This window comes from Chromobacterium alkanivorans (genome assembly GCF_016937655.1).
GTDB lineage: Bacteria > Pseudomonadota > Gammaproteobacteria > Burkholderiales > Chromobacteriaceae > Chromobacterium > Chromobacterium alkanivorans.
Genome location: NZ_JAFHKL010000001.1, coordinates 113,296 through 167,476, shown reverse-complemented (window position 1 = coordinate 167,476; position 54,181 = coordinate 113,296). Strand labels below are relative to the sequence as shown.

Below are 54,181 nucleotides of genomic sequence, written 5' to 3'. Positions count from 1 at the left end.
TGTGGCGGCGGCGGTGGACCAGGAACGGCCGGTCACGCGCCGCACCCTGACCGTCAACGGCCTGGTCAAGCGGCCGCTGACGCTGACCCTGCCGCTGGGCACGCCCTTGCGCGAGGCGCTGGAGCTGGCCGGCGGCCCCAGCCGCGACGATGTCGCCTTCATCGACGGCGGGCCGATGATGGGCAAGCTGCTGCCCTCGCTGGACCTGCCGGTGACCAAGACCACCGGCGGCCTGCTGGCCCTGCCGCGCGACCACCTGCTGATCCGCCGCCGTCAACGCGGCGACGCGGCGCAACTGGCGATGGCGCGCACGGTGTGCGAGCAGTGCTTCCTGTGCACCGAGCTGTGTCCGCGCCACCTGATCGGCCACGAACTGCCGCCGCACCTGATCGTGCGCGCGGTCAACTACCGCCACGCCGGCCCGCGCCCGGACACCGTGCTGGCGGCGCTGACCTGCTCGGAATGCGGCGTCTGCGAGGCCTACGCCTGTCCGGTGGAGATCTCGCCGCTGCGCGTCAACCTTCTGCTCAAGGCCGAGTTGCGCGCCCAGGGGCTGCGCTACCGGGGCGAACTGAGGCCGGCCGATCCGATGGCGCGCCATCGCCTGGTGCCGGTGTCCCGCCTGATCACCCGTCTCGACCTGGATTTGCTCAACCACAAGGCGCCGTTCCAGGCCTTGGCGTACCGTCCCGAGAAGGTGGTGCTGCCGCTGCGCCAGCACATCGGCGCGGCGGCGCAGCCCTGCGTCGCGATGGGAGAGCGGGTGCGCGAAGGCCAGTTGATCGCCGCCATGCCCCAGGGCGCGCTGGGCGCGGCCTTGCATGCCAGCGTGGACGGCGTCGTCGTCGCGCTGAACGCGGAAACCATCGTCATCCAAACCTCGGAGCCCACATGCCCCACGCCATCGCCCTGATAGAACTGAGCAGCATCGCCAGGGGCATTGAAGCCGCCGACGCGATGCTCAAATCCGCCCAGGTGGAACTGCTGGCGGCCAAGACCATCTGCCCCGGCAAATTCATCGTGTTGGTGGGCGGCGACGCCGCCTCGGTCGAACAGGCCGCGACGCAGGGCCGGCAAGCCGCCGGCCATCTGCTGGTCGATCATTTCTCCATCGCCAGGCTGCATCCGGACGTGCTGCCCGCCATCAGCGGCGTGACCCGGCTGGAACACGCGGCGGCGGTGGGGGTGGTGGAAAGCTATAGCGTCGCCGCCTGCATCGCGGCGGCGGACCTGGCCGCCAAAACCGCGGAGGTGACGCTGATCCGCATCCACCTGGCCTTCGGCATTGGCGGCAAATGCTATTTCGTCCTCAGCGGCGATGTGGCCGCGGTGAGCAGCGCCATCGATGTCGCCGCGCAGAGCGCCGGCGAGAAAGGATTGCTGGTGCAGCAGACCGTCATTCCCCGCCCCGCCCCCGCGCTATTGGCCAGCTTGCTGTAGGCGGCACGGGAGAGACCGCCGCCAGCCACCGCATACGAAAGGGAAACACCATGTCAGACCCCAGTCCAGGATCAGGGCCCTTGCACCAACTGCGCGCGGCCAGCCCTCCGCCTCGGGAGCCGCTGGCGCCGCTGGGCGCCGAGGTCGGCGTCAAGCACCGCGAAACCAGCAACAGCTTTGAACAGGCATGCGCGATCACGGCCTGGCAGCAACTTTACGATCAGTTGCTACCAGGCCTTTTCTTCGGCCATGTGAAGGAGTTGTGGCTGGATCAGCTGCAATGCTTCGAGGAGTTCACCAGCCGTTCGCTGCGCCAGTCCTGCGTGGTCTGGCCGGACGCCTACTGGTTCGGCCTGCCCTGCCCCGACCAGCCCGGCGCGGCTCGCGACGGCGGCCAGATGGGCAATGGCGCCATCGCCATCAGCACCGGCGGCGAGGACTTTGAACTGACCACGCCGGACAATTTCCGCATCATGGGGCTGGTGGTGCCGCAAGAGGAACTGGACGAACACGCCAGGCTGACCCTGGACGGCGGATTGCCCTTGTCGCTGCAAGACCGGCCGCTGCTGCAGCTGGACCCGGAGCGCAAGCGCGACTTCATCCTGCGCCAGCGCCAGCTGTTGATCGAAGCCGAGCGCAGCCGGCTGGGGCCGGCCGACATCACCGCCTACCGCTTCATGCGCCACGAATTGCTGGACGGACTGACCGAGCTGCTGGCCAGCGCCTTGCCGGCGCCCGCGCAGCAACGCAGCCTGCGCAGCCACTGGCGCTTGGTGCGCAAGGCGCGTGATTTCGTGATGAGTCAGCCGGACGAGGCGCTGGTGGTGGCGGATCTGTGCCGGCACCTCAACCTCAGCCGGCGCACCTTGCAGAACATCTTTCAGAACACGCTGGGGCTGTGTCCGCTGGCCTACCTCAAGAGCATGCGCCTGAACGCGGTGCAACGCGAACTACTCAGTCCGGACTCCCGCCACCACACCGTGCAAGACATCGCCGCGGCCTGGGGTTTCTGGCATATGAGCCAGTTCGCCACCGACTACAAGCGCTTGTTTGGAGAAAGGCCGTCCGCCACGCTGTTGCGACGCGCCGGCGGCCCTGAGGAGCGGCTCAGCTCTTTTTCTGCGGACGCTTCCAGCCCGGCACCGTGACCTGGCGCGCGCGCGCCACCGTCAGTTCTCCGGCCGGCGCGGTTCGGCTGATCACCGAGCCGGCGCCTATGGTGCTGTAGGATTCCAGCGTCACCGGCGCCACCATCAGGGTGCCGGAGCCGACGAAGACATGGTCGCCGATCACGGTCTTGAACTTGTTGACGCCGTCGTAGTTGCAGGTCACCGAGCCGGCGCCCACATTCACCTTGCTGCCGATCTCGGCGTCGCCGACATAGCTCAGGTGGTTGACCTTGGAGCCTTCGCCGATCACGCTCTTCTTCACTTCGACGAAGTTGCCGATGTGCACATGGCCGGCCAGTTGCGCGCCGGGACGCAAACGGGCGTAAGGCCCGATCCGGCACGCCTCGCCCACCACCGCGTCTTCCAGATGCGAGAACGGCGCGATCTTGGTGCCGGCGGCCACTTTGACGTTCTTCAACACGCAATGCGCGCCGATTTCCACCTGCTCGCCCAGTTCCACCTTGCCCTCGAACACGCAGCCAACGTCTATGCTCACGTCCATGCCATGGCTGAGTTCGCCGCGGATGTCGATGCGCGCCGGATCCGCCAGCGTGACGCCGGCTTCCAGCAAGGCCTGCGCCTGGTTGCGCTGCAGGATGCGCTCCAGCTCGGCCAGTTGCACCTTGTTGTTGACGCCGGCGGCTTCCCAGCTGGCGTCGACGCTGGCGCTGTCCACGCTCACGCCGTCCGCCACCGCCAGGGCCAGCACGTCGGTCAGATAGTATTCGCCCTGGGCGTTGCCGTTGTTGAGCGCGGCGAGCCAGCCTGCCAGCCGCGCATTGGGCAGCGCCATCATGCCGGTGTTGATTTCGCGGATCGCCAGTTGTTCCGGCGTGCAGTCCTTGTGTTCGACGATGGCCTGCAGCTTGCCGTCCGCGCCGCGCACCATGCGGCCGTAGCCGCTGGCGTCATCCAGCACGTCGGTCAGCACCGCCATGCCGGCGCCGGCGGCGTCGGACAAGCGGCGCAGCGTGTCCGCCTTGGTCAGCGGCACATCGCCGTACAGCACCATGGTCTTGCCGTCCGCCGGCAGATGCGGCAAGGCCATCTTCAGCGCGTGGCCGGTGCCCAGCTGCTCGGCCTGCTCGGCCCAGATCAGATCCGCGTCCGGTATCGCCGCCCGCACTTGTTCGCCGCCGTGGCCGTACACCACGATCAGGCGCGCCGGCTTCAGCTCGCGCGCGGTGCGGATCACCCGCGCCAGCATCGGCTCGCCGCCTATCGGGTGCAATACCTTGGGTTTGGAGGAGTACATGCGCTTGCCTTTGCCGGCAGCGAGAATGACGATGCTGAGACTATCCATGGTTTTTCACGAGTCAAAAACGGAAAAAGGCTGCCACTTGCGTGGCAGCCTACTATACACGATTACATCTCTTATCAGTGGGCGCGCTTCTTGAGGAAATCCAGCGCCTTCAACTCCGCGATGGCCACTGCCAGAGCAGCGTGCGCCTTCGCGGTGGAGAGGTCGTCGGTGGCGCGCTTGAGAGAATCCTCCGCAGCGCGTTTCGCCTCATTGGCGCGGGCCTCGTCGAGATCCTCGCCGCGAATCGCCGTATCGGCCAGCACGGTGATCAGGCTGGGCTGCACTTCCATCATGCCGCCAGACACTGCCACCAGAACTTCTTCGCTGCTGCCCGGGACTTTCAGACGCAGCACGCCGGGCTTGATACGGGTCAGGAGCGGCACGTGTTGGGGATACACACCGATCTCGCCTTCGGTAGCCGGCGCAACCACGAACTCAGCTTCGCCGGAGAAGATCATTTGCTCGGTGCTGACCACTTCCACACGCATCTTGGACATCAGCCCTCTCCTTAGTTAAGGGTCTTGGCTTTCTCGGCAGCTTCTTCAATGGAGCCAACCATGTAGAACGCTTGTTCCGGCAGATGGTCGTACTCGCCAGCGAGAATGGCCTTGAAACCCTTGATGGTTTCGCGCAGCGGCACGTATTTGCCCGGCGAACCGGTAAATACTTCAGCCACGTGGAACGGCTGGGACAGGAAGCGCTGGATCTTACGGGCGCGAGCCACGACCAGTTTGTCTTCCTCGGACAGTTCGTCCATACCCAGAATCGCGATGATGTCGCGCAGTTCCTTGTAACGCTGCAGCGTGGACTGCACGCCACGGGCTACCGTGTAGTGCTCGTCGCCTACCACCAGCGGATCCAGCTGACGCGAGGTGGAATCGAGCGGATCCACCGCCGGGTAGATACCCAGCGAAGCGATGTCGCGCGACAGAACCACGGTGGCGTCCAAGTGGGCGAAGGTGGTCGCCGGGGACGGGTCGGTCAAGTCATCCGCAGGCACGTATACGGCCTGGATGGAGGTGATCGAGCCATCGCGGGTCGAAGTAATGCGCTCTTGCAGACGGCCCATTTCTTCCGCCAGCGTCGGCTGATAGCCCACGGCGGACGGCATACGGCCCAGCAGCGCGGATACTTCGGTACCGGCCAGGGTGTAGCGGTAGATGTTGTCCACGAAGAACAGCACGTCGCGGCCTTTGCCGCTTTCGTCCTTCTCGTCGCGGAAGTGCTCGGCCATGGTCAGACCGGTCAGGGCCACGCGCAGACGGTTGCCCGGCGGCTCGTTCATCTGGCCGTACACCATCGCCACTTTGTCCAGTACGTTGGAGTCCTTCATCTCGTGGTAGAAGTCGTTGCCTTCACGAGTGCGCTCACCAACGCCGGCAAACACGGACAAGCCGGAGTGTGCCTTGGCGATGTTGTTGATCAGTTCCATCATGTTCACGGTCTTGCCCACGCCGGCGCCGCCGAACAGGCCCACTTTGCCGCCTTTGGCGAACGGGCACAGCAGGTCGATCACCTTGATGCCGGTTTCCAGCAGGTCGGTGGCGGGGGACAGTTCGTCGAACTTCGGAGCGGGCTGGTGGATGGCGCGGCGAACATCGGTCGCTACCGCGCCGGCTTCGTCCACCGGGTTGCCCAAGACATCCATGATGCGGCCCAGGGTGGCGCTGCCCACCGGCACCGAGATCGGTGCGCCGGTGTTGACTACGCTCATGCCACGCTTCAGGCCGTCAGAGCTGCCCATGGCGATGGTGCGCGCTACGCCGTCGCCCAGCTGCTGCTGGACTTCGAGCGTCAGGTCGGCATCAACCAGCTTCAGGGCATCATAAACCTTTGGCATGGCGTCGCGCGGAAACTCCACGTCGATCACCGCGCCAATGATTTGTACGATTTTACCTTGGCTCATTATCGGTTCCTAAACATTAAACTTTTTCAGTCTGCGACGGCTTACACCGCTGCGGCGCCTGCCACGATTTCAGACAATTCGGTAGTGATCGCCGCCTGACGAGCCTTGTTGTACACAAGTCGCAGTTGCTTGATCGTGTTACCGGCGTTGTCCGTGGCGGATTTCATCGCCACCATGCGGGCAGCTTGCTCGGAGGCCATGTTCTCGGCCATCGCCTCGAACACAACCGACTCGATATAGCGCTTGACCAGGAACTCCATCACGGCAAGGGCGCTCGGCTCGTACAGGTAATCCCACGAGTGCGAGTGCTCCACCACCATGTGTTCCGAGGTCAACGGCAGCAGCTGTTCAGTCGCCGGCTCCTGCTTCATCGTGTTGATGAAACGGGAGTAAACGATGTAGAGCGCGTCCAGTTCGCCTTCGGCGTACTGCTTGAACAGCACCGTAAGCGGGCCAATCAGTTTTTCCATCTTCGGCACATCGCCGAGCTGGGTTGCGCTGGCCACGACGTTGAGGCGCGCGCGCTGGCATGCCGCCAGGCCTTTCTGGCCCAGGCAGCAGACATCCACTTCGATGCCCTGGTCCTGCAGATCCTTGACTTGGGCGAAGAAGCGCTTGAGCGTATTCACGTTCAAGCCGCCGCACAGGCCCTTGTCGGAGGTCATCAGGATGATGCCGGCGCGTTTGACTACGTCGCGGCTTTGCAACAGCGGGTGCTCAAGATCCGTGTTCGCCTGAGCAAGGTGCGCCATGACTGTGCGCACCTTCTCGGCGTAAGGACGGGCAGCGCGCATACGCTCTTGCGTTTTGCGCATCTTGGAGGTCGCCACCATTTGCATTGCGCGAGTGATCTTCTGCGTGTTTTGCACGCTTCGGATCTTGGTGAGAATCTCTTTGCCGACTGCCATTCCTGAACCTTTCCTAGTAACTGTTTGCGTTAACCGAAAAGACTCAGTTGTAGCTGAAGCCAGCCTTGAACGATTCCATCGCCTTGGCCAGGATTTTCTCGTTGTCGCCGGACAGATCGCCGGAAGCGTTCACCGCGGCCAACACGTCGTGGTGGTTCGCGCGCACATAGGCGAGGAACGCCGCTTCGAAAGCCAGGGCCTTCTTCACCGGAACGTCCTCGTAGCTGCCCTTGTTCACCGCCCACAGGGTCAACGCCATTTCGGCGGTGGCCAGCGGCAGGAACTGCTTCTGCTTCATCAGCTCGGTAACCACTTCGCCGTGTTGCAGTTGCTTGCGGGTAGCCTCGTCCAGATCGGAAGCGAACTGCGAGAACGCAGCCAATTCGCGGTACTGGGCCAGGGCCAGACGGATACCGCCGCCCAGCTTCTTGATCACCTTGGTCTGCGCGGCGCCGCCAACGCGGGATACCGAGATACCGGCGTTGATGGCCGGGCGGATGCCTGCGTTGAAGAGGTCGGTTTCCAGGAAGATCTGACCGTCGGTGATCGAGATCACGTTGGTCGGCACGAAGGCGGAAACGTCGCCGGCCTGGGTTTCGATGATGGGCAGCGCGGTCAGGGAACCGGTCTTGCCTTTCACTTCGCCGTTGGTCAGCTTGGCCACTTCGTCTTCATTGATGCGGGAAGCGCGTTCCAGCAGACGGGAGTGCAGATAGAACACGTCGCCGGGATAGGCTTCGCGGCCCGGCGGACGGCGCAGCAGCAGCGAGATCTGACGGTAGGCGACGGCTTGCTTGGACAGGTCGTCGTACACGATCAGCGCGTCTTCGCCGATGTCGCGGAAGTATTCGCCCATCGCGCAGCCGGAGTACGGGGCGATGAACTGCAGCGCGGCGGCTTCGGAAGCGGTCGCGGCCACCACGATGGTGTGGCCCAGCGCGCCGTGCTCTTCCAGCTTGCGCACCACGTTGGCGATGGAGGAGGCCTTTTGGCCAATCGCCACGTAGATGCACACTACGCCGGTGCCTTTTTGGTTGATGATCGCATCCAGCGCCACCGCGGTCTTGCCGGTCTGGCGGTCGCCGATGATCAGCTCACGCTGACCGCGGCCAACCGGAACCATCGAGTCGATGGCTTTCAGGCCGGTTTGCATCGGCTGGGATACCGATTGACGCGCAATCACGCCCGGCGCGATCTTTTCGATCGGGCTGGACAGCTTGGCGTTAACCGGGCCCTTGCCGTCGATAGGCTGACCCAGGGCGTTGACCACGCGGCCAATCAGTTCCGGACCCACCGGAACTTCCAGAATGCGACCGGTACAAGTGACTTCGTCGCCTTCCGAGATGTGCTCGTACTCGCCCAGAACCACGGCGCCGACAGAGTCGCGCTCCAGGTTCATCGCGAGGCCGAAGGTGTTGCCCGGGAATTCGAGCATTTCACCCTGCATCACGTCTGCCAGGCCGTGGATACGAACGATGCCGTCGGTCACGGAAATCACGGTACCTTTGGTACGGGTTTCTGCGCCTTCGGCCAGGTTCTGAATCTTCGCCTTGATCAGATCGCTGATTTCAGAGGGGTTCAACTGCATGATCTCTCCTAATTCTTGAGGCTTACTGCCATGGCTTGCAGTTTGCCGCGCACGGAAGCGTCGATGACATCGTCGCCAACCAACACACGCACCCCGCCGATCAGGTCGGGGTTGTCACGCACATCAATCCGTACGGATTTGCCGTACTTCTTGGAAAGCGTGTCGGTCAGTTCGGCTTGCTGTGCATCGTTCATTGCAAACGCCGTTTCCACCACGGCATCCACAACGCCTTCCGCTTGCGCCTTGAACACTTCAAACTGCTCGGCGATTTGCGGCAGCAGCGTCAGACGGCTGTTCTCGATCAGCACGGCCAGAAGACGCTTGACGTCCTCGTTGCCGCGCGTGCCCAGAACGTCCAGCATCAGCGCCTCAAGCTCTTGTGCGGTATGTTTCGGATTGGTGATGACGGCTTCCAGATCCGGGTTCTTCACCATGGCAGCCAGCCACGACAGCGATTCCGACCATTGCTGGGTGGCGTGCTGCTCGGTGGCGAGGCTGTATACCGCTTCGGCATAGGGCCTAGCTACGGTAATGAGTTCTGCCATGAGTTAATTAAAACTCCGCTTTGATGGAGGCAAGCAGATCAGCGTGCTTGGCCGAGTCGATCTCTTTGCGCAGGATCTTCTCCGCGCCCGCAACCGCCAGGTCGGCCACTTGCGCGCGCAGGGTTTCCTTGGCGCGCAGGACTTCCTGATCGATCTCAGACTTGGCGTCGGCCACAATGCGCGCGCCTTCAACGCGAGCGACATCCTTGGCTTCGTCCACGATCTGGCTGGCGCGCTTTTCAGCGGCCATCACGATTTCGGTCGCTTGCTGTTTGGCCTTGCGGAGTTCGTCCGCAACGCGCTTCTCAGCGGCTTCCAGATCTTGCTTGCCGCGCTCGCCGGCGGCCAGGCCGTCTGCGATGCGCTTGGCGCGCTCATCCATCATGTTGGTAAGCGGAGGCCAAACAAACTTCATGGTGAACCATACCAGGATGGCGAACGTGATCGCCTGGCCCAGTAGTGTTACGTTAAATTCCACGCTTGTTTTCCTCCAGTAGTATTACTGCAACAACCAATTCCGCTTAAAAATTAAGCGCCGGCTTTCAGAGCGGCCAGGGCGGCGGACAGGAACGGGTTATTGAAGGTGTACAGCATGGCGATACCAACACCGATCATGGAGATGGCGTCCAGCAGACCGGCCAGAATGAACAGTTTGGTTTGCAGAACCGGAATCATTTCCGGTTGACGGGCGGAGGACTCGAGGAATTTGCCACCCAGGATGGCAAAACCCAGAGCAGTACCGATGGCGCCCAGGCCAATGATCAGGGCAGCGGCCAGTACGGTCATGGACTGGATCTGAGAAACGAGTGCTTCCATTGTGTATCTCCTAAGACTTAATCAAGGATGGTTGGTAAAAAAGCTAAAGAAACAAAGGTAAAACAAAGAAACCGGTATTAGTGCGCTTCCACCGCCAGGCTCAGGTACACGATGGTCAGCATCATGAACACGAAGGCCTGCAGGGTGATGATCAGGATGTGGAAGATCGCCCACGGCGCGCCCAGGATCCACTGCAGGCCCCACGGCAGCAGCGCGATCAGGATGAAGATCATTTCGCCGGCGTACATGTTGCCGAACAAACGCAGGGACAGCGAAATCGGCTTGGCCAGCAGTTCCACCATCTGCAGCAGGAAGTTGGCCGGGGCCAGCAGGATCTTGCCCACGGTGCCTTCCGCGTGGAACGGCGCGGTGAACAATTCCTTGGTGTAACCGCCCACGCCCTTGGCGCTGATGGAGAAGCCGATGATGCAGAACATCACGGACAGGGACATCGCGAAGGTGGCGTTGACGTCGGCGGACGGCACGACGCGGAAGTAAACGTGATGCGGCTCGGCGCCGAAGAAGGTGTAGCCAACCCACTGGGCCAGCGACGGCAGCAGATCCACCGGCAGCAAGTCCATGAAGTTCATCAGGAAGATCCAGCAGAAAATGGTCAGCGCCAGCGGAGCGATCACCTTGCTCTTGCCGTGGAATACGTCGCGCACCTGCTTGTCCACCATCTCGACGATGCTTTCCACAAACAGCTGCAGCCGGCCCGGATTCTCCAGCTTGGCCTTGCGCGCCACCACGGCGAACACGCCGGCGAAGATGAAGGCGAGAACCAGCGAAATGGAGAAGGTATCAAGGTGCAGGCTCCAGAAGCCGGCGGAAGGATCCGAATTCCAGAAGGTGAGGTGGTGCTTGATGTAGTCAGTTGCGTTGCTTGCCATCGCTCATTTTCTCAATTTTTGATTAAAAGCCCGAACCAGTAGCCGGATACGGCGGCAAAGAACCCGCCAAAAAGACCGACTATCGATAAATCCTTGAAAAATACCAAAGTCGCACCAAATATCAGGATGGTGAGGACGTACTTGACGGCCTCGGCCCTGAAATGCGCTTTCATCAGTTCCGCGGGGGCGACATGGCGCTTGGCGTAGGCGATTCTGGCGTACACCAGGGCCGGCACCAAGGCCGACAATCCGCCAAGCAAGACAGAAACCGGAACGGCCAGGTTTCCTCCCCCTGCAACCACTCCGATCAGCAGCGCAACCCCCACCAGGGTGCACTGCAGGCGCAGTATACGCTTAACTTCTGGATTAACCATGTTTACCCAGCAAAAAAACCGCCGAATTATAGGCTTCGTGCTTGATTTGCGTCAACTTGCGTGTCATTGACCTGCTGCATTGCAACATTCTCATTTGCTTGAAGTTTTCTGCAGCTTTTCCAGCAAGCCTTCCAACTCGTCCAGCGTTGCATATTCTATGACCAGCCTGCCGTTGCCGCGGTTTGCGTGACGGATGCTGACGCGCGCGCCTATGCGTTCCGACACCTGTTCCGCCAGCCGGCTCACATCCGGGTCCGCCTGTTTTTGCTGCGGCGCAACTGTGGTTTTTTCCACAGCTTTCTGCTGTACCCTGCGCTCCACCTCGCGCACGGACAGGCCTTTGTCGCCCACCTCCTGCGCCAGGCCCAGCTGCTCCACCACCGGCAAGGCCAGCAAGGCGCGCGCATGGCCCATCTCCAGCCGACCCTGATGCAACATGGTTTGCACCGGTTCCGGCAAGGCCAGCAGGCGCAATAGATTGCTGACCGCGCTGCGCGAACGGCCCACCGCGTCCGCCGCGGCCTCGTGAGTCAGGCCGAATTCGTCGATCAGGCGCTTGAGGCCCTGGGCCTCCTCGATGGGGTCCAGCTCCTGGCGCTGGATGTTCTCGATCAGCGCCATCGCCAGCGCGGCCTCGTCCGGCACGCTCTTGATCACCGCCGGCACTTCGGTCAAGCCGGCCTTGCGCGAAGCGCGCCAGCGCCGTTCGCCGGCGATCAGCTCGTAATCGCCGAAGCCGATTTCACGCACCACCAGCGGCTGAATCACGCCCTGGGAACGGATGGACGCGGCCAATTCTTCCAGCGCGCCCTCGTCCATGAAGCTGCGCGGCTGGTATTTGCCGGGACGGATGCTGTCGATGGGAAGGGAAGTGAGTCTGTCGTCCACTGTCTCGGCAGTGGACAGGAGCGCGTCCAGACCGCGCCCCAATCCTTTTAATTTGGCCATATCGCTTAGACGGAGGGGGTTGTGGTTGCGGGCTCGAGGCGATCCGCCAGCTCTTGCGCCAGCGCGAGATAGGCTTGCGCGCCGCGCGAGGCGCGGTCGTAGACCAGGCCGGGCAGGCCGTGGCTGGGCGCTTCCGCCAGCCGCACATTGCGCGGAATCACGGTGTCGAACACCTTGGAGCCGAAGTGACGGGCCAGCTGCTCGGACACCTGTTGCGACAGGTTGTTGCGCGCGTCGAACATGGTGCGCAGCAGGCCCATGATCTCGATCTTGGGGTTCACCGCCACTCGCACCTTGCGCAGGGTCGCCACCAGATCGGACAAGCCTTCCAGCGCGTAGTATTCGCACACCATCGGGATCAGCACGCTGTGCGCCGCCACCAGCCCGTTCAGAGTCAGCAGGTTCAGCGACGGCGGGCAGTCTATCAGCACGTAGTCGTACTGTTCTTCCACCGCCTGCAGCGCGTTCTTCAGCCGCGCCTCGCGCGCCAGTTCATTGACCAGCTCCAGCTCCGCGCCGCCCAGATCGCGATTGGCGGGCAGCACGTCGTAACCGCCCTCCTTCGCCGGCTGGCGCGCCTCTTCCACCGAGGACTCGCCCAGCAGCACGTCGTAGCCGGACAATTTCAGGGATTGCTTGGCGATGCCGCTACCCATGGTGGCATTGCCCTGCGGGTCGAGATCGACAATCAGCACGCGGCGGCCCAGTTCAGCCAGGCCCGCCGCCAGATTCACCACAGTCGTGGTCTTGCCGACCCCGCCCTTCTGGTTGGCGACCGCGATCACCCTTGAATTCATTGCGCACCCACCCCTTCCAGGCGCATTCTCACCAGGTGCCGTTCGGCATCCAGGCCCGGCACTGTCACCGGCAATACTTCGGAAACCACCGTACCCTGCGGCAACAAGGCGATTTCCTCGTAAGGATAGACACCCTTCATTGCTACATATTGACCGTGATCCGCCAGCAGATGGCGGGTCAGCTTGACGAACTCGGCCAGCTCGGAAAACGCCCGGCTGGTGATGCGGTCGAACTTCTGTTCCGGCTGGTAAGCCTCCACCCGCTCGGTCATCACCTGCACATTGGGCAGACCCAGTTCCACCGCCACCTGACGCAGGAAGGTGGTTTTCTTATGGTTGGAGTCCAGCAGCACTACTTGCAGATCCGGGCGGGCGATCGCCGCCGGGATGCCGGGCATGCCGCCGCCGGAGCCGACGTCCAGCAGGCGGCTGCCGCCGTCCAGATGCGGCACCAGGCTCAGGCTGTCCAGCAGGTGGTAGCTGACCATGCGCTTTTCCTCGCGCACCGCGGTCAGGTTGTAGGTCTGGTTCCACTTGGCCAGCAGCGCCAGATAGCGGTCCAGCAAATCGATTTGCGCGTCGCTCAGTTCCAGTTTCAGCTGCGACAGGCCTTGTTGTAGTTCTGCGTTATGTGTCATGCGGTTTTCGTTGCGTCGGCAAAGCCGCGTTTCAGGTGGACCATTAAAAGAGCAACCGCCGCCGGGGTAATGCCCTGGATGCGCGAAGCCTGCCCCAGGGTTTCCGGGCGTTGCTGGTTCAGTTTCTGCTGCACTTCCTTGGACAGGCCCTTGACCAGACCGTAGTCGATGTCGGCCGGCAGGCGCACGTCCTCAAGGTTGTCGCGGCGCGCCAGTTCTTCGTTCTGGCGGTTGATATAGCCTTGGTATTTGACCTGAATTTCCACCTGCTCGGCAACCGCCTCGTCCGCCACCGCGCCGCCGGCCTCCGGCAGCGCCATCAAATCGGCATAGGCGACGTTGGGCCGCTTCAGCAAGTCGTACAGGCTGTATTCGCGCTCGATCGCCTTGCCCAGCAACGCTTGCAGCGCGGCGGCGTCGCTCAGCCGCGCCGGATGCAGCCAGGTGGCCTTCAGGCGCGCCTTCTCCGCCTCCACCGCGTCGCGCTTGCGGCAGAAGCTGTCCCATTGGGCATCGCCGATCAAGCCGTGTTGGCGGGCGATCTCGGTCAGCCGCAGATCGGCGTTGTCTTCGCGCAACTGCAGGCGGAATTCGGCGCGACTGGTGAACATGCGGTAGGGCTCGGCCACGCCCTTGGTGATCAGATCGTCCACCAATACGCCCAGATAGGCTTCGTCGCGGCGCGGACACCAGCCGGCCTGGTCCCGGGCGAACAAGGCGGCGTTCATGCCGGCCAGCAGGCCCTGGGCGGCGGCTTCTTCGTAGCCGGTGGTGCCGTTGATCTGGCCGGCGAAGAACAGGCCCTGGATCGCCTTGGTCTCCAGCGAGGCCTTCAGGCCGCGCGGATCGAAGTAATCGTATTCGATCGCGTAGCCGGGCCTCAGGATGTGGGCGTTCTCCATGCCGCGAATCGAACGCACCGCCGCCAGCTGGATGTCGAAGGGCAGGCTGGTGGAAATCCCGTTGGGGTAGAACTCGTGGGTGGTCAGGCCTTCCGGCTCCAGGAATACCTGATGGCTGTCCTTGTCGGCGAAGCGGTTGATCTTGTCTTCGATCGACGGGCAGTAGCGCGGGCCGACGCCTTCGATCACCCCGGTGAACATCGGGCTGCGGTCGAAGCCGGAGCGGATGATCTCGTGGGTGCGCTCATTGGTGTGGGTGATCCAGCACGGCAGCTGCTTGGGATGCAGCGCGCGGCTGCCGCGGTAGGAGAACACCGGCTCCGGCGTGTCGCCCGGCTGCTCTTCCATCACCGAGAAGTCGACGCTGCGACCGTCGATGCGCGGCGGCGTGCCGGTTTTCAGCCGCCCCACCGGCAGGCTCAGTTCGCGCAAGCGCGCGCCCAGCGTGGACGCGGCCTGATCGCCGGCGCGGCCGCCGGTGTAGTTTTCCATGCCGACGTGGATCTTGCCGGACAGGAAGGTGCCGGCGGTCAGCACCACGGTCTTGGCGCGGAAGGTGATGCCGATGGCGGTGATGGCGCCGGCGACGCGGTCGCCTTCGATCAACAGATCATCCACCGGCTGCTGGAACAGCGTCAGATTGGGCTGGTTCTCCAGCATCTCGCGGACCGCCGCCTTGTACAGGATGCGGTCGGCCTGCGCGCGGGTGGCGCGCACCGCCGGTCCCTTGGAGGCGTTGAGGGTGCGGAACTGGATGCCGCCGATATCGGTGGCCAGCGCCATCGCGCCGCCCAGGGCGTCCACTTCCTTGACCAGATGGCCCTTGCCGATGCCGCCGATCGACGGATTGCACGACATCTGACCCAGGGTCTCGATGTTGTGCGTCAAAAGAAGGGTGTTGCAGCCCATGCGCGCGGCCGCCAGCGCGGCCTCGGTGCCGGCATGGCCGCCGCCCACCACTATCACGTCGAAGTTTGTCGGATAAATCATGGCTTTGTCGGTAAAGAGCAAATCGAACGGAAAAACGGCCTATTCTACGCCAAATCCTGAACCAGCGTAAGTCGTTGATTTCAATAAATCCAGCCGGTAATGGCGACGTCAAGCGCCGGTCACCCGATGGTCATATTAAAGACATCGCCGCGTCAAACAAGCTGCCTAGCATGGGGCTCACCACAAAAGGGAGCAAAACATGCTGCTAAATGAACAGCTTGCCGTGAGCGCCAAACCGCGCCTAAGCGTGCGCGTGGCCAGCGAAGCGCAGGATATCCGCCGCGCGCAGAAACTGCGCTTCGAGGTGTTTGCCGGGGAAATGGGCGCGGAGCTCGGCTCCCGCGACCTGGGCATCGATTGCGACGAATACGACGCCTTGTGCGACCATCTGATCGTGGAAGACGCCGTCAGCGGCCTGGTGGTGGGCACTTACCGCATGCTGTCCCCGGCCATGGCGCGCCGCGCGCCCAGCCTGTATTCCGAACACGAGTTCGATCTGACTCGGCTGGCCCATCTGCGCGCCGGCCTGATCGAAGTGGGCCGCTCCTGCGTGCACCGCGACTTCCGCTCCGGCGCGGTGATCGCCCTGCTCTGGTCCGGCCTGGCCGATTACGTGCAACAGCACGGCGGCCAATACCTGGCCGGCTGCGCCAGCGTGTCGCTGAGCGACGGCGGCCACCAGGCGGTCAGCCTCTACCGCCAGCTGGAGGGCAAGCACCTGTCGCCGGCGGAATGGCGAGTGTTTCCCCATCTGCCCTTGCCGCTGGACCGCGTCTGCGACGACGCGCCTTCCGCGCCGATGCCGGCGCTGATCAAGGGCTATCTGCGCGCCGGCGCCTATATTTGCGGCGAACCGGCCTGGGACCCGGACTTCAACTGCGCGGACTTCTTCATGCTGTTGCCGATGAGCCGGCTGAACGGCCGCTACAACAAGCACTTCGTCGGCTAGCGGCAAGCACCTGGCGCATGGCCGGATGCTACAATCCGGCCATGAGCTACACCTTTGAAACGGTAGGCGTGATCCGCTCGCCCTACCGCGAAAAATTCGGCATCCCGCGCCAGCCCTCGCTGGTCAACGCCGCCCGCATCACGCTGGAACTGCTGCCGCCCTACGATCACCCCGACATGGTGCGCGGGCTGGACGCGTTTTCCCATGTCTGGATCAGCTTCGTGTTCCATCAAACCGCCGAGCGCGGCTGGCAGCCGCTGGTGCGCCCGCCGCGGCTGGGCGGCAACGCCAAGGTCGGCGTGTTCGCCAGCCGCGCCACCCATCGCCCCAACCCGCTGGGCCTATCGCTGGTGCGGCTGCTGCGGATAGACACCCAACCCAAGGTGGTGCTGACGCTGGAGGGCGCCGATCTGCTGGACGGCACTCCGGTGCTGGACATCAAACCCTATATTCCCTTCGTCGAGGCCCAAGCCGACGCCCGCGGCGGCTTCGTCGACGGCCCGCCGCCGCAATTGAGCGTGGGCTGGGACGCCGCCGCCCGCGCCCAACTGGCCGCTCCCGGCCTGCCGGCCGACTTCGCGCTGCTGGTGGAGCAGGTGCTGGCCCAGGACCCGCGTCCGGCCTATCAGGACGATCCGGAGCGGGTTTACGGCGTGGCGCTGCACCAATGGAATGTGCGCTTCCGCGTGGAAAAAAACCATGCGCAAGTCATTGAAATTCAGCCGTTGACCCCGAACTAATCTTTTGCGCCCCAGTCATACCGGGGCGATACCAACCACTCAGGAAAAAAGCAAATATGACCACCCGCGCGAAGACGATCATGCTCGCCTTCACCATGGTTTCCATGTTGGCCGCTCCGTTCGCGGAAGCGGCCCGCCTAGGTAAAGGCAAGAGCGCCGGCATGCAGCGCTCGGCCCCCACCCGTTCTTACCAACAACAAGCGCCGGCGCGCCCGGTTGCGCCGCCCGCGCAAGCGCCCGCTCCGACCCAAGCTCAACCCAAATCCGGCCCCGGCATCGGCACCGCCGTAGCCGCCGGCGCCGCGGGCGCCGCCGCGGGTTACATGCTGGGCTCCGCCATGAGCGACAAAGGCCAGCAGCAAGCGCCGGCCGCAGCCAACGGCAACGCCGATCCGGCTCTCGCGGCGCAAGCCCAAGGCCAGCAACCGCAGAAAAGCGGCGGCATGCCCTGGGGCACGCTGGCCCTGCTGGGCGCGGTGCTGATCGGCGGCTACATGTTCTTCCGCCGCAAGGCCGGCGCCGCTCGTCCGGCCATGGCCGCTCCGCAAGCAGCGGGCATGCCGCAGAACATGGGCGGCTACCAGGAACCGGCCCGTTTCGACTCCATCCCGAAAATCGGCTCCGGCCTGGGCGGCGCGCAAGCCGGCTTTGGCGGCGGCGCGATGAACGAGGCGCCCGCGCGGCTGCCGGACGGTACCGAAACCCCGCACTTCCTGCGTCAGGCCAAGGCCACCTTCCTGCACCTGCAAAACCTGAACAGCACGGAAAGTCTGGAAGAAGTGCGCAAGTACATGACGCCGGACCTGTTCAACGCCCTGCGCGAAGACATCGCCGCCAACACCGAGGTGGCCGATTTCCCGCAACTGGACTGCCAGCTGTCCGAAGCCAGCATGGAAGGCGGCCGCTACATCGCCAGCGTGCGCTTCTCCGGCACGGTCAGCGAGGCTGTGGGCGCGTCGGCGGAGCCGTTCTCCGAATACTGGCACTACATCAAGGACGACAGCACCAACGGCAAGTGGTTGGTGGCGGGCATCCAACAGTAGCAAGCTTTTTAACATCTTTATCCAAACGGGCCGCCTGGCCCGTTTTTTTATTTTTAATGGCGATGCACTAAACTGGAATGCCGATTGCTTCAGGCAAAAAAACAATACCGGCCGTAGAGTCCGCGCCACGGAGGGCAGCTATTCCATGAAAGAATTCGAGCATGCCGGCTTGAAACTCGGCAGTCACTTCCAGCCTATCTACAGTCTGGCGCATCGCCGCACGATAGGCATGGAAGCTTTGCTGCGCGCCAGACAGGACACGTCCCCGCTGACGCCGGCGGAGGCCTTTTACTCCGTCGTCTCGCCCGAACGCCGCCACCAGCTGGACCTGGCGGCGAGCGAAGCCCATGCCGTCCGTTTCAGCCAGATGCAAAGCGATCACCCTTGCTGGCTGTTTCTCAATATCGACGCCGCCTCCCTATCGCGGCCGGAACGCGCGATGGCCCTGGCCAACGGCATCAAGGCCGCCGGCCTGGACCCCAGCCAGGTGGTGCTGGAAGTGCTGGAACACGTGCTGGAGGTGGACGAGGCGCTGATCGAAGGCGTCAATGTGCTGAAAAGCAGCGGTTTCCTGATCGCCATCGACGATTTCGGCGTCGGCCACTCCAATCTGGACCGCGTCTGCCAGCTGGAGCCGGATCTGGTCAAATTCGACCGCCACCTGCTGCGCGCCGCCGTCCACCAGCCGCGCACCCGCAATCTGCTGGCCAAGCTGGTGCGGCTGATGCACGAAATTGGGGCGTTGGTGGTGGAGGAAGGGATAGAAACGGATCAGGACGTGCTGATCGCGCTGGAGTCGGGCTGCGATTTGGTGCAGGGTTATTTCGTCGCCCACCCCAGCGATCAGCCGGACCAGGACCACATCATCACTCCCCGCATCGACGAACGCTGGGACGAACTGATGGCGCGCGAGCTGCTGAAGCGCAAACTGACCCGGCGCCAGATCGAGTTGGCGCGGCAATCCTTCGTGCAAAGCGCCATCTCGCTGATGCAGGGCACGCCGTTCGACCTGGCCGCCAAGCCGATGCTGGCGCTGCCGGACGTGGTGCGCTGCTTCCTGCTGGACAGCGCCGGACGCCAGATCGGCCGCAACCTGAACAGCCGCCAGCCGCTGGCCGCCGCCAACCCCAAGTTCGCGCCGCTGGTGGACACCACCGGCGCGGTCTGGTCGCGGCGCAGCTACTTCCAGCACGCGGTGGATCAACCCGGCGTGCTGTATATGAGCGAGCCTTATCTGTCGATGACCGACACCCGCTCCTGCGTAACCATCTCGATGGCGATAGAAATCGACGAAATCATGCACGTGCTGTGCGCCGACGTGCTGATTCCCCAGCACTGACGGCGGCCGCAGGCGTCAACGAAACTTCAGAATGTCCTCGGCGGCCGGCTGCGGCGTGTAGGCGGCCGTCAAGGACGGCTCCTCGCCGGCCTGCGGCGCGACCACTGGCTTGGGCGGCGTCTTGATCCTGGCCACTTCCGCCTTCATCGCGGCGCTGGCGCCGGATTGCAGCAATTCGCCGCGCAGTTTGGCCAGCGCCGTTTCCGCCGCCCGGCCGTCGGCGGCGCTCAGCCGCAACTCGTTCTGAGCCCGCAGCAGCTCGCTTTTCGCCTCGGACAGCTCCCGCTCCAGTTCGCCGACGCGAACCTCGGCCTTGTCCATGCGCTCGCGGAACGCTTCCGCCTGCGGCTGCGCCACCGCCAGGTCCTGCGCCTGCTGCGCGGTCAAGGCCAGCGAGGCCGACAGCTGGCGGCGGGTGGCGTCCAGCTCCGCCGCCTGGCGTTCGAAAGCGCCGGCCAGCTCGGCGCGCAGCTGGTCCAGTTCGGCCCGCTCGCGCTCCCAGGCGGCCTGGGCGGCGCTCAAGCTGTCGTTGGCCAAGGCCTTGGCTTGCGTCCAGATCGCCTCCAGCGCGGCCAACCCCGCCTGGCTGACGCCTTCCGGCACCTCGCCGTCCAAGGCCGCCGCCATCGCCGGCTGCACCCGTCGCCAGTCTTTGAGCACCACGCTGGCGGCGTCCATGTCCACGCCCGCCAGCTGACGGACCTGGTCGACGGAGGGATGCCGCTTGCGGCCGGACTTCTCGTACAGTTCCGCCGCCGCCGCAATGATGCGCTCCCGCGCCTCCGTCGATATCTTGCCCGCCTGGTTCATAAAGCCGCGTCCTCGCCCGTCTTGCCAACTGCGTTGCCGGTACCGCCCGGCTACGGCCGGGCGTCAGAAATGCGCCGAAACACGGGGTTTCGGCAGCAAGGCAGATTCCAGCAGAACCGCCGGCCAGCGGACATAGGATTTTTCTTAAAAAAACCGGAGATTTTCCGTATTCGCGCCGCCGGACAATGAAAAAGCCCGGCCAAAGCCGGGCTTGTCGTCGCGGGACATCCGCGTCACTGCGCGATGTCGTTGATGTATTCGAACAAGGTCACCACTTTCTGCACGCCGGAGGTCTCGCTGACCACCTTGGCCGCGGCCGCGCCTTCGGCCTGGGTCACCATGCCCAGCATGTAGACCACGCCGCGCTCGGTCACCACCTTGACGTTGTTCGGGTTGTAGCCCTTGCCGTCCAGCAGCCGGGTGCGCGCCTTGCTGGTCACCCAGGTGTCGCTGCTGCGCTCGGAGAAGCCGGACGACGGCGCCACCACGGTGTAGTTGAACACGCGGCGCACATTGGGGATGCCGCGCGCGGTCAGTTCCGCCTGCTGGCGCGCCTGCTCGCTGGGCACTTCTCCGGTCAACAGCACCGCGCGGTTGAAGCTGGTGGTGTTGACATGGGCGGACGGCAGCTGCTTGCCGATCTGGTCGGCGGCTTTCAGCTCGATGCCCTGATCGTCCACATAGGCGCCGCTAGTGCGGCGATCGGTGGCCACCAGCGCGCCGCCGGCCGCGCCCGCCGCCACTACGCCGAAACAACCGCTCAGAGCGCTGCTGAAGCCAGCAGCCAACAATACCGCGAATACGCGACGCTTCATCATTCACCTCCCAACAGCATGTAATCTATGGTGTCGCACAGGGCGTGGACCACCAGGGTATGCACTTCCTGAATCCGGCAGCTGCGCATCGCCGGCACGATCAACTGAATGTCTTCCGGCGACAGGATCTCGGCCACCTTGCCGCCGTCCATGCCGGTCAAGGCGATCACGCTCATGCCGCGCTCATGCGCCGCGTAAATGGCCTCGATCACGTTGGCGGAATTGCCGGACGCCGAAATCGCCAACAACAGGTCGTTGGTGTGGCCCAGGGCCCTGACCTGCTTGGAAAACACCATGTCGAAATCGTAATTGTTGCCGATCGCGGTCAGGGCCGAGCCGTCGGTGGCCAGCGACAGCGCTGCCAAGCCCGGACGCTCCTTCTCGAAGCGCCCCACCATTTCCGCGGCGAAGTTTTGCGCGTCCGCCGCCGAACCGCCGTTGCCGCAAGCCAGAATCTTGCCTTCGTTCATCAGGCAAGCCACCATCTGTTCCGCCGCCGCGGCTATCGCCGGCGACAGCAATTCCATCGCCTCCTGCTTGACGGCGATGCTTTCCAGGAAATGCCCGCTGACGCGGTCAATCAAATCCATGGGACATCCTTATCTTTCAACACTACATGAAAATATTCTGCAACCACTGCGGCTCCGCCCCGCCCACGGTCAACACCGCGTCAAAACGGCATGGCGCGTCTATTCCCTTTTGGGACAGATAGACCTCGGCGGCCAGCATGAGTTTCCTTTGCTTGGCCGCGCCTATGCTGGCGGCCGCGCCGCCGAAGGCCGCGCTGGCGCGATGGCGCACTTCGATGAACACCCAATAGCGCCCATCGCGCATGATCAGATCAATTTCGCCGCCGCGGCAGGACCAGTTGCGCTCCACCAGCGTCAGGCCCCGCTGCAGCAGCCAGGCCAGCGCCTTGTCTTCGGCGAGCCGGCCCTGCGGGTTCACTACGGCTGCTCCACGCTCAACACCGCCATCGGCAACTGGCGCTCGAACAGGCGGTCGCGTCCCAGCCTCAAATCGCCGGTGACGCCGTCCAGCCTCAGCCCGGTCGGTTGCCGCGCGCCGGCCAGCAGCACCGCCAGCCGCCAGGCGTCCACGCCCAGCGCGTACAGGCGCTCGGTCTGCGTCGTCAGCGCCGCCGCAGGCCGCGGATAACGCTTCACCGCCGGGTGCTCCGGCATCAGGAACCAGGGCATGTCTATCACTCTCACGCCGGCCAGCGCCACCGCGCTGCCGCGGCCGTTGAGCTGGGAGGTGCCGTACACCGGCAGCTCCGGCGCCAGCGCGGCCTTGACGATGCCGGCCTCGTGAGCGTCCAGCGCCATGAATACCGCGTCGGCGCCGGCCGCCGCCTGCAGAATCGCCGGTAGGCCGTCCGGCTTCGCTTCCAGCGCCAGCGGAGACTTGCCGCGGCTCAGCACCCGCCATTCGTCGATGAAGGCCTGGCGCAGCCGCTGGGACAGGCTGTCCGCGCCGAACAACAGCAAGGGGTTGGCCCGGCCGTCTTCGTGCATCAGGCGCGCCACCTGCCGCGCCTCGCCCTCGACGATCAGGGACAATGAAAACAGTTTGGGATTGGCCGGCACTTCGCGGCCTATCGAGTTCAAGGCCAGTGTGGGCACGGTGACCGCGGGCGCCACCGCGGCGATGGCCCCGCGCGACAGCGGCCCTATCACCACATTGACTCCGCTGGCCAGGGCCTGCTTGTAGCCGGCCACGGCGGTGTCCTCGGAGGCCGCTATGGGCACCAGCTCGGCGTTCTGATCCACGCTCGCCGCCGCCTCCACCCCGCTGCGCACCACCGCGGCGGCTTCGCCCAGGGTGGCGGAGCCGGTGGGCAGCAAGAGGCCGACGCGCAGACGGCCGCCGGCCGGCTGCGGCTTCGCCGCCGTCGCGCTGGCGTCTCGCGGCGCGGCCGCCGGCGCCGCCGGTTTCGGCGCCGGCTGGCCCAGCAACTTGAGCGGCGCGGTATTGCTTTGGATGATATAGTCCGGGGTTTGCGCCATTGTCGGCGTCAACCAAGTCATCAAGACGCCAACCAACAGCGGAGTCAGTCTTTGCATACTTCGTTCGCTCATCTGCTTGAATCAGCCAGGGAAAGTTTCTGTCGCGGCACATTATATGTGGTGGCCACGCCCATTGGAAACCTGGCCGACATCAGCGCCCGCGCCTTGGCGGCTTTCAGCGCCGCCGACGTGGTCTGCGCCGAAGACACCCGCGTCACCGGACAACTGTTGTCCGCCTACGGCATCCACGTCAAACGCCTGGTCAGCCTGCGCGAGCACAATGAGCGCGGCATGGCCGAGCAAGTGGTGCGCTGGCTGTCCGAAGACCAGATCGTGGTGCAGGTGTCCGACGCCGGCACCCCGGCGGTGTCCGATCCCGGCGCGCGGCTGGCGGAGGCGGTGCGCGCCGCCGGCTTGCCGGTGCGGCCGGTGCCCGGCTCCAGCGCGGTGATCGCCGCCCTGTCCGCCAGCGGACTGACCGCGCCGTCCTTCCTGTTCCACGGCTTCCTGCCGCCCAAGAGCGGCGAGCGCCGCAAGACGCTGCGCCAATGGCTGTCCGCGCCGCATCTGACCGTGTGCTACGAGGCGCCGCATCGCATCGTCGATACCCTGCGCGACATTGTCGCGGAGCTGGGCGAGGAACGCCGCCTGCTGCTGGCGCGCGAACTGACCAAGACCTTCGAAACCTTCCGCAATCTGCCCGCCGGGGAGATGCTGGCGTGGGTGGAGTCCGATTCCAACCAGCAACGCGGCGAGATCGTGCTGATTCTGGACGCCGCGCCGGCGCGCGAGGACGCCGACGACGCGGTGCCGGAAGACACCGTGCGCGTGCTCAAGCTGCTGGCGGCGGAACTGCCCACCAAGCAGGCGGCCTCGCTGGCCGCGCAGATCTGCGACGGCAACCGCAAGCAGCTCTACGACCTCGCGCTCAAGCTGAAACAGGGTTGAGCCGCGGCCAAGCGCCAGGAAAAAAGGATTTACAAAGCGATTTGCTGTCGCTATCATTCGTTTTCTCGGAATGCCGAAGACGCCCGGATGGCGAAATTGGTAGACGCAGGGGATTCAAAATCCCCCGCCGCAAGGTGTGTCGGTTCGAGTCCGACTCTGGGCACCAGCGACTTGGCAGGCCGAAACCCCAAAAACCCCGCACAGCGCAAGCTCTGCGGGTTTTTTGTTGCCCGTCGCCCGGCAAGGCCGAAGCCTCGCCTGGCCCCGGATGCGCTACGCGGCCTCGCTCTCGCCCCTCATTCGGCGAAGCGCACCGCCGCCAGTTTCCAGCCGAACCAGCCGTCGCGCTTGAAGATCAAACCCAGGGGCTGTTCGGTTTTGTCCTTGCGTTTCACCGTCACCACGAAGCGGTCTACGGCTTCGTAGCCCATCGCCGTGTCGACGCCGGCGCGCGGCTCTCCCGACGCTTCGCCGCCGCCGGCCGCCGGCTCGTCGGCGCCGCTCTGCGGCAAGCCCGGCTGAGGCTTGATCCCCCGCATCATCAAGGCCAGGCTTTCCGGCGTCACCATCGCGTCCACCACCGGCGCGATCACCGCGTCGGCAATGGCGGCGCCCATCGCCGCCAACGGGTTCTTGTCCTTGGATTGGTTCAATTCCAGCACCGCCTTGGGCGCAACGGCCTCTTTCAGGCTGTTGCGCAGCGCCGGATAGTCCACATAACCGGACAATTTGGCCGCGTCGCGCGCGTCCAAGGCCTGCTGCATGCCGCGCAGCGCCAGATACGGGGTCGCGTAAAACCACGCGCCCAAAGCCAATACCGCGACGCCCAGCGCCAGTTTCGCTTTTATGCTCATTCTTAATCCCCCTGAATCGAACGGCCGCGTCCGCGGCTCATAGTGTCTACAGACCAGCGGCCGGCGCGCAGATTCCCGCCGGCCGCGGTAAAAAACACGCGGCCGGCGGCTCAGAGCCTGTTCAAAGTCTCGCGAGCAAGAGCGAGACAAGGCGAAAACCGCTGAGAAAGCGGAATGTACAGGTGGTACATGAGCATCTCGAAGTGGGTTTCAACGCCGTATCGCTGAAGCGCAGCAGGCTTTGAACTGGTTCTCAGAAGCGCGCTTCCATCCCCATCCTGATGGTCCGGCCCGGAATAGGCATGCTGATCACCGAGCCGGGGTCCACCGCATAGCGGTTGGTCAGGTTGTCCACATTGAAATTCAGATTGACCTGCTTGTTCAGCCGGTATTCGATGAACAGGTCCACCAGCCGTTCGGACGCCAGTTCCAGCACCGGTCGCGCGCCGGTGCCTTGCAACCAGCCCGCTGGATTGGTCTTGGCAGAATGGTAGCGCCACCGTCCGCCCACGGTCAGATCTCCGTCCAGCAGATACTTGCCGGCGCTGATCACGTATTGGCTTCGCGGTGGAATGCGGGTAGGGATCAAGCTCCATTCGAAACCGTTGTCATTGCAGTTTGAGGCCTTGCGTCGGCTAGCCTGGCTGGCCGAGCACACCTCAGGCTCCAGATACAGGGTGGCTGCGGCATCCACAAAGAAGGAGGGGTTGCGGTAGTTGAAACCGAATTCGTAGCCGCGCAATTCCACCTTATCGTAGTTGAGGAAGGTCAGATTCCCTTTCCACCACGGCATGCCCGGTGTTGACTCCAGCCAGGCGCTGGAAATGTAATCCCGCACCTGATTGTCAAAATAGCTGGCCTTGAAACCTATTTTCTCCTTGGCAACGAAGACATCCTCAAAGCCGGCGCGCAGCCCCAGCTCCAGGTTCAGCGAACGCTCCGGCCGCAGCGGATTGTACGGGTTGTAGCTGAACACCTCGGACGAGGTGGTGGTTTCGTACAGGCTGGGCATGCGGTAGGCGCGGCCGCCCTTGGCGTAAACATCCAGCCACTTGGCCAGGTGGACGTCGATCTGCCCGGTCAGGTCCAGCTTGGGCGCGTAATCCGCTTCCAGATTGGTCGCGTAGTCGCGCGTGGTCGAACCGTGCAGATTCGTGCCCAAAGTGAAGCGGGCCCAGGGATAGGACAGCACGGCGTTGGCGAACAGGCTGCGTTCGTTGCGCACGCCGTTGCGCGACGCCACCAGCGGCCGCGGCTGCTCGGTGTAGCGGCTGGTGGGCTGGGTGCGCTCTTGCTGGACGGCCAGGCCGTAGCTCAGGCTCAGGGGCAGCGCCTCCAGTTCCGAACGGTTGAGCAGATTGAAACCGTGGCGCTTGTTGTTGTAGGCATGCATGTACTGGTCGCCGTAAGAGGCGCCGGGGCGGCCGGCCCACAAGCCGTTGTGCTGGTCCAGATCCGCCTCGGTGGCCCACACCCCCAGGTTCAGATCGATCAGCCTGTTGTCGCTGGGGGTGAAAGTGTATTGGGCGCTGTAGGCGTGCACGACGGCGCTGCCCAGCGCCCATTGCGGCATCGATTCCACGCCCGGCGGCAACTCGTTGAAGTTCTTGTCGTTGGAGTTCTTGTACCAGTAGGCGGCCAACAGTTCGCCGGCTTGCTGACGGTGGCGGCGGAAGATCAGCTTCAAGCGCTGCGCGTCGTCCAACGCGAAACCCAGCTTGGCCAGCAGCGAATCGCTCTCGTAACTGGTGTTCACCACTTCCTGGCCGCGCGACACCACGGCTTCCGGGTAGCCGTCGAAGCCGTGGCTGCCGGCGAAGTAATTGCCGGTGCGTCGCTTGCTGTAGGCCAGCAAGGCGTCGAATCCCGGCTGCCGGTAGGCCAGCGCCAGCGTGGCGGAGCCGTTGTTAAAGGTGCGCGGGCTGAGACCGTTGTTCAATTGGTAATACGCTTGGTCGCGCTCACCGTCCGGCACCCGGGGCGTCTTGTTGTTGTTGTAGGCGCTGCCCTTGAGCAACACGCCGAAATCCTTGCCGGGGCGCAGCACGTCCTCCACTCCCAGAGTCCGGATCTGCACCAGGCCGCCGATCGCGCCGCTGGAGAAGGCGCCGTTGCTGGCCCCCTCTTCCACGCTGACCTTGGTGATCAGGTCCGAATCGATATAGGTTCGGTCGCTGGTGCCCTGGTAGCCGCGAGCGGTGTGGGTGGACTGCAGGCTGCCGTCAATCACCACCGGCACCCGGCCTTCGCCCTGCAGGCCGCGGATGCCCAGGTCGATGGCGCCGGCCTCGTTGCGGATATTATTGGCCTGCACGCTGGGCAGGGCGGAGAAGATGTCGGCGTTGCCGGTGCCGCGCCCGCGACGCAATTGGTCCGCGTCCAGCGCGGAAGCGCCGGCGGGCTTGACCTTGCGCTCGGCGGTGACCCTGATTTTTTCAAGCTGCGGCGGCGTGTCCTCGGCGGCCAGCAGGGTTTGCGGATAGGCCGCCGACAGCAATAGGCAGGCGGAAAGACTCCGATATTTCATGATATGGGTGGGGGGTGCTTTGGGTAGGAGCGCCGAAGTTAATGCTAATGATTCTCATTAACAACGGTAATTATACCAAGACCCTCTACGCGCCGCCCCCACCAGGCACGCGGCTATTTACCGCCCAGCGGCACCTGCCAGCGCTGATCCTTGAGCGTGCGCATCACAATATAGGAGCAGATGTCGCGCATGCCGGGAATGCGGTTCAGCCGCTCCACGATGAAGCCGCTGAAGGCGGCCAGGTTGCGGCAACGGACGTGCAACACATAGTTGCTGGGACCGGCGACGATGTAGGCGGCGGCGATCTCCTCGAACTGCCGGATGCGCTCGATGAAGTCTTCGTGCCAGTCTTCGCGCGCCCGATCCAGCGTCACGTGCACGATGGCCTCCAATTCATAACCCAGCAGACCCGGGTCCAGCTGCGCGTGATAACCGCGGATCAGGCCCTGGCTTTCCAGCGCGCGCACCCGCCGCAAACAGGCGGACGGGGACAGAGCCACTTGGTCGGCCAGGTCCTGATTGCTGAGCCTGGCGTTGTGCTGCAATGCGGAAAGAATCCGGCAATCTATCGCGTCGAGTTGCATTTGCAATTTCCCATCGTCATCTATCCGTTCCGCTGCAGTTCCTGCGAAAAGCATGCCATTAGCAACACCAACTTGCAATTTCTGGCGCAGGCCTTGGTGCTAGCATGATTCCAAGATTTCCCTCCCTGGAGCCGCTCCATGTTGCTTGACATCAGCCCCCCGCTGCGCGCCGGCCTGCCGGTCTGGCCCGGCGACACCGACTTCAAGGCCAGCCCGGCCTGGCAACTGGACGCCCACTGTCCGGTCAATGTGGCGCGGCTGACGCTGTCGCCGCACAGCGGCGCCCACGCCGACGCGCCCGCCCACTTCCAGGCCGCCGGCCAGGGCATAGGCCAGGTGGCGCTGGACGCCTATCTGGGGCCCTGCCGGCTGATCCATTGCCTGGCCCCCGGCCCGCTGATCCGGCTGACGCAGATCCAGGCCCGGCTCGCCGCCCTGCCCGGCGCGCTGCCGCCGCGCTTGTTGATCCGCAGCTACGAGCGCTACCCGCTGGAAGCCTGGGACGCGGACTTCCCCGGCGTGGAGGCCGCCGCCATCGACTGGCTGGGCGGCCAGGGCGTGCGGCTGATCGGCGTCGACACCGCCTCGCTGGACCCGATGGACAGCAAGACCATGGACGCTCACCACGCCACCGCGCGTCAGCGCATGGCCATTCTGGAACAGCTGCTGCTGGACCATGCGGCGGAGGGCGACTACGAATTGATCGCGCTGCCGCTGAAGTTGATGGACCTGGACGCCAGCCCGGTGCGCGCCGTGCTGCGACCCTTGCCCGTTTCCACCCCCCTCGTGTAGGACCCGCCATGAAACACACTCGCGAAACTTGTCTCGCCGCCGACCAGCAAGATCCGCTGGCCGGCTTCCGCCAGCGCTTCGAGCTGCCGGCCAATACCATTTACCTGGACGGCAACTCGCTGGGCGTATTGCCCAAGGGCGCGCTGGAGCGCAGCCAGCAGGTGATCACCCGCGAATGGGGCCATGATCTGATCCGCAGCTGGAACACCGCCGGCTGGTTCGAACTGCCGTCTCGGCTGGGCGACAAGCTGGCGCCGCTCTTGGGCGCCGGCCCCGGCGAAACCGTGGTCACCGACACCACCTCGCTCAATCTGTTCAAGGCGCTGGCTGCGGCCTTGCGCATCCAGCGGCAGGCGCATCCGGAGCGCAAGGTGATCCTGTCCGAGCGCGACAACTTCCCCACCGATCTCTACATGATCCAGGGCATGATCGAATTCCTGCAGCAGGGCTACGAGCTGCGCCTGATCGACGAGGCGCTGCCGCTGGAACAGGCGCTGGACGACGAGGTGGCGGTGCTGCTGCTGTCCCACGTCAATTACCGCACCGGCTATTTGTACGATATGGCCGCGGTCACCCGCGCCGCCCATCAACGCGGCGCGCTGGCGATCTGGGACCTGGCGCACTCGGCCGGCGCGCTGCAGGTGGACCTGAACGGCGCGGACGCCGACTTCGCCGTGGGCTGCACTTACAAATACCTGAACGGCGGCCCGGGATCGCCGGCCTTCATCTGGGTGGCTCCGCGCCACCAAAACGCTTTCTGGCAGCCCTTGTCCGGCTGGTGGGGCCATGCCAAGCCCTTCGAGATGGCCGCCGACTACGCGCCGGCCCAAGGCATCCGCCGCTTCCTGTGCGGCACCCAGCCCATCGTGTCGCTGGCCCTGGTGGAGTGCGGGCTGGAGGTGGCGCGGCAGGTGGACCCGCAACAGCTGCGCGCCAAATCGCTGGCCTTGACCGATCTGTTCATCGAACTGGTGGAACAGCGCTGCGGCGGCCACCCGCTGACCCTGATCACCCCGCGCGAGCACGCGCGCCGCGGCAGCCATGTCAGCTTCCGCCACCCGCAGGGCTTCGCGGTGATGCAGGCACTGATCGCCAACGGCGTCGTCGGCGACTACCGCGAGCCGGAAGTGCTGCGCTTCGGCGTCACCCCGCTCTATCTGAGCCACGCCGACATCTGGGACGCGGTGGAGATCCTGCGCGAAATCCTGGACAGCGGCAGTTGGGACAAGCCGGAGTTCCACCGCCGCGGCGCGGTGACCTGAGTGCCGTTCAAAGCCTGCTGCGCTTCGGCGATACGGCGTTAAAAACGGCTTCAGAATGCTCATGTACCACCTGTACATTCCGCTTCTTCAGCCGTTTTCGCCTTGTCTCGCTCTTGCTCGCGAGGCTTTAAACAGACACTCAACCCCGCATGGCGCGCGGCCTAGCCGCGCGGCGGCTCTACAGCGCAAGGGACGTCAGATCCCGCACACAGCGCCATCTACAGAGGAGAAACACCATGAGCAGCTTCCAGGACATCAAGGACCGGGAACAAGGCCTGCAACGCAGGCTGACCGCCGGACAGATGAGCATGATCGCCATAGGCGGCGCCATCGGCACCGGCCTGTTTCTCGGCAGCAAGTTCGCCATCGGCTTCGCCGGCCCCAGCGTGGTGCTCAGTTACGCCATCGGCGGCCTGATCACCCTGTTGCTGATGGGCTGCCTGGCGGAGATGACGGTGGCGCACGCCACCTCCGGCTCCTTCGGCGCCTACGCCGAGCACTACATCAGCCCGCTGGCCGGCTTCCTGGTGCGCTACTGCTATTGGGTCAGCGTGGTGATGGCGGTGGGCACCGAGATCACCGCGGTGGCCGAATACATGCGCTACTGGTTTCCCGACACGCCGCCCTGGATCTGGATCCTGCTGTTCTCCAGCGCGCTGATCGGCGTCAACGCCACCAATGTCAAGGCCTTCGGCACCGTGGAGTACTGGTTCTCCTCCATCAAGATCTTCGCCATCGTCGCCTTCATCTTGATGGGCTGCTACCTGGTGTGGGGCAGCGGCGATCCGGCTTACGGCGCGCGCAACTTCAGCGCCGACGGCGGCTTTTTCCCCAACGGCGTCTGGGGCATGTGGGTGGCGGTGGTGATCTCCATCTTCAGCTATCTGAGCGTGGAGATGATCGCGGTGGCCGCCGGCGAGGCGGAAAACCCGGAACAGGCGGTGCGCCAGGCTTTCCGCGCCACCATCGCACGGCTGGTGGTGTTCTACCTGCTGTCCTTGAGCCTGATCATCGCCATCGTGCCCTGGAGCCGCATCGGCGCCGGCAACAGCCCCTTCGTCACCGTGATGCAGGTGCTGAACATTCCCTACGCCGCCGGCATCCTCAACTTCGTGGTGGTGGTGGCCGCGCTGTCGGCGATGAACAGCCAGCTCTACATCACCACCCGCATGATGTTCAGCCTGTCGCGCGCCGGCGACGCGCCGGTCTCGCTGGGCAAGCTGAACCCGCGCGGCATCCCGGTCAACGCGCTCTTGCTGTCCACCAGCGGTATCGCGCTGGCGGCGGTGCTCTACGTGTTGTTTCCGCAACAGGCGTTCACGCTGATGATTTCGCTGTCGATGTTCGGCGCCATGTTCACCTGGCTGATGATCTTCTACACCCATCTGCGCTTCCGCCGTCACCACGACCAGGCCGGCGGGCTGGCGCTGCCGTTCAAGATGCGCCTGTTTCCCTACAGCACGCTGACCGGGCTGGGCTTGATGCTGGCGATCATGATCACCACCGCCTTCACCGAAGTGTTCCGGCTGACCCTAGTCTTCGGCCTGCCCTTCCTGCTGTTGCTGGTCGTGTTGTTCCACAAGGTGCGCAAACCGCGGCTGACCCCGGCTGCGCAAACGACTTAAGCCCCACCTCTCAGGCCGAGCCCCGCGCCCGGCCTGAGCGGCGGCGGCCGGCCCGCGCGCAAGCGCGGGACAAGGCTTAAACCGCGGCGGAAACGGCTGCGCGCGCGGCGCATGCCCATGGCGAAATGGCTGTTGCCGCGCAGCGCGGCGGATAGAAAACAGCGCTGACGCCGCCATCGGATTCGGCTTAGAATGTTCTGCTCGATACCCAATCCGGATAGCCCGCCCCCACCATGCCACGCCCGTCCGATCTCGCCCCCGGCGTCAGCCTGTCCGCGCTGCTGCGCGGCTTCGTCCTCCGTCATTGGCCCTATTACCTGCGCGCGGCGCTGATGCTGGCCGCCGTGGCGGTGCTCACCGTGCTGATTCCGCGCCAGATTGGGGAAATCGTCGACTTGCTGGCCAAGGGGGAGCTCGGCGGCCCGCAGCTGCTGCGCGAACTGGGCTGGCTGCTGCTGTTCGGCGTGGTCATCTATCTGCTGCGCGCCGGCTGGCGGCTGCAACTGTTCGCCGCCGCCTACCAACTGGGCGTGGAATTACGCACCCAGCTGTATCAGCGGCTGAGCCGCCAGGGGCCGGGCTTCTACCATCATCAGCGCACCGGCGACCTGATGGCGCGCGCCACCAACGACATCGACGCGGTGGAAATGGCCGCCGGCGAGGCGATGCTGGCCGGCTTCGACGGCAGCCTGACCCTGGTGATGGTGCTGGCGATGATGACCCTGGGCATAGACTGGCGGCTGGCCGCCGCCGCGCTGCTGCCCTTCCCGCTGATGGCCTTCGCCTTCTGGCGCATCACCCGCCGCGTGCATCAGGCCTGGGCTGGCTCGCTGCAAAGCTTCAGCCGGCTCAACGACCATGTGCAGGAAACGCTGAGCGGGGTGCGCACGCTGCGCACCTTGGGCCTGGAGGAACGCAACAGCCGCGAAATGGCCGGCCTGGCCGCCTCCGCCTCCAACAACAGCCTGGAGGCGCAACGCTGGGAGGCGGCGTTCGAGCCGGTGGTGGGGCTGACCCTGAGCACCGCGGCGGCGGCCACGCTGGGCGTCGGCGGCTATCTGGTGTGGCAGCAGCAGCTGACCATAGGCGCGCTGACCAGCTTCAGCATGTATCTGGGCCAATTGATCTGGCCGATGTTCGCCGCCGGCTGGGTGCTGTCGCTGCTGGAGCGCGGCCGCGCTGGCTGGAACCGGCTGGAGCCGGTGCTGAGCGCGCCCGAATCCGTGGACGATAGCGGCGCCGACGCCACGGAGCCGGCCGGCGAACTGCGCTGGCACGGCCTGGACTTCACCTACCCGGGCCAGACCACGCCGGCGCTGCGCGCGATCGAGCTGCGCCTGGGCCGCGGCCAGACCCTGGGCATCGTCGGCCCCACCGGCAGCGGCAAGTCCACGCTGCTGCGACTGCTGCTGCGCCAGTATCCGCTGCCGGCCGGCAGCGTCAGCTGGAACGGCGTGCCGCTGGAGGAATACAAGATGGACGCCTTGCGCGCGGCGATCAGCTGGGTGCCGCAGGAATCCTTTTTGTTCTCGGCCTCGGTGGCCGACAATATCGCGCTGACGCGCCCGGACGCCGCCGAACGCGACATCGAGCGCGTGGCGCGGCTGGCGGCGGTGCACGAGGACATTCTGCGCCTGGCCCAGGGCTACGCCACCCCGGTGGGCGAGAAAGGCGTGGCCTTGTCCGGCGGCCAGCGCCAGCGCCTGGCCATCGCCCGCGCGCTGCTGGCGGACGCGCCGCTGCTGCTGCTGGACGACGCCTTGTCCGCGGTGGACACCCAGACCGAGACCCAGATCCTGCAACATCTGCGCGAGGCGCGCCGCGGCCGCAGCGTGATCATCGCCAGCCACCGGCTGTCCGCGGTGGCCGACGCCGACCACATCATCGTGCTGCAGCACGGCGGCATCGCCGAAGCCGGCAGCCACGAGGCGCTGCTGCAATTGAACGGCTGGTACGCCAGCCAATGGCGCTATCAACAACTGGAGGCCAGCCTGGATGAAATCTGATCAGTCCGCGATCAACCGCAAGCGGGCGGTGGCCCTGCTGCGCCAGTCCGCCGCGCCGGAAAACCGTCATGTGCTGTGGGGCACGCTGTGGCTGATCGCCGCCGCGCTGATGGAGGCGCTGTCGCCGCTGCTGGGCAAGGTGTTCATCGACCGCTACCTGCTGCCGCGCGCGCCGCAGTGGCTGGAAATGGGCCTGTTGCTGCTCGCCTGTCTGCTGGCCGGCTACGCCGCCTCCAGCCTGCGCTATCTGCAGCTGGTGCGCCTGTCCGGCGTGGCGATGCGCTCGGTGCAAAGACTGCGCGAACAGGTTTACCGCCACGTGATCCGGCTGCCGATGGCCTTTTTCGACAAGGCGATCACCGGCCAGCTGGTCAGCCGCGTCACCAACGACACCGAATCGGTGAAGGCCTTGTACGTGCAGGTGCTGTTCGTGATGCTGGACAGCAGCATCGTGGTCATCGGCGTGATGGCGGCGATGGCCTGGCTGGACTGGCGGCTGATGCTGCTGGCGGCACTGCTGCTGCCGGCGATGCTGGCCATCGTCTGGCTGTACCAGCGCTGGAGCGCGCCGTCGGTGACCCGCGCCCGCGCGTTGCGCAGCGACATCAACGCCCAAATGGCCGAATCCATCTCCGGCATGAGCGTGCTGCAAGCCGCCAACGCCACCGGCCGCTTCGCCGCGCGTTTCGACCAGGCCAACCGCAACTACTACCGGGCGCGGATCGCGGAGCTGAGCGCCAACGCCTGGCTGCTGCGTCCGGCGCTGGATCTGCTGAAGGTGCTGCTGCTGGCCGGGGTGATCTACAGCTTCAGCCAGCGGCCGCTGGGCGCGCTGCAGATCGGCGTGCTCTACGCCTTCATCAGCTATATCGGCCGCATGGTGGACCCGCTGATCCAGATCACCATGCAGTTCAGCCAGCTGCAACAGGCGGTGGTGGCGGCGGCGCGGGTGGACGCGCTGCTGCAGGAACCGGCCGCGGCGGCCGGCCAGGGCCGCGGCCGCATCGGCCAGGGCGCGGTCAGCTTCCGCCGGGTGAGCTTCGGCTATCAGCCGGAGCGGCCGGTCTTGCCCGATCTGTCGCTGGAGATTCCGGCCGGCGGCTTCATCGGCATCGTCGGCCACACCGGCAGCGGCAAATCCACCTTGCTGTCGCTGCTGCTGCGCTTCTACGCGCCGCAGAGCGGCGAGATCCTGATCGACGAACAGCCGCTGGACGCCTTCGACGACGCGGCCTTCCGCGACGGCGTCGGCCTGGTGCCGCAGGAACCCTTCCTGCTGGCGGCCAGCGCCCGCGACAACATCGCCATGGGCCGTCCGCTGTCGCAACAGCAGATCGAGGACGCCGCGCGCGCCGCCGGCGCTCACGACTTGATCCTGGCGCTGGAACAGGGTTACGACACCGATATGGGCGAAAGCGGCTCGCGGCTGTCCAGCGGCCAGAAGCAGCTGATCGCCATCGCCCGCGCGCTGGCGGGCCGGCCGCGCATCCTGCTGCTGGACGAAGCCACCTCCCACATCGACAGCGAAACCGAACAGCTGGTGCAAGGGGCGCTGGAGAGGTTGCGCGGCCAGATCACACTGATCTCCATCGCCCACCGGCTGTCCACCATCCGCGACGCCGACCGCATCATCGTGCTCAACCACGGCCAGATCGCCGAAACCGGCAATCACGAGGAGCTGATGACCGTGGGCGGCATCTACCAACGGCTATACTTGCTGCAGCAATTGCAGCCGGAAGCCGGCTGAGCCCGCGACGAATCCGCCATGCACCGTTTCCCCGCCCTGCCCGCGCCCGAGGCGCTGATCGACACCCACTGCCATCTGGACGCGCCGGAACTGGCGCCCATGCTGGCCGCCGTGCTGGAGCGCGCGCGCGCCGCCGGCGTCGGCCAGATCCTGGTGCCGGCGGTGCGCGCCGACACCTTCGACGCGGCGGCGGCGATGCGCCGCGACCACGGCTGCTGGATAGGCTTCGGCCTGCACCCCATCTATCTGGAACGGCATCTGGACGAGCATCTGGAGCAATTGGAGCGCGCGCTGCGCGAGCAGCGGCCGGAGGCGGTGGGGGAAATCGGCCTGGATTTCTATCTGCCGGAACTGGACCCGGCGCGGCAGGAGGCCTTGTTCGTCGAGCAACTGAAGCTGGCGCGCAAATACGCGCTGCCGGTGGTGCTGCATGTGCGCCGTTCGGTGGACCGCGTGCTCAAGCACCTGCGCGAGCAGCGCGTCGAGCTCGGCATCGCCCACGCCTTCAACGGCAGCCCGCAGCAGGCGGAAGCGATGCTGCGCCAGGGCATGAAGCTGGGCTTCGGCGGCGCGATGAGCTATTCCGGCTCGCAGCGCATCCGCCGGCTGGCGGCCACGCTGCCGCTGTCCGGCCTGGTGCTGGAAACCGACGCGCCGGACATCCGCCCCGAGTTCGCCCAGGACCGGCCCAACGAGCCGGCCCATCTGGCCGCCTTCAGCGCGCTGCTGGCCGAACTGCGCGGCGTGCCGGAGCCTGAGCTGCGCCGCGCCTTGCGCCGCAACAGCCTGGACGCGCTGGGCATCGCCGGCTGACATGCCCTCCCATTCTCAGGTGCGGAAGCGCCTGAGGTTGGCGTCCAGATCCACCGACAGCTGCTGCAATGCCTGCGACAGCTGGCTGGCCTGGCCGGAGGCCTTGGCGGTGCTCTCGTTCATCTGCGCCATCTGCTCGACATTGCCCGCCACCAGCAGGCTGGCGTGGCTCTGCTCCTTGATCGCGTTGGCGATGTCGGTGATGCGCTCCACCGAGTGCTGCGACAGCTGATGAATCTCGCGCAGCGACTCGGCCACGCTGGAGGTGCTGCTGACCCCGCTCTCGATGCGGGCGTTGGCCTGCTGCATGCTTTGGTAGGCGCGCTGGGTATCGGTCTGCACGCCTTCGATATGGGTGGAAATCTCGGTGGTGGCCTGGCTGGTGCGTTCGGCCAATTTGCGCACCTCGTCCGCCACCACCGCGAAGCCGCGGCCCATCTCGCCGGCGCGCGCCGCCTCGATCGCCGCGTTCAGCGCCAACAGATTGGTCTGCTCGGCGATGTCGCGGATCACCCTCACGATGTCGCCGATGTCGCTGGAACGCTGATTGAGCTGCCCCATCACCGTGGAGGTTTCGGTAATGCCGCTGGCGATCAGCTGGATCTCGCTGGCGGCTTTTTCCGCCAGGCCGTTGCCGCGATCCGCCTGCGCCATGGTCTGGCGCGCCTGGCCTTCCACGTCGCGGGTGTTGTCCGCCACCAGATTGATGCTGACCGACATCTGCTCGATCGCCGCCGCGCCGCTGGCGGCGGACTCCGCCTGATTGGCCGCGGCGCCGGACACCTGGGAGCTGACATCCGCCATCTGGCCGGAGGCGCTGGCCAGCTGGGTGGCGTGGCCCTGGGCCTCCTGCACCAGCCGGCGCACGGTGCCCACCAGCGAGGCCAGCGATTCGCCTACGCTGCCCAGCTCGTTGCGGCCGAAGTCCGGCAGCTCCAGGTTCAGGTCGCAGGTTTGCGCCAGTTGCTGCGCGGAGTCCCGCATCTGCAGCAAGGGCACGCGGATGGAGCGGATGATGTACCAGGACACCACCAGGCTGGCCAGCAGGCCTATCACCACCGTGGCCAGCAACTGGCTGCGCACCGCGTCCGCCGAGGCGTCGATCTGGCTGCGCAAGCGCGCCACCGCGTCGGAACCGCCCTTGGCCAGTTTGGCCGAGACCTCTTCCATCTGGTGGATGCTGCCCTTGTACTGGCCAAACGCCTTGTTGGCGTCGCTGGTGCTGGCAAGCTCCTGCTTGTCCACCTTGGCGCCCACCGCTTTGAAACCGTCGGCGTAGCTGTTGAGCAGGCCGTCCAGCGCGGTCAGCTGCTGGGCGGCGTCGCCGTTCAGCGGGTGGGTGCCGGCGTTCTTGATCGCCGCGTGCGCGCCGTCCAAGGTCTTGCTCCATTTCCCGCCGTACTCGGCGCGCTTGGCCGCGTCGCCCAGATTGATGAAATAGTCCTTCTCGAAACGCCGCAGATTGCCCATATGCTGCTGCAACTCCACCACGTCCCGGTAAAAGGCCAACTCGTGCGTGCTGACATCCTCCACCCGGCTGGAAATGCTGCCCAGCCCCATGAACGCCAGCAAGCTGGTCACCGCCAGCGCCACCAACAGCAAGGCGAAACCCAGAGTGATCCGGGCCGCAATCGTCATATTCCGCATTTACACACTCCCCAACCAAACCGTATTTTTTTGGATTCCCGCCGATCAAGTCGCGGTTTCGCCGCGATTGTAAACCAAGCCGTTTGCGGCGTTCTCCGCATGACTCCGGCAAGTTTCACAGTCTGCTCACCGCATGCGCGGCGGACGCAAAAAAAGCCGTCAGCATGAGCTGACGGCTTCCTTTACGCTGCGCGCGGGGTCTACTGCGGCTGACGCGACAACTTGAAGGTTCTGGCAAAGCCCAATACACAGACGAAGAATAGTCCGCTTAAGAAGATTTCGCCCCATGCAAGTTGCTGCGACAGACCGCGATCGGCCCAACCGCGCATCACGCCCTCGGTGAAGTAGGCCAGGATGAACATGCTGGCCCATTGGTAGGTGTACAGACGCTGGCTCAGAATGCCGCGCAGCGGCAGCAGCAGCACCGCCGCCTTGAGCGCCAGCAGCGAGCCGCCCGGACGCAGCGGCGCCAGCCACAGCTCCCAGGCCAGGCACAGCAGGATCAGCGCGATCAGCGACGCCGACGCGCCGTAATACCAGGCGTTTCGATTCATGAACCGTCCTCCAGCAAAGGGCGCGCCTTCTTGCGGCCCAGGAACACCGCCATTAGGATGCCCGCTTCGTACAGCAGCCACAGCGGCACCGCCAGCAGGGTTTGCGACAGCACGTCCGGCGGCGTGACGATGGCGGCCACCACGAAGGCGCCGACAATCACGTAAGGCCGGCCCTGGCGCAGTTTTTCCACCGACACCACGCCCATGCGCACCAGCAGGATCACCACCACCGGCACTTCGAAAGTGACGCCGAAGGCCACGAACATGCCGAGCACGAAGGACAGGTATTTGTCGATGTCGGTCATCATGCTGACCCCGGCCGGCGTCACCGCCGACAGGAAGCCGAACACCACCGGGAACACCAGGAAATAGGCGAAAGCCATGCCGATGAGGAAGAGCAGCAGGCTGGACACGACCAGCGGCAGCACCAGCCGCTTCTCATGGTGATAGAGTCCGGGCGCGACAAAGGCCCAGATCTGGTACAGGGTGTTGGGCAGCGAGATCAGGAAAGCCACCAGCATGGTCACCTTGACCGGCACGAAGAAGGGCGCGGTGACATCGGTGGCTATCATGTTCGCTCCCGCCGGCAGCGCGTCCAGCAGGGGCTTGGCCAGCAGGTGGTAGATATCCCCGGACCAATGGAACAGGCCGAGAAACACCAGCGCGACGCCGAGCAGCGCCCGCACCAGGCGGGTGCGCAGCTCGATCAGATGCGCGAGCAAGGGTTGTTCATTCATGCGCGGGATTTCCAATGGATTCAGGAACGGCCGAAGCGGGCGCCAGTCCCGCCCGGCCGGGTGCGACCGACCTCAGCGCAGCGATGGCGGATCCGCAGGCTGGGGAGCCGGCTTCGCCGGCAGCAGGTCGTCGAACAGATCCAGCTGGTTCTCGTCCTTGACCGGCGCCGCCTCGGCCTGCGCCTCGACGTCGGCCGGAAGCGGGTCCAGCAGATCCGGCTGCAGGCCGCCGTGGATGGCGTTGACCGCCTCGCCCACCGGCGCGCGCGCCTCGTCCGCCAGCGCGCGCAGTTCGGCGCCGTTCTGCTCCATCGCCTCGCGCACGCCGCGCACTTCGGAGTCGAGCTGGCCTTTGAACGACTGCGCCGCGTCCTCGATGTCCTGCCGCAATTCGTTCAGGCCGGTCAGGTTGGCCTGTTGCTGGATGTCGGCCTTCACCGTGGCCACGAAGCGCTGGGCCCGCCCCACCAGCGCGCCCAGGGTGCGCGCCACCGTAGGCAGGCGCTCCGGCCCCAGCACCACCAGGGCCACCACGCCGATCAACAGGATTTCGCCAAAGCTGATTTCAAACACGCTTGAACCGTCCGCGCCTTATTTCTTGTCGGCGTCGCCGTCGATGATGCGGCCGGTTTCAGCCGGCTTGTCCTTGGCGGCCTTGTCGTTCTCGCCGTTCATGCCTTCCTTGAAGCCTTTGACCGCGCCGCCCAGATCCTCGCCGATATTGCGCAGTTTCTTGGTGCCGAACACCAGCACCACGATTAGCAATACCACCAGCCAGTGCCAAATGCTGAAAGAACCCATGATTCACTTCCTTATCAAATCGAATTAGTCCGCGGAGGCCGCCCGGCCGTCCGCCCTGGCCGGATAGGCCAATCAGTTTTTGTGGCCGAACACATGCACATGCAGGTGGAACACTTCCTGCCCGCCGCCGCGGCCGGTGTTGATGCCGGTCTTGAAACCGCCCTCCAGGCCCTGTTCGCGCGCCAGCTTGGGCGCCAGGGTCAGCATCTTGCCCAGCACCGCCTCGTGCTCGGGGCCGCAATGGGCCAGCGAATCCACGTGCAGCTTGGGAATCAGCATGAAATGCACCGGAGCGATCGGACGGATGTCGTGGAAGGCCAGCACATCGTCGTCTTCGTAGATTTTATTGGCCGGAATCTGTCCGGCCACGATTTTGCAGAAGATGCAGTCTGTCATTATTGTCCGCTCTCGCTAACTCTTAAGGGGTGGGGGCGCGGGAAGCCTTTTCATCCAGGCCGGAAATACCCTCGCGCCGCTTCAACTCCATCAGCACGTCCTCGGGCCGCAGGCCATGATAGGTCAGCAACACCATGCTGTGGAACCACAGATCCGCCACTTCGCGCACCAAGTGCAGCTTGTCCTTGTCCTTGGAGGCCATCAGCGTCTCCGCCGCCTCCTCCGCCACTTTCTTCAAAATGGCGTCCTCGCCCTTGTGAAACAGGGACGCCACATAGGAAGACTGGGAACTGGCTTCGCGCCGCGCTTCCAGCGTGTCCGCGATGGTTTTCAGCACATCCTGGCTCATGTCGCTATTCCTTTACGCCGCAACCCCGGCAAGTATATGTCGTTCCGATGGCAAAACGATAACAATCGCCTTGCCGGCTGCCATTCTAACGGCCAGCCGGCGCGCGGCGTTGACCGCGCGCAAGTCAATCCTTGCGGTAGATCGCGTCCGGGTCCTTCAATACCGCGTCCACCACTTCCCAGTCTTGCCGCGCCGGATCGAAACGACGGTAGAAGCAGCTCTCGCGGCCGGTGTGGCAGGCGATGCCGCCGGCCTGCTCGATCTGCATCACCACCACGTCGCCGTCGCAGTCCAGCCTCAGTTCCTTGACGGTTTGCAGATGGCCGGAATCCTCGCCCTTCTTCCACAATTTGCCGCGCGAGCGGCTCCAGTAATGGGCGACGCCGGTTTCGGCGGTCAGGGCCAGGCTGTCGCGGTTCATCCACGCCACCATCAGCACCCGGCCGCTGGCGGCGTCCTGGGCGACGGCGGCCACCAGGCCCTTGTCGTCCCATTTGACTTCATCCAACCAATTCATCGCTCACCTTTGCGCCGCGCGCCTTGGCTATGAGTGGCGGCGCGGCAAATGATTCAGCTCGGCGCCCGCTTCGCCTCAAATTAAGACGCCGGCAAGAATGTTGATCAGCGCGCGTCCGTTCACAGACGCACTTCGATGCCGGCATCCCGCATCGCCCGCTTGGCCTCCGCCACCGTATGCTCGCCGAAGTGGAAAATGCTGGCGGCCAGCACCGCGTCGGCCTTGCCCAGCTTGACGCCGTCCACCAGGTGCTGCAGCGTGCCGACGCCGCCGGAGGCGATCACCGGGATGTCCACCGCCTCCGACACCGCGCGCGTCAGTTCCAGATTGAAACCTATCTTGGTGCCGTCGCGGTCCATGCTGGTCAGCAGGATTTCGCCGGCCCCCAGCTGCTGCATCTGGCGCGCCCACGCCACCGCGTCGATGCCGGTGCGCGTGCGGCCGCCGTGGGTGAACACTTCCCAACGGTCGTTCTCCGGCGTCACCGCCTTGGCGTCCACCGCCACCACCACGCACTGGCTGCCGAAGCGGTCGGCCGCCTCGCCTACCAGCTGCGGCCGGGTCACCGCCGCGGTGTTGATGCTGACCTTGTCCGCGCCGGCGCTAAGCAGGCGGCGGATGTCCGCCACCTCCCGCACGCCGCCGCCCACGGTCAGCGGAATGAACACCTGCTCCGCCACCGATTCGATCACGTGCAGGATGATGTCGCGCTGGTCCGAGCTGGCGGTGATGTCCAGAAAGGTCAGTTCGTCCGCGCCCTGCTCGTTGTAGCGGCGGGCGATTTCCACCGGGTCGCCGGCGTCGCGCAGACCCAGGAAGTTGACGCCTTTGACGACGCGACCGGCGGTCACGTCCAGACAGGGGATGATGCGTTTGGCAAGCATAAGGAGTCCGGCAAACGGCCGACCGGCCCGGACAATGCGCCCGGGCCGGCATGGCTTGGTGATTCTGGAAACGGCGTCGGCTTATGCCGACAATTCGTCGGCCAGGGTCTGCGCGGCGGCGAAATCGATGCCGCCCTCGTAGATCGCGCGGCCGGTGATCGCGCCTTCGACGCCCTCGTCCTCCACCGCGCACAACGCGCGGATGTCGTCGAGATTGCTCAGGCCGCCGGAGGCGATCACCGGGATGGTCAGCGCCTGCGCCAGCTTGACGGTGGCGTCGATGTTGACGCCGTTCATCATGCCGTCGCGGCCGATGTCGGTGTAGATCACCGAATTGACGCCGTAGTCCTGGAAGCGCTTGGCCAGATCGATCACCTTGTGATTGGTGATCTTGGCCCAGCCGTCAATCGCCACCATGCCGTCCTTGGCGTCCAGGCCGACGATGACCTGGCCGGGGAAGGCGTCGCAGGCGTCGTGCAGGAAACCCGGAGTCTTGACCGCGGCGGTGCCGATGATCACGTAGGACAAGCCCATGTCCAGGTACTTCTCTATGGTGTCCAGGTCGCGGATGCCGCCGCCCAGTTGCACCGGCATGTCATCGCCGACTTCGCCCAGAATGTCGCGGATCACCGCCAGATTCTTGGGCTTGCCGGCGAAGGCGCCGTTGAGGTCGACCAGATGCAGGCGCCGGGCGCCCTGATCGCGCCAATGGGCGGCGACTTGCACGGGGTCGTCGGAGAAAACGGTGGCATCGTCCATCACGCCCTGTTTCAGGCGTACGCATTGACCGTCTTTCAGGTCTATCGCGGGTATCAGCAGCATGGTGCTAAATCAAACGTGAGTTAAACACTGCCGTCCCAGGCCAGGAAGTTCTTCATCATCTGAAGGCCGGCCCGGTGGCTCTTTTCGGTGTGGAACTGGCTTGCGAAGATGTTCTCACGACCGACAATACAGGAAAACCGCTCTGGATATTCACTTTCCGCCAGCGTCAGGCCCGCATCGGCCGGCGCAAAGTGGTAACTATGCACAAAATAGAAACGTTCGCCGTCGGCGATGCCGGCGAACAAGGGATGGACCTGCGTTTGGAACACCTGGTTCCATCCCATGTGCGGCACTTTCAGCCGCTCGCCTCCGGCGTCGCGAAGCCCGGCGGCAAAACGCGCCACCTTGCCGGGAAACAGGCCCAGGCCTTGGGTCGGCCCCTCTTCGCTTTCCTCGAACAATAGCTGCGCGCCGACGCAGATGCCAAAAAACGGCTTGCTCTTGGTGCTTTCCCTTATCGCCTCGGCCAAACCGTGCTGATTCAGTTCGCGCATGCAGTCCGGCATCGCGCCCTGTCCGGGGAAGATCACCTTGTCCGCCTTGAGCACGGCCTCCGGCTCGCTGGTGAGAAAGATATCCGCGCCAATGTCGTTGACCGCCTGCGCCGACTTGAGCACCGAATGCAGATTGCCCATGCCGTAATCCACTACTGCAACTTTCATCGCCATCCTACAAACTCGCTTCGGGGGTGGCAGCACTCCAGCCGAGTGCCGCCGGAGTCCTGAAAAAAACCGCCGCGGCCGCCCGCGCTGCGGGGACCGGCCGGATCATACGCTCAGCGTGCCCTTGGTGGACGGCGTCTGTCCGGCCATGCGCTCATCCGCCTCACAGGCCATGCGCAAAGCGCGGCCGAAAGCCTTGAAGATGGTCTCGGCCTGATGGTGGCTGTTGACGCCGCGCAGATTGTCTATGTGCAGCGTGACCATGCCGTGGTTGACGAAGCCGTGGAAAAACTCGGAAAACAGGTCGACGTCGAACTGGCCGATGCTGGCGCGGGTGTACTCAACGTTGTACGACAGGCCGGGGCGGCCGGACAGGTCGATCACCACCCGGCTCAAGGCCTCGTCCAACGGCACGTAGGCGTGGCCGTAGCGGCGAATGCCCTTCTTGTCGCCTATCGCCTTGGCGAAGGCCTGGCCCAGGGTGATGCCGATGTCCTCCACCGTGTGGTGGGCGTCGATGTGCAGGTCGCCGTGGGCGACCACGTCCAGATCGATCAGGCCGTGACGGGCGATCTGGTCCATCATGTGGTCGAGAAAGGGCACGCCGGTTTCAAAGCGGCCGACGCCGGAGCCGTCCAGGTTCAGACTGACGGTGATCTGGGTTTCCAGGGTATTGCGGGTAACGGTTGCGGTTCTCATGGCTCAGGCGAAGTAAGCGTCCAGGGCCGCCAGCATGGCGTCGTTTTCCTGCGGCGCGCCCACGGTCAGGCGCAGGCAGCGCTCCAGCAGCGGATGGCTGCCGTGCAATTGCTTGATCAGGATGCCGCTGGCCTTGAAATGCTGGTACAGCGCCGGCGCGTCCGGCACCCGGATGGTGATGAAATTGGCTTCCGACGGGAAGGCTTCGATGGCGGCGTGGCGCGCCAGCCCGGCGGCCAGCCGGCCACGCTCCTCGCACAGCTCCGCCGCCTGACGGTTGAACACCTCGATATGGCGCAGCGAGAAGCGCGCGGCGGCCTGGGTCAGCACATTGATGTTGTACGGCGGCCGCACCTTGTCCAGTTCGCGGATCCAGGCGGCGGGGCCGGCGGCGTAGCCCAGGCGGATGCCGGCCAGGCCCAGCTTGGACAGCGTGCGCATCACGATCAGATTGTCGCGCAGGCCGGCCAGATTCATGAAGCTGTCGCTGGCGAAGGCCTGATAGGCCTCGTCGACCACCACCAGGCCGGGCGCGGCCTCGCAGATCGCCTCCACCTCGGCGCGGGCGAAACGCGGGCCGGTCGGGTTATTGGGGTAGGACACGAACACCACCGCCGGCTGATGTTCGGCGATGGCCGCCAGCGTCGCCGGCAGATCCAGGCTGAAATCGGAACGCAGCGGCACGCCGACGTAGTCGAGGCCGGAGAACAGCGCGTTCATCTTGTACATCACGAAGGACGGCTCCAGCGCCAGCAGTTTGGCGCCGGGGCGGGCCAGCGCCTGCGCCACCAGGGTGATCAGCTCGTCGGAGCCGTTGCCCAGCAGCACTTCGGCCGGCTCGGGTATCGAGAACGCCTGCTTCAGCTGGGCTTTCAACGTGCCGCCGGACGGGTCCGGATAGCGGTTGACGGCGACGTCGGCCAAGGTCCGCGCCAGTTCCTGGCGCAAGTCGGCCGGCAAGGGCCACGGGTTCTCCATGGCGTCCAGCTTGATGTAGCCGTCGGCGGAGGCTACCGGGTAGGCGCTGATGGCGGCGATCTCATCGCGCACCAGCTGTCGGACGGACTTTTTCATGACTTCGCAATCGGCCTCGCGGCCAACAAAAGCCCCGCGGACGGAGCCGTGTTATCGGAAACGGCGAAAAGCTATAGTAGCGTGTTCATTCGCTTTCAGCTACTCGACCCAGTTCGCCCGTTCCCGCAGCCGTGGCGGCAGCTCCACGCCGTCGCGCGCCAACCCTTCGCGGCTGAAAACATAGCGGCCTTCCGACGGCGTCACCGGGAACAGGCTGGCCACCGGCTGGCCGCGGAACAGCACCTGTTCGGCCAGCTTGGCCGCCTCGCGGCCCTGCTCGTAGCCGGACAGCACCAGGCCGCCGGCGGCCTTGTCCTTGCCGACGGAGAAGTCCCAGAACGCGAACAGCGGCAGCTTGGCGTGGGCGGCGGTCCAGCGCAGCGCTTCGTCGCCGGGCACCACCTTGCCGCCGGCGTCGCGCAGGGTGAAGTAGAGGCCCACCCAGATCGCCTGGTAACGACCGGCGGCGCCCAGCACCCGCCGCTGCCACTCGGCGTAGGAGCCGGTCAGCGCCAGGTCGACGTGTATATTGGACAGCAACATGGCGTCGCGGCCGCCGAAGGTTTCGTCGCGGATGATGCGCGAGGTGAGGTCGTCGTCGAACAACACCAGCGCGTTGCGCATCCCTTGGACGGTCTTGCCCAATTCGAAGACGCTGCGCAGGATCAAGGGCCGCTCCAACACGCCGCTGACCCCCGTCACCGCGCCCGGGAAGTAGTTGCGCGGATTGTTGTTGATGCCCAGATAGATCACCGGCACGCCCTGCTGCGCCAGCTTGCTGCCCACTCTCTGCAAGGCGGCGTCGTCGCCGACGATGACAAGGTCCGGCTTTATTTTCGCCGCCAGCGCCAGCGCCTCGTCGGCGCGCGCCTGATGCTGGGCCGGCGGCAGACGCTTGGTGTCCATCGCGTAATGGCTCAGCTGCACGCGCTTGCCCAGCCGCTCCTGCAAGGCGCGGCGGTAGTCCTGATCCCAGGGGTAGTCGCTGTGATAGCTCTCCACCACCAGCACCCGCGGCTGCGCCCAGGCCGCTGCGGACAGGAAAAAGGCCAGACAGAGTCCGGCCATGATGCGTTGCAGCCCAGCCATCGCCTTCTCCGGTTACTTATCCAGATTAAGCGATGGCGCGGCGTTTTGCTTCGGGCGCTAGACGTCCAGCCTCAGCTCCGCGGCGCGCGCGTGCGCGCTCAGGCCTTCGCCGTGAGCCAGCAGGCTGGCGACCTGGCCCAGCGTCTGCGCGCCGGCCTGGGACACCCGGATCAGGCTGCTGCGCTTCTGGAAGTCGTAGACTCCCAGCGGGCTGGCGAAACGCGCGGTGCGGCTGGTGGGCAGCACGTGATTGGGGCCGGCGCAATAATCGCCCAGGCTTTCCGAGGTGAAGCGGCCCATGAAGATGGCCCCGGCGTGGCGAATCAGCGGCAACAGCTCGTCCGGATTGGCCACCGACAGCTCCAGGTGCTCGGGCGCGATGTAGTTGGCGATCTCGCAGGCTTGCGCCAGGTCGCCGACCTGGATCAGCGCGCCGCGATTGCCGAGGCTGGCCTCGATGATGGCGCGGCGCGGCATCTGCGGCAGCAGCCTGGCGACGCTGGCCTCGACCTGGGCGATGTAGTCCGCCGACGGGCACAGCAGGATGGCCTGGGCGATCTCGTCGTGCTCGGCCTGACTGAACAAGTCCATCGCCACCCAGTCCGGCGGGGTGTCGCCGTCGCAGATCACCAGGATCTCGGACGGGCCGGCCACCATGTCTATGCCCACCACGCCGAACACGCGGCGCTTGGCCGCGGCGACGTAGGCGTTGCCGGGGCCGGTGATCTTGTCGACCTGGGGCACGGTCTCGGTGCCGTAGGCCAGCGCCGCCACCGCCTGCGCGCCGCCACAGGTGAACACCTTGTCGACGCCGGCGATATAGGCGGCGGCCAGCACCAGATCGTTGCGCTCGCCGTCCGGCGTCGGCACCACCATGATGATTTCGCCTACGCCGGCCACCTTGGCCGGCATCGCGTTCATCAGCACCGAGCTGGGATAGGCGGCCTTGCCGCCCGGCACGTAGATGCCGACGCGGTCCAGCGGCGTCACCTGCTGGCCCAGCAAGGTGCCGTCCTCGTCCTGATAGCTCCAGGAGTGCGCCAGCTGCTTCTCGTGATAGCGGCGCACCCGCTCCGCGGCGGTGCTGAGCGCGTGGCGCACCGGATCGCTCAGCCGATGGAAGGCGGCTTCCAGTTGCTCGCGCGACAGCGTCAGATCGGCCATCGAGGCCGCGCTCATGCGGTCGAAGCGGTTGGTGTACTCGATCACCGCGGCGTCGCCGCGCGCCTTGACCTCATCGCAGATGGCGGCGACGGCGGCGTCGACGGCCGGATCCTGCGCGGTTTCAAACGCCAGCAACGCCTGCAGGCGTTCGGTGAAATCGGCTTGGGAGGAAGACAGTTTCAGCATGGAGCGGACCTCAGGCCGGCACGGCGCCGGCGAATGCGTCCAGCACCGGCTGGATCACGTCGTGTTTGAGCTTGAGCGCGGCCTGGTTGACCACCAGCCGCGAACTGATGTCGACGATGTGCTCGACCGCGATCAGATCGTTGGCGCGCAGCGTGCCGCCGGTGGACACCAGATCGACGATGGCGTCGGCCAGGCCGACCAGCGGCGCCAGCTCCATCGAGCCGTAGAGCTTGATGATGTCCACGTGCACGCCTTTGCGGGCGAAATGCTCGCGCGCGATCTGCGGATACTTGGTGGCGATCTTCAAGCGCGCGCCGCGGCGCACCGCGGCCTCGTAGTCGAAGCCGTTCTGCACCGCCACCATCATATTGCACTTGGCGATATTCAGATCCAGCGGCTGATACAGGCCGGCGCCGCCGTGCTCGATCAGCACGTCGCGGCCGGCGATGCCCAGATCGGCGGCGCCGTACTGGACATAGGTCGGCACGTCGGACGCGCGCACGATCACCAGCCGCACGCCCGGATGATTGGTGCCGATGATCAGTTTGCGCGAGGCTTCCGGATCCTCCGCCGGCAAAATGCCGGCGGCGGCCAGCAAAGGCAGGGTTTCTTCAAAGATGCGCCCTTTGGACAGGGCAATAGTCAGCTTCATGGTGTCTTGCGGCAAGAATGACGAAATCGAAGTTAAAACGGAAGGCGCGGGCTCAGCCCACCAGCGCGCGGCGTTCGCGCTCCAGCAGGCCGACGTAGCGCTGGATCAGCGTCTCCATCGCCGGCGTCAGCCCCAGATAGGAGCAGCCTATGCGCACGGCCTCGTTGCCGTTGCGCAGTTTGGCGGCCAGCCGGTGGCGGACTTCCAGCCCGATATGCAGCGCGCCCAGCGGCTTCAGGTCCAGCGTGCAGCGCTGGTATTGCTGGCCGATGTCGAAGCCCGGCGTGCCCGGCTGCGGCAGCCACATGCTGACGCCGCCCAGGCTGACGTCGAACAGGGGCAGATCGATGGGCTTGTGCGGATAGTCGGCCACATGGCACATCACCGGGCTGGCCACCGGGGTCTGGATGCGGAAGAATTCGCGGCGCTGCAGCTTGATCACCTGCTCCGGCAGGTCGGCCTGGAAGGCCGGCTGACCCTCCCAGTCTACGCGCCGCACCTGGCCGGTGACGAACTGGGTCTTGACGCCTTCCGGCGAGCAGACGAAGACATTGCGCTCGCTGGCCAGCAGATGCTCATTGGTCTCCGGATCCGCGCCCCAGTCGAACACCAGCGTGCCCGCCTTGTGGTCCACTTCCAGGAAGCGGGTCAGGATGAAGGTTTTCCCCTTGTTGGAAAACACCGTCACCATGTGGCCGTTCTTGGCGATGCCGGCCAGGTGATGGGCGATCTCCACCGACGTGGACAGCGTGTATTTGGCGAGATCCAACGATGGCTGCGAGCCGGATGTTGCGCCAGCGTTATGGTCGTTGCTCACTTTGATCCGACTTTCATGTCTGCGTCAGTTTCCGATACGCCAAGTTTAGCGTAACAACTGTCCAATATCATGAGCCAAGCTCGCCGACGGCGTCCCATAGGCTTCAAACACCCGCAAACGGCCCTGTTTATCCAACAGATAGGAGCCGGCGCTGTGGTCCACGCTATAGCCGCCGCCCGGCTGGCTCACGCGCTGGGCGACGATCTTGTACTGGTTCTTGATCTGTTCGACCTCGCCGGCGGTGCCGGTCAGGCCGATGAAGCCGCGGTTGAAGTGCGGCACGTAGCCGGCCAGCACCTGCGGCGTGTCGCGCTCGGGATCGATGCTGACGAACAGCACCTGCACCTGGTCGGCCTTGTCGCCCAGCTGCTTCACCGCGGCCGCGTATTCCAGCATGGTGGTCGGGCAAACGTCCGGACAATGGGTGTAGCCGAAGAACAGCGCCACCACCTTGCCCTGGTATTGGGACAGGCTGCGGCGCTGGCCTTGATGGTCGGTCAGCGTGAAATCGCCGCCTATCGACGCGCCGGCGACGTCGGTGCCTTTCAAATCCAGCTTGGGTTCATTCGGCGAGCACGCGGCCAGCCACAGCGGCAGCAACAGCCAGCCGGCGAGTTTTATCAATTTGCGCATCAGGAAACAGGTATCAGCCAGTAGTGGTCTATCAGCAGGGCCGCGAACAGCCAGGTCAGATACCAGATCGACCAGGCAAAGGCGCGGCGGGCCAGAGCGTCAGCATACTGGCGATGCAGGCGCACGGCAAGGAAGAGCAGCCGAGCGTCCAGCGCCAGCGCCGCCAGCAGATAGAGCCAGCCGGCCGCTCCCATCGCCACCGGCAGCAGAGTGATGGCCGACAACAGCAGCGAGTACAGCAAGATGGACAAGGTGGTGAAACGCTGGCCGTGGGTGACCGGCAGCATGGGCAGCCCGGCGCGGGCGTAATCGTCGCGGCGGTACAGCGCCAGCGCCCAGAAATGCGGCGGCGTCCAGGCGTAGATGATCAGGAACAGCACCAGCGCGAAGGCGTGCACCTCGCCGGTCATCGCCGCCCAGCCCAGCACCGGCGGCATCGCGCCGCTGGCGCCGCCGATCACGATGTTCTGCGGCGTGTTGGGCTTGAGCAGCAAGGTGTAGACGATGGCGTAACCGACGAAGGTGGCCAGCGTCAGCCAGGCGGTCAGCGCGTTGACCAAGCCGGCCAGCAAGGCCATGCCGATGCCGCCGGCGGTCAGCGCGATGATCAGGGTCTCGGCCGCGCCGGCCTCGCCGCGCGCGGTGGCGCGCCAGGCGGTGCGGCGCATATTGGCGTCCACCGTGCGCTCCACCAGACAGTTGATCATCGCCGCCGCGCCGGCCACCAGCGCGATGCCGGCGGTGGCCGGCAACAAGCGCGCCGGGTCCGGCCAGCCCGGCCCCGCCAGGAACATGCCTATCACCGCGCAGAACACGATCAGCCCCACCACCCGGGGCTTGGCCAGTTGCATCAAGGCGACCGCGTGCTGGCGCGCCTGCTGAAGCTCCGCTGCGTTCATGTTTTTTCCCCCTCAGGATGCGGCGCTCAAACCCATTCGCGATGATTTTTCGAAAGACTGGGCAACGGCCCGACCGCCTGCTTTTGAACGGCTCGCGCCGGGCGCAAGCGCAACGCCAGCAAGCTGGACGCCAGCAGCAGGCCGGCGGCGCCGGCGTTGTGAGACACCGCCGCCGGCAAAGGCAGCGCCAGCAACACGTTGGCGACGCCCAAGGCGAGCTGGCAACCCAGCAAGGCCAGCAGACAGGCCAGATGGCCGCGCAGCGCCGGCTGTCGCCAGCCGGCGCGCGCCGTCGCCAGGCACAAGACGGTCACCAGCGCGGCGCCCAGCCGGTGCAGCCAATGCACCGCCACCAGATTGCCCACCGCCAACGGGCTGCCGTCCGGCGCCTCGCCCAGTTCTCTGAACAGATGGAAGGCGTGCTCGAAGCGCATCTGCGGCCACCACTCGCCATTGCAGGCGGGAAAGCCCTGACAGGCCAGGGCGGCGTAGTTGGTGGACACCCAGCCGCCCAGCGCCACCTGCAGCGCCACCGCCAGAACCAGGCCGCGCGCCAGCCAGTTCAGCGCCGCCGGCGCCTCCACCGGCCGCAGCCGCGGCGACCACGCCAGCCAGGCCAGCAGCAGCAGCACCGACATGCCGCCCAGCAGATGCAGGGTGACGATGGCCGGCTTGAGCAGCAAGGTCACCGTCCACATGCCCAGCAGGCCCTGGGCCGCCGCCACCGCCAGCAACGCGCCGGCCGCGCGGCGATGCCGCCGCTGACGCCAGGCCTGCCAGCCGACGGCGACGATCAGCGCGCCGAGCGCGCCGGCCAGGTAGCGATGGCTCATTTCCTTCCAGGCCTTGCCCAGGCTGACCGGCCCGTCCGGACTCTGGACGTATTGCTGCTGAATGCGCTCCGCCGCGTGGTGCGGGGAGATCTGGCCGTAACAGCCCGGCCAGTCAGGACAGCCGAGCCCGGCGTCGGACAGGCGCACATAGGCGCCGAAAGGCACGACCACGCATGCCAGGATGAATGCCAGCCAGATCAGTCGCCTCATGCTGCGCTCCCCTTGTCGAGCGGCCAACAAACTGCGGATGCCGCGGGCCTGGAGAGGCCGCGGCGCAATGATCTCAACCGATGCCGTTATTGGTTTTCAGCACGCGGCCGATTTCCTGGATCACCTTCTTGGGGTCGGCGGCGTCCGGATAAAACAGCACCTGGTTGCCCAGCGGGTCCACCAGGTAGTAACCCCCGCCGTCGACGTCCGTCTGCGCGGACTGCAGGATGTGGGTGGCGTCCACCTCCTCGTGCGCGACGCCCTCCTGCCAGCCCAGCCGGGTCAAACGTCCGGCGGCCTCGCCCTGGGCGCGCTGAATCTGGCGCATCGCGAAAAAGCGCTGCTGGCAGCGCGTCTGGCAGCCTGGTTCTATCCTGGCCGCCAGCACCCATTTGCCGCGCGGCCATCCCTGCGCGCCGATCAGCGCGAACGGCCGCGTCGGCAGCAGTTGGCCGTAGCTCTTGCCGCCCTGCGGCGGCATCAGCCGGTAAGTCGCCCACGAGGCGAGCACCGGCGCCAGACAAATGGCCGCCATCAGCAGCAGTTTGAGCCGGCCGCGGCGGCGCGACGGCTCGGGGGACGGCGCCTGCGGGGACGGCTCATCGACGCGGCTCATGGGAGCGCCTCCTCAAGGAATGCAAGGACAACAGCAGCAGCAGTCCCAGCAACAGCCATTGCGCCGCATAGGCGTAATGGCGTTCCGGCATGAATTCCGGCAGCACCGGCCAATGCCGCAGCGGGTCCGGCGAATGCTCCAGCACCACCACGCCCTGATGCCAATGGCCGGGGTAGCGCTGGCGCAGCGCGGCCATGTCGATGGCGTCGACGCGGCCCTCGACGCCGGCCACCGCGCCGGGCAGCACGAAGTGGCGCGGCAAGGGCATCCAGTGCCCGCGCAAGCTCAGCGTTTTCGGGTCGATGGCGGGCGCCGCCACGCCGTCGGCCAGCCAGCCCAGGTCTACCAGGGCCATCGCGCCGTCCTCCAGCCGCCAGGGCTGCAGCACGCGTCGGCCCTTGACCTCGCCCAGATAGCTGTTTTCCAGTTGCAGCGTCGGCCCGGCCGGATGCGCGCCCGGCAGCGCCACCCGGCTGAACTCCGGCTGCGGACGGGCCTCGCGGTAAACCAGGCTGACCGGCGGCACGCCGATGGCGCTGGTCAACGAACGCAGCAGCTCGGCCTTTTCCTGCGCGCGCTGCCACTGCCAGGCCGCCAGGAAGAAAGGCAGCACCGCCATGACCAATAAACACAGCCAAACCAGCCGTTTGCCGCTAGACTTCAAAACTGAAGATCGACGGCCCAATCGACCGGGGGATTCCGCAATGAAACTTGTCATTCTGTTCTTGCTCGCCTGCATCGTGCTTGCCCTGTTCTGGGGCCTGACCGGCCTGTTGAAGTCCGATCAAGGCTCTCAACGTCTGGTTCGCTCCCTCACTTTGCGCATCGGCCTGTCCATCGGCCTGTTTCTGCTGCTGCTGCTGGGCGCGCTGTTCGGCTGGTGGCGCCCTCATCAAGCTTAGCCGAGCCGTCCGCCCTCGTCCCGGCGCGGCCCCTGGCCTTTGGTCCTGCCTCGCGGCTCACAGCCAGTAGACGAAGACGAACAGCAGCAGCCACACCACGTCGACGAAGTGCCAGTACCAGGCCGCCGCCTCGAAGGCGAAGTGGTGCTGGCCGTCGAAGTGCCCGCGCATCACCCGCAGCCACACCACCGCCAGAATGATGGTGCCCAGCAGCACGTGCAGGCCGTGGAAGCCGGTCAGCATAAAGAAGGTCATGCCGTAAGCGCCGGAGGCCAGACTCAGGTTCAACTCGCTCATCGCGTGGCCGTATTCGTACATCTGCAGGCAGAGGAACAAGGTCCCCAGCAACACGGTCAGCAGCAGGCCCAGCTTCAATTGCGCGCGCCGGCCTTGCAGCAGCGCCCAATGCGCCCAGGTCACCATCGCGCCGGAGCTCAACAGGATCAGTGTGTTCAGCGCCGGCAGGCCCCAGGCGCCCATCGCCTGGTAAGGCTTGGTGATCCCCGGCCCGGTCAGCAGCGGCCAGGACGGCTCGAAGTCCGGGTACAGGATCTTGTAGTCCATCTCGCCCAGCGTCGGCACCGACACCACCCGCACCCAGTACAAGGCGCCGAAGAAGGCGCCGAAGAACATCACCTCGGAGAAGATGAACCAGCCCATGCCCCAGCGGAAGGACATGTCCTCCTTGCCCTGGTAGTCGCCGTGCCGGCTTTCGCGGATCACGTCGCCGAACCAGCCGAACAACATATAGATCAGGATCAGCGCGCCCACGCCCAGCGACAGCTTGCCCATGGGCTGGCCGTTGACGGCGAAGGCCGCGCCCAAGCCCAGGCAGAACAGCGCCACCGCGCCCACCGCCGGCCAGCGCGATGGCTGCGGCACGAAGTAATGCGTCTGTTCCCGCTCGTTCGCTGTCGTCATTGCATTCTCCCTGCACCCCGGTTAGGACGTGGCCAGCCTC

Annotated in this window: 61 protein-coding genes and 1 tRNA gene (2 of these 62 running past the window's edge); 16 read left to right on the top strand and 46 right to left on the bottom strand. The window is 65.3% G+C overall.

The genetic code is table 11. The features are described from left to right. The 3 genes from JW897_RS00825 to JW897_RS00815 form a co-directional block, all read left to right on the top strand. Window positions 1–913, top strand: the 3' portion of a protein-coding gene (locus tag JW897_RS00825) for a 4Fe-4S dicluster domain-containing protein (protein WP_205464856.1). It extends 443 nt beyond the left edge of the window; only the last 913 of its 1,356 coding nucleotides appear in the window; the start codon falls outside the window, past its left edge; it ends in the stop codon at window positions 911–913. Then, complete coding sequence (locus JW897_RS00820; RefSeq protein ID WP_205464855.1) at window positions 892–1,440, top strand: BMC domain-containing protein; 549 nt, start codon at window positions 892–894, stop codon at window positions 1,438–1,440. Before JW897_RS00825 ends, JW897_RS00820 begins: the two co-directional genes overlap by 22 nt. An 80-nt stretch (window positions 1,441–1,520) precedes the next feature. Beyond that, window positions 1,521–2,588 (top strand): helix-turn-helix domain-containing protein, encoded by a 1,068-nt coding sequence (locus tag JW897_RS00815; protein ID WP_053077233.1) that lies wholly within the window; start codon window positions 1,521–1,523, stop codon window positions 2,586–2,588. Here the strand turns inward: JW897_RS00815 and glmU are convergent. From glmU to mnmG, 14 genes are all read right to left on the bottom strand, one after another. Beyond that, entirely contained in the window at window positions 2,548–3,912 is a 1,365-nt protein-coding gene (gene glmU / locus JW897_RS00810) for a bifunctional UDP-N-acetylglucosamine diphosphorylase/glucosamine-1-phosphate N-acetyltransferase GlmU (protein WP_205464854.1), read from the bottom strand. The two genes, JW897_RS00815 and glmU, sit on opposite strands and share 41 nt — an antisense overlap. A gap of 74 nt (window positions 3,913–3,986) precedes the next feature. Next, a complete protein-coding gene (locus JW897_RS00805) occupies window positions 3,987–4,409 on the bottom strand; it encodes a F0F1 ATP synthase subunit epsilon (RefSeq protein WP_019103740.1) in 423 nt (140 codons plus the stop codon). A gap of 11 nt (window positions 4,410–4,420) precedes the next feature. After that, window positions 4,421–5,818: a F0F1 ATP synthase subunit beta gene (gene atpD / locus JW897_RS00800; protein ID WP_019103741.1), complete on the bottom strand. Its 1,398-nt coding sequence runs from the start codon at window positions 5,816–5,818 to the stop codon at window positions 4,421–4,423. A 41-nt stretch (window positions 5,819–5,859) separates the two neighbouring features. Next, window positions 5,860–6,726 carry a F0F1 ATP synthase subunit gamma gene (atpG, locus tag JW897_RS00795; RefSeq protein WP_048410022.1) on the bottom strand — a complete coding sequence of 289 codons (867 nt, stop codon included), beginning with the start codon at window positions 6,724–6,726 and terminating at the stop codon, window positions 5,860–5,862. Window positions 6,727–6,769: 43 nt separating this feature from the next. Then, window positions 6,770–8,314: a F0F1 ATP synthase subunit alpha gene (gene atpA, locus JW897_RS00790; RefSeq protein WP_048410021.1), complete on the bottom strand. Its 1,545-nt coding sequence runs from the start codon at window positions 8,312–8,314 to the stop codon at window positions 6,770–6,772. 8 nt (window positions 8,315–8,322) lie between these two features. Then, window positions 8,323–8,859, bottom strand: a complete 537-nt coding sequence (locus JW897_RS00785) for a F0F1 ATP synthase subunit delta (RefSeq protein WP_205464853.1) — start codon at window positions 8,857–8,859, stop codon at window positions 8,323–8,325. A gap of 7 nt (window positions 8,860–8,866) precedes the next feature. Further along, window positions 8,867–9,337, bottom strand: coding sequence for a F0F1 ATP synthase subunit B (locus JW897_RS00780; RefSeq protein ID WP_048413017.1), 471 nt, complete (start codon window positions 9,335–9,337; stop codon window positions 8,867–8,869). A 50-nt stretch (window positions 9,338–9,387) separates the two neighbouring features. Further along, entirely contained in the window at window positions 9,388–9,675 is a 288-nt protein-coding gene (gene atpE, locus JW897_RS00775) for a F0F1 ATP synthase subunit C (RefSeq protein ID WP_019101091.1), read from the bottom strand. Window positions 9,676–9,752: 77 nt separating this feature from the next. Then, window positions 9,753–10,565 (bottom strand): F0F1 ATP synthase subunit A, encoded by an 813-nt coding sequence (atpB, locus tag JW897_RS00770; RefSeq protein WP_205464852.1) that lies wholly within the window; start codon window positions 10,563–10,565, stop codon window positions 9,753–9,755. A gap of 11 nt (window positions 10,566–10,576) precedes the next feature. After that, entirely contained in the window at window positions 10,577–10,939 is a 363-nt protein-coding gene (locus tag JW897_RS00765) for an ATP synthase subunit I (protein WP_205464851.1), read from the bottom strand. A 90-nt stretch (window positions 10,940–11,029) separates the two neighbouring features. After that, window positions 11,030–11,887 (bottom strand): ParB/RepB/Spo0J family partition protein, encoded by an 858-nt coding sequence (locus JW897_RS00760; RefSeq protein WP_205464850.1) that lies wholly within the window; start codon window positions 11,885–11,887, stop codon window positions 11,030–11,032. 5 nt (window positions 11,888–11,892) lie between these two features. Further along, entirely contained in the window at window positions 11,893–12,684 is a 792-nt protein-coding gene (locus JW897_RS00755) for a ParA family protein (protein WP_205464849.1), read from the bottom strand. Beyond that, window positions 12,681–13,322 carry a 16S rRNA (guanine(527)-N(7))-methyltransferase RsmG gene (gene rsmG / locus JW897_RS00750; RefSeq protein WP_048413012.1) on the bottom strand — a complete coding sequence of 214 codons (642 nt, stop codon included), beginning with the start codon at window positions 13,320–13,322 and terminating at the stop codon, window positions 12,681–12,683. The genes JW897_RS00755 and rsmG overlap by 4 nt, the downstream gene beginning before the upstream one ends. Continuing rightward, window positions 13,319–15,214 carry a tRNA uridine-5-carboxymethylaminomethyl(34) synthesis enzyme MnmG gene (mnmG, locus tag JW897_RS00745; protein ID WP_048413011.1) on the bottom strand — a complete coding sequence of 632 codons (1,896 nt, stop codon included), beginning with the start codon at window positions 15,212–15,214 and terminating at the stop codon, window positions 13,319–13,321. The genes rsmG and mnmG overlap by 4 nt, the downstream gene beginning before the upstream one ends. A 199-nt stretch (window positions 15,215–15,413) precedes the next feature. Between mnmG and JW897_RS00740 the strand changes: the two genes are divergently transcribed. The 4 genes from JW897_RS00740 (at window position 15,414) to JW897_RS00725 (ending at window position 19,285) form a co-directional block, all read left to right on the top strand. Beyond that, complete coding sequence (locus JW897_RS00740) at window positions 15,414–16,163, top strand: GNAT family N-acetyltransferase (RefSeq protein ID WP_205464848.1); 750 nt, start codon at window positions 15,414–15,416, stop codon at window positions 16,161–16,163. A gap of 41 nt (window positions 16,164–16,204) precedes the next feature. After that, the gene (gene tsaA / locus JW897_RS00735) at window positions 16,205–16,903 is read left to right on the top strand and encodes a tRNA (N6-threonylcarbamoyladenosine(37)-N6)-methyltransferase TrmO (protein ID WP_205464847.1); all 699 of its coding nucleotides are present in this window, start codon (window positions 16,205–16,207) and stop codon (window positions 16,901–16,903) included. A 56-nt stretch (window positions 16,904–16,959) separates the two neighbouring features. Continuing rightward, complete coding sequence (locus tag JW897_RS00730) at window positions 16,960–17,946, top strand: Tim44 domain-containing protein (protein ID WP_048413009.1); 987 nt, start codon at window positions 16,960–16,962, stop codon at window positions 17,944–17,946. A gap of 145 nt (window positions 17,947–18,091) precedes the next feature. Beyond that, a complete protein-coding gene (locus tag JW897_RS00725) occupies window positions 18,092–19,285 on the top strand; it encodes a sensor domain-containing phosphodiesterase (RefSeq protein ID WP_048413008.1) in 1,194 nt (397 codons plus the stop codon). Between the two features lie 15 nt (window positions 19,286–19,300). On the opposite strand, the gene JW897_RS00720 is transcribed toward JW897_RS00725, so the two are convergent. From JW897_RS00720 to JW897_RS00700, 5 genes are all read right to left on the bottom strand, one after another. Further along, window positions 19,301–20,095, bottom strand: a complete 795-nt coding sequence (locus JW897_RS00720) for a DNA-binding protein (protein WP_205464846.1) — start codon at window positions 20,093–20,095, stop codon at window positions 19,301–19,303. Window positions 20,096–20,328: 233 nt separating this feature from the next. Further along, a complete protein-coding gene (locus JW897_RS00715) occupies window positions 20,329–20,913 on the bottom strand; it encodes a BON domain-containing protein (RefSeq protein ID WP_240352030.1) in 585 nt (194 codons plus the stop codon). After that, window positions 20,910–21,500 (bottom strand): phosphoheptose isomerase, encoded by a 591-nt coding sequence (locus JW897_RS00710; RefSeq protein ID WP_048413006.1) that lies wholly within the window; start codon window positions 21,498–21,500, stop codon window positions 20,910–20,912. The genes JW897_RS00715 and JW897_RS00710 overlap by 4 nt, the downstream gene beginning before the upstream one ends. Before the next feature lie 22 nt (window positions 21,501–21,522). Beyond that, window positions 21,523–21,858 carry a YraN family protein gene (locus JW897_RS00705; protein ID WP_048413005.1) on the bottom strand — a complete coding sequence of 112 codons (336 nt, stop codon included), beginning with the start codon at window positions 21,856–21,858 and terminating at the stop codon, window positions 21,523–21,525. Further along, entirely contained in the window at window positions 21,858–22,976 is a 1,119-nt protein-coding gene (locus JW897_RS00700; protein ID WP_205464845.1) for a penicillin-binding protein activator, read from the bottom strand. The genes JW897_RS00705 and JW897_RS00700 overlap by 1 nt, the downstream gene beginning before the upstream one ends. Here JW897_RS00700 and rsmI point away from each other — a divergent pair. Together rsmI and JW897_RS00690 are read left to right on the top strand one after the other, a co-directional pair. Then, a complete protein-coding gene (gene rsmI, locus JW897_RS00695; RefSeq protein WP_205464844.1) occupies window positions 22,971–23,867 on the top strand; it encodes a 16S rRNA (cytidine(1402)-2'-O)-methyltransferase in 897 nt (298 codons plus the stop codon). The two genes, JW897_RS00700 and rsmI, sit on opposite strands and share 6 nt — an antisense overlap. Window positions 23,868–23,948: 81 nt before the next feature. Next, a tRNA-Leu gene (locus JW897_RS00690) sits at window positions 23,949–24,033 on the top strand. Window positions 24,034–24,163: 130 nt separating this feature from the next. On the opposite strand, the gene JW897_RS00685 is transcribed toward JW897_RS00690, so the two are convergent. The 3 genes from JW897_RS00685 to JW897_RS00675 all read right to left on the bottom strand — a co-directional run bounded on the left by JW897_RS00685 (window position 24,164) and on the right by JW897_RS00675 (window position 27,832). Then, complete coding sequence (locus JW897_RS00685; protein ID WP_205464843.1) at window positions 24,164–24,721, bottom strand: DUF2939 domain-containing protein; 558 nt, start codon at window positions 24,719–24,721, stop codon at window positions 24,164–24,166. Window positions 24,722–24,974: 253 nt separating this feature from the next. Beyond that, window positions 24,975–27,248 (bottom strand): TonB-dependent receptor domain-containing protein, encoded by a 2,274-nt coding sequence (locus JW897_RS00680; protein ID WP_205464842.1) that lies wholly within the window; start codon window positions 27,246–27,248, stop codon window positions 24,975–24,977. A gap of 113 nt (window positions 27,249–27,361) precedes the next feature. Continuing rightward, the gene (locus tag JW897_RS00675; protein ID WP_048413000.1) at window positions 27,362–27,832 is read right to left on the bottom strand and encodes an Lrp/AsnC family transcriptional regulator; all 471 of its coding nucleotides are present in this window, start codon (window positions 27,830–27,832) and stop codon (window positions 27,362–27,364) included. Window positions 27,833–27,970: 138 nt separating this feature from the next. Here JW897_RS00675 and kynB point away from each other — a divergent pair, with 138 nt between their 5' ends. The 6 genes from kynB to JW897_RS00645 all read left to right on the top strand — a co-directional run bounded on the left by kynB (window position 27,971) and on the right by JW897_RS00645 (window position 36,077). Next, window positions 27,971–28,624 (top strand): arylformamidase, encoded by a 654-nt coding sequence (gene kynB / locus JW897_RS00670; protein WP_048412999.1) that lies wholly within the window; start codon window positions 27,971–27,973, stop codon window positions 28,622–28,624. Between the two features lie 8 nt (window positions 28,625–28,632). Next, a complete protein-coding gene (gene kynU / locus JW897_RS00665) occupies window positions 28,633–29,886 on the top strand; it encodes a kynureninase (protein ID WP_205464841.1) in 1,254 nt (417 codons plus the stop codon). A 236-nt stretch (window positions 29,887–30,122) separates the two neighbouring features. Beyond that, on the top strand, window positions 30,123–31,511 hold the full coding sequence (locus JW897_RS00660) for an amino acid permease (RefSeq protein ID WP_205464840.1): 1,389 nt from the start codon (window positions 30,123–30,125) through the stop codon (window positions 31,509–31,511). Between the two features lie 233 nt (window positions 31,512–31,744). Then, window positions 31,745–33,517: an ABC transporter transmembrane domain-containing protein gene (locus JW897_RS00655; protein WP_205464839.1), complete on the top strand. Its 1,773-nt coding sequence runs from the start codon at window positions 31,745–31,747 to the stop codon at window positions 33,515–33,517. Next, the gene (locus tag JW897_RS00650) at window positions 33,507–35,264 is read left to right on the top strand and encodes an ABC transporter ATP-binding protein (protein WP_240352029.1); all 1,758 of its coding nucleotides are present in this window, start codon (window positions 33,507–33,509) and stop codon (window positions 35,262–35,264) included. The genes JW897_RS00655 and JW897_RS00650 overlap by 11 nt, the downstream gene beginning before the upstream one ends. Before the next feature lie 18 nt (window positions 35,265–35,282). Further along, a complete protein-coding gene (locus tag JW897_RS00645) occupies window positions 35,283–36,077 on the top strand; it encodes a TatD family hydrolase (protein ID WP_048412994.1) in 795 nt (264 codons plus the stop codon). Window positions 36,078–36,092: 15 nt separating this feature from the next. Here the strand turns inward: JW897_RS00645 and JW897_RS00640 are convergent, their stop codons facing one another. The 22 genes from JW897_RS00640 to JW897_RS00535 all read right to left on the bottom strand — a co-directional run bounded on the left by JW897_RS00640 (window position 36,093) and on the right by JW897_RS00535 (window position 52,937). Next, window positions 36,093–37,715, bottom strand: coding sequence for a methyl-accepting chemotaxis protein (locus tag JW897_RS00640; protein WP_048412993.1), 1,623 nt, complete (start codon window positions 37,713–37,715; stop codon window positions 36,093–36,095). A 209-nt stretch (window positions 37,716–37,924) separates the two neighbouring features. Further along, complete coding sequence (locus tag JW897_RS00635) at window positions 37,925–38,278, bottom strand: DUF2069 domain-containing protein (RefSeq protein ID WP_048412992.1); 354 nt, start codon at window positions 38,276–38,278, stop codon at window positions 37,925–37,927. Then, on the bottom strand, window positions 38,275–39,015 hold the full coding sequence (tatC, locus tag JW897_RS00630; protein ID WP_048412991.1) for a twin-arginine translocase subunit TatC: 741 nt from the start codon (window positions 39,013–39,015) through the stop codon (window positions 38,275–38,277). The genes JW897_RS00635 and tatC overlap by 4 nt, the downstream gene beginning before the upstream one ends. A 72-nt stretch (window positions 39,016–39,087) precedes the next feature. Further along, window positions 39,088–39,588: a Sec-independent protein translocase protein TatB gene (tatB, locus tag JW897_RS00625; protein WP_205464838.1), complete on the bottom strand. Its 501-nt coding sequence runs from the start codon at window positions 39,586–39,588 to the stop codon at window positions 39,088–39,090. Window positions 39,589–39,606: 18 nt separating this feature from the next. Next, a complete protein-coding gene (gene tatA / locus JW897_RS00620; RefSeq protein WP_043589548.1) occupies window positions 39,607–39,816 on the bottom strand; it encodes a Sec-independent protein translocase subunit TatA in 210 nt (69 codons plus the stop codon). 72 nt (window positions 39,817–39,888) lie between these two features. Beyond that, a complete protein-coding gene (locus JW897_RS00615; RefSeq protein WP_048412989.1) occupies window positions 39,889–40,212 on the bottom strand; it encodes a histidine triad nucleotide-binding protein in 324 nt (107 codons plus the stop codon). Between the two features lie 22 nt (window positions 40,213–40,234). Then, complete coding sequence (locus JW897_RS00610; RefSeq protein ID WP_043589545.1) at window positions 40,235–40,561, bottom strand: phosphoribosyl-ATP diphosphatase; 327 nt, start codon at window positions 40,559–40,561, stop codon at window positions 40,235–40,237. Window positions 40,562–40,685: 124 nt separating this feature from the next. After that, window positions 40,686–41,078 carry a phosphoribosyl-AMP cyclohydrolase gene (hisI, locus tag JW897_RS00605; protein WP_048412988.1) on the bottom strand — a complete coding sequence of 131 codons (393 nt, stop codon included), beginning with the start codon at window positions 41,076–41,078 and terminating at the stop codon, window positions 40,686–40,688. A 119-nt stretch (window positions 41,079–41,197) separates the two neighbouring features. Beyond that, window positions 41,198–41,962 carry an imidazole glycerol phosphate synthase subunit HisF gene (hisF, locus tag JW897_RS00600; protein WP_048412987.1) on the bottom strand — a complete coding sequence of 255 codons (765 nt, stop codon included), beginning with the start codon at window positions 41,960–41,962 and terminating at the stop codon, window positions 41,198–41,200. Between the two features lie 81 nt (window positions 41,963–42,043). Continuing rightward, window positions 42,044–42,784, bottom strand: a complete 741-nt coding sequence (gene hisA / locus JW897_RS00595; protein ID WP_048412986.1) for a 1-(5-phosphoribosyl)-5-[(5-phosphoribosylamino)methylideneamino]imidazole-4-carboxamide isomerase — start codon at window positions 42,782–42,784, stop codon at window positions 42,044–42,046. Between the two features lie 20 nt (window positions 42,785–42,804). Continuing rightward, a complete protein-coding gene (gene hisH / locus JW897_RS00590; protein WP_205465197.1) occupies window positions 42,805–43,446 on the bottom strand; it encodes an imidazole glycerol phosphate synthase subunit HisH in 642 nt (213 codons plus the stop codon). Between the two features lie 105 nt (window positions 43,447–43,551). Next, entirely contained in the window at window positions 43,552–44,145 is a 594-nt protein-coding gene (gene hisB / locus JW897_RS00585) for an imidazoleglycerol-phosphate dehydratase HisB (protein WP_205464837.1), read from the bottom strand. 3 nt (window positions 44,146–44,148) lie between these two features. Then, entirely contained in the window at window positions 44,149–45,219 is a 1,071-nt protein-coding gene (gene hisC / locus JW897_RS00580; RefSeq protein ID WP_205464836.1) for a histidinol-phosphate transaminase, read from the bottom strand. Between the two features lie 99 nt (window positions 45,220–45,318). Beyond that, entirely contained in the window at window positions 45,319–46,308 is a 990-nt protein-coding gene (locus JW897_RS00575) for an ABC transporter substrate-binding protein (RefSeq protein WP_053077231.1), read from the bottom strand. Window positions 46,309–46,365: 57 nt separating this feature from the next. Next, window positions 46,366–47,658: a histidinol dehydrogenase gene (gene hisD / locus JW897_RS00570; RefSeq protein WP_205464835.1), complete on the bottom strand. Its 1,293-nt coding sequence runs from the start codon at window positions 47,656–47,658 to the stop codon at window positions 46,366–46,368. A gap of 10 nt (window positions 47,659–47,668) precedes the next feature. Beyond that, window positions 47,669–48,310 carry an ATP phosphoribosyltransferase gene (hisG, locus tag JW897_RS00565; protein WP_048412982.1) on the bottom strand — a complete coding sequence of 214 codons (642 nt, stop codon included), beginning with the start codon at window positions 48,308–48,310 and terminating at the stop codon, window positions 47,669–47,671. A gap of 52 nt (window positions 48,311–48,362) precedes the next feature. Beyond that, on the bottom strand, window positions 48,363–49,079 hold the full coding sequence (locus JW897_RS00560) for a flagellar brake protein (RefSeq protein ID WP_231589205.1): 717 nt from the start codon (window positions 49,077–49,079) through the stop codon (window positions 48,363–48,365). A gap of 93 nt (window positions 49,080–49,172) precedes the next feature. After that, complete coding sequence (locus tag JW897_RS00555; protein ID WP_048412980.1) at window positions 49,173–49,760, bottom strand: SCO family protein; 588 nt, start codon at window positions 49,758–49,760, stop codon at window positions 49,173–49,175. Then, a complete protein-coding gene (locus tag JW897_RS00550; RefSeq protein ID WP_019102802.1) occupies window positions 49,760–50,659 on the bottom strand; it encodes a heme o synthase in 900 nt (299 codons plus the stop codon). The genes JW897_RS00555 and JW897_RS00550 overlap by 1 nt, the downstream gene beginning before the upstream one ends. A gap of 26 nt (window positions 50,660–50,685) precedes the next feature. Continuing rightward, window positions 50,686–51,702 (bottom strand): COX15/CtaA family protein, encoded by a 1,017-nt coding sequence (locus JW897_RS00545; RefSeq protein WP_205464834.1) that lies wholly within the window; start codon window positions 51,700–51,702, stop codon window positions 50,686–50,688. A 73-nt stretch (window positions 51,703–51,775) separates the two neighbouring features. Continuing rightward, on the bottom strand, window positions 51,776–52,318 hold the full coding sequence (locus JW897_RS00540; RefSeq protein ID WP_048412978.1) for a hypothetical protein: 543 nt from the start codon (window positions 52,316–52,318) through the stop codon (window positions 51,776–51,778). After that, window positions 52,302–52,937 carry an SURF1 family protein gene (locus tag JW897_RS00535; RefSeq protein ID WP_205464833.1) on the bottom strand — a complete coding sequence of 212 codons (636 nt, stop codon included), beginning with the start codon at window positions 52,935–52,937 and terminating at the stop codon, window positions 52,302–52,304. The genes JW897_RS00540 and JW897_RS00535 overlap by 17 nt, the downstream gene beginning before the upstream one ends. 85 nt (window positions 52,938–53,022) lie before the next feature. Here JW897_RS00535 and JW897_RS00530 point away from each other — a divergent pair, with 85 nt between their 5' ends. Further along, the gene (locus tag JW897_RS00530) at window positions 53,023–53,220 is read left to right on the top strand and encodes a DUF2909 family protein (protein ID WP_019102806.1); all 198 of its coding nucleotides are present in this window, start codon (window positions 53,023–53,025) and stop codon (window positions 53,218–53,220) included. Window positions 53,221–53,277: 57 nt separating this feature from the next. Here the strand turns inward: JW897_RS00530 and JW897_RS00525 are convergent, their stop codons facing one another. Continuing rightward, window positions 53,278–54,141 carry a cytochrome c oxidase subunit 3 gene (locus JW897_RS00525; RefSeq protein WP_048412977.1) on the bottom strand — a complete coding sequence of 288 codons (864 nt, stop codon included), beginning with the start codon at window positions 54,139–54,141 and terminating at the stop codon, window positions 53,278–53,280. 21 nt (window positions 54,142–54,162) lie between these two features. Then, window positions 54,163–54,181 carry the end of a DUF2970 domain-containing protein gene (locus JW897_RS00520; RefSeq protein ID WP_082158757.1) on the bottom strand. 158 nt of this gene lie beyond the right edge of the window, so the window shows 19 of its 177 coding nt (coding positions 159–177); its start codon lies beyond the right edge, outside the window — the gene reads right to left on this strand; its stop codon occupies window positions 54,163–54,165.

Coding starts and splice junctions, on each gene's coding strand:
- JW897_RS00525 (WP_048412977.1), bottom strand. CDS start 54,141: ATGACGACAGCGAACGAGCGGGAACAGACGCATTACTTCGTGCCGCAG.
- JW897_RS00550 (WP_019102802.1), bottom strand. CDS start 50,659: ATGAACGCAGCGGAGCTTCAGCAGGCGCGCCAGCACGCGGTCGCCTTG.
- mnmG (WP_048413011.1), bottom strand. CDS start 15,214: ATGATTTATCCGACAAACTTCGACGTGATAGTGGTGGGCGGCGGCCAT.
- JW897_RS00655 (WP_205464839.1), top strand. CDS start 31,745: ATGCCACGCCCGTCCGATCTCGCCCCCGGCGTCAGCCTGTCCGCGCTG.
- tsaA (WP_205464847.1), top strand. CDS start 16,205: ATGAGCTACACCTTTGAAACGGTAGGCGTGATCCGCTCGCCCTACCGC.
- JW897_RS00540 (WP_048412978.1), bottom strand. CDS start 52,318: ATGAGCCGCGTCGATGAGCCGTCCCCGCAGGCGCCGTCCCCCGAGCCG.
- hisI (WP_048412988.1), bottom strand. CDS start 41,078: ATGAATTGGTTGGATGAAGTCAAATGGGACGACAAGGGCCTGGTGGCC.
- atpA (WP_048410021.1), bottom strand. CDS start 8,314: ATGCAGTTGAACCCCTCTGAAATCAGCGATCTGATCAAGGCGAAGATT.
- JW897_RS00685 (WP_205464843.1), bottom strand. CDS start 24,721: ATGAGCATAAAAGCGAAACTGGCGCTGGGCGTCGCGGTATTGGCTTTG.
- atpD (WP_019103741.1), bottom strand. CDS start 5,818: ATGAGCCAAGGTAAAATCGTACAAATCATTGGCGCGGTGATCGACGTG.
- hisA (WP_048412986.1), bottom strand. CDS start 42,784: ATGCTGCTGATACCCGCGATAGACCTGAAAGACGGTCAATGCGTACGC.
- JW897_RS00575 (WP_053077231.1), bottom strand. CDS start 46,308: ATGGCTGGGCTGCAACGCATCATGGCCGGACTCTGTCTGGCCTTTTTC.
- JW897_RS00555 (WP_048412980.1), bottom strand. CDS start 49,760: ATGCGCAAATTGATAAAACTCGCCGGCTGGCTGTTGCTGCCGCTGTGG.
- JW897_RS00635 (WP_048412992.1), bottom strand. CDS start 38,278: ATGAATCGAAACGCCTGGTATTACGGCGCGTCGGCGTCGCTGATCGCG.
- JW897_RS00725 (WP_048413008.1), top strand. CDS start 18,092: ATGAAAGAATTCGAGCATGCCGGCTTGAAACTCGGCAGTCACTTCCAG.
- JW897_RS00675 (WP_048413000.1), bottom strand. CDS start 27,832: ATGCAACTCGACGCGATAGATTGCCGGATTCTTTCCGCATTGCAGCAC.
- JW897_RS00730 (WP_048413009.1), top strand. CDS start 16,960: ATGACCACCCGCGCGAAGACGATCATGCTCGCCTTCACCATGGTTTCC.
- JW897_RS00660 (WP_205464840.1), top strand. CDS start 30,123: ATGAGCAGCTTCCAGGACATCAAGGACCGGGAACAAGGCCTGCAACGC.
- JW897_RS00650 (WP_240352029.1), top strand. CDS start 33,507: ATGAAATCTGATCAGTCCGCGATCAACCGCAAGCGGGCGGTGGCCCTG.
- glmU (WP_205464854.1), bottom strand. CDS start 3,912: ATGGATAGTCTCAGCATCGTCATTCTCGCTGCCGGCAAAGGCAAGCGC.
- hisC (WP_205464836.1), bottom strand. CDS start 45,219: ATGAAAAAGTCCGTCCGACAGCTGGTGCGCGATGAGATCGCCGCCATC.
- rsmG (WP_048413012.1), bottom strand. CDS start 13,322: ATGACACATAACGCAGAACTACAACAAGGCCTGTCGCAGCTGAAACTG.
- hisF (WP_048412987.1), bottom strand. CDS start 41,962: ATGCTTGCCAAACGCATCATCCCCTGTCTGGACGTGACCGCCGGTCGC.
- JW897_RS00765 (WP_205464851.1), bottom strand. CDS start 10,939: ATGGTTAATCCAGAAGTTAAGCGTATACTGCGCCTGCAGTGCACCCTG.
- JW897_RS00755 (WP_205464849.1), bottom strand. CDS start 12,684: ATGAATTCAAGGGTGATCGCGGTCGCCAACCAGAAGGGCGGGGTCGGC.
- JW897_RS00680 (WP_205464842.1), bottom strand. CDS start 27,248: ATGAAATATCGGAGTCTTTCCGCCTGCCTATTGCTGTCGGCGGCCTAT.
- tatA (WP_043589548.1), bottom strand. CDS start 39,816: ATGGGTTCTTTCAGCATTTGGCACTGGCTGGTGGTATTGCTAATCGTG.
- JW897_RS00535 (WP_205464833.1), bottom strand. CDS start 52,937: ATGGCGGTGCTGCCTTTCTTCCTGGCGGCCTGGCAGTGGCAGCGCGCG.
- hisD (WP_205464835.1), bottom strand. CDS start 47,658: ATGCTGAAACTGTCTTCCTCCCAAGCCGATTTCACCGAACGCCTGCAG.
- tatC (WP_048412991.1), bottom strand. CDS start 39,015: ATGAATGAACAACCCTTGCTCGCGCATCTGATCGAGCTGCGCACCCGC.
- JW897_RS00615 (WP_048412989.1), bottom strand. CDS start 40,212: ATGACAGACTGCATCTTCTGCAAAATCGTGGCCGGACAGATTCCGGCC.
- JW897_RS00720 (WP_205464846.1), bottom strand. CDS start 20,095: ATGAACCAGGCGGGCAAGATATCGACGGAGGCGCGGGAGCGCATCATT.
- atpE (WP_019101091.1), bottom strand. CDS start 9,675: ATGGAAGCACTCGTTTCTCAGATCCAGTCCATGACCGTACTGGCCGCT.
- JW897_RS00820 (WP_205464855.1), top strand. CDS start 892: ATGCCCCACGCCATCGCCCTGATAGAACTGAGCAGCATCGCCAGGGGC.
- hisB (WP_205464837.1), bottom strand. CDS start 44,145: ATGAGAACCGCAACCGTTACCCGCAATACCCTGGAAACCCAGATCACC.
- hisH (WP_205465197.1), bottom strand. CDS start 43,446: ATGAAAGTTGCAGTAGTGGATTACGGCATGGGCAATCTGCATTCGGTG.
- JW897_RS00700 (WP_205464845.1), bottom strand. CDS start 22,976: ATGCAAAGACTGACTCCGCTGTTGGTTGGCGTCTTGATGACTTGGTTG.
- kynB (WP_048412999.1), top strand. CDS start 27,971: ATGTTGCTTGACATCAGCCCCCCGCTGCGCGCCGGCCTGCCGGTCTGG.
- JW897_RS00715 (WP_240352030.1), bottom strand. CDS start 20,913: ATGATGAAGCGTCGCGTATTCGCGGTATTGTTGGCTGCTGGCTTCAGC.
- JW897_RS00645 (WP_048412994.1), top strand. CDS start 35,283: ATGCACCGTTTCCCCGCCCTGCCCGCGCCCGAGGCGCTGATCGACACC.
- JW897_RS00545 (WP_205464834.1), bottom strand. CDS start 51,702: ATGAGGCGACTGATCTGGCTGGCATTCATCCTGGCATGCGTGGTCGTG.
- atpB (WP_205464852.1), bottom strand. CDS start 10,565: ATGGCAAGCAACGCAACTGACTACATCAAGCACCACCTCACCTTCTGG.
- kynU (WP_205464841.1), top strand. CDS start 28,633: ATGAAACACACTCGCGAAACTTGTCTCGCCGCCGACCAGCAAGATCCG.
- JW897_RS00640 (WP_048412993.1), bottom strand. CDS start 37,715: ATGACGATTGCGGCCCGGATCACTCTGGGTTTCGCCTTGCTGTTGGTG.
- JW897_RS00805 (WP_019103740.1), bottom strand. CDS start 4,409: ATGTCCAAGATGCGTGTGGAAGTGGTCAGCACCGAGCAAATGATCTTC.
- JW897_RS00785 (WP_205464853.1), bottom strand. CDS start 8,859: ATGGCAGAACTCATTACCGTAGCTAGGCCCTATGCCGAAGCGGTATAC.
- atpG (WP_048410022.1), bottom strand. CDS start 6,726: ATGGCAGTCGGCAAAGAGATTCTCACCAAGATCCGAAGCGTGCAAAAC.
- JW897_RS00530 (WP_019102806.1), top strand. CDS start 53,023: ATGAAACTTGTCATTCTGTTCTTGCTCGCCTGCATCGTGCTTGCCCTG.
- JW897_RS00740 (WP_205464848.1), top strand. CDS start 15,414: ATGCTGCTAAATGAACAGCTTGCCGTGAGCGCCAAACCGCGCCTAAGC.
- JW897_RS00710 (WP_048413006.1), bottom strand. CDS start 21,500: ATGGATTTGATTGACCGCGTCAGCGGGCATTTCCTGGAAAGCATCGCC.
- JW897_RS00760 (WP_205464850.1), bottom strand. CDS start 11,887: ATGGCCAAATTAAAAGGATTGGGGCGCGGTCTGGACGCGCTCCTGTCC.
- JW897_RS00610 (WP_043589545.1), bottom strand. CDS start 40,561: ATGAGCCAGGATGTGCTGAAAACCATCGCGGACACGCTGGAAGCGCGG.
- hisG (WP_048412982.1), bottom strand. CDS start 48,310: ATGAAGCTGACTATTGCCCTGTCCAAAGGGCGCATCTTTGAAGAAACC.